General features: G+C 70.3%; 48 protein-coding genes (2 of these 48 only partly in view). 12 read left to right on the forward strand and 36 right to left on the reverse strand.

What is annotated here, in order from left to right; translation table 11 throughout:
- The 11 genes in view from AWQ70_RS28340 to AWQ70_RS28390 are tightly spaced (at most 28 nt apart) and all read right to left on the reverse strand, a layout consistent with a single transcriptional unit that may run on beyond the window.
- A protein-coding gene (locus tag AWQ70_RS28340; RefSeq protein ID WP_067182440.1) for an iron-containing redox enzyme family protein crosses the window boundary here: on the reverse strand, positions 1-944 show its 5' portion. 1,264 nt of this gene lie to the left of the window's left edge; 944 of the gene's 2,208 nt are visible here — the first part of the coding sequence; it begins with the start codon at positions 942-944; its stop codon lies off the left edge, out of view.
- A gap of 28 nt (positions 945-972) precedes the next feature.
- On the reverse strand, positions 973-1,896 hold the full coding sequence (locus AWQ70_RS28345; protein WP_067182443.1) for a beta-ketoacyl-[acyl-carrier-protein] synthase family protein: 924 nt from the start codon (positions 1,894-1,896) through the stop codon (positions 973-975).
- Complete coding sequence (locus AWQ70_RS28350) at positions 1,893-2,735, reverse strand: isocitrate lyase/PEP mutase family protein (protein ID WP_067182445.1); 843 nt, start codon at positions 2,733-2,735, stop codon at positions 1,893-1,895. Before AWQ70_RS28350 ends, AWQ70_RS28345 begins: the two co-directional genes overlap by 4 nt.
- A 28-nt stretch (positions 2,736-2,763) precedes the next feature.
- Positions 2,764-3,810, reverse strand: coding sequence for a C45 family autoproteolytic acyltransferase/hydrolase (locus tag AWQ70_RS28355; protein ID WP_067182448.1), 1,047 nt, complete (start codon positions 3,808-3,810; stop codon positions 2,764-2,766).
- Entirely contained in the window at positions 3,810-4,442 is a 633-nt protein-coding gene (locus AWQ70_RS28360) for a GNAT family N-acetyltransferase (RefSeq protein WP_245647183.1), read from the reverse strand. Before AWQ70_RS28360 ends, AWQ70_RS28355 begins: the two co-directional genes overlap by 1 nt.
- Positions 4,439-4,705 (reverse strand): phosphopantetheine-binding protein, encoded by a 267-nt coding sequence (locus AWQ70_RS28365; protein WP_067182450.1) that lies wholly within the window; start codon positions 4,703-4,705, stop codon positions 4,439-4,441. Before AWQ70_RS28365 ends, AWQ70_RS28360 begins: the two co-directional genes overlap by 4 nt.
- Positions 4,695-6,242, reverse strand: coding sequence for an AMP-binding protein (locus AWQ70_RS28370; RefSeq protein ID WP_067182453.1), 1,548 nt, complete (start codon positions 6,240-6,242; stop codon positions 4,695-4,697). The genes AWQ70_RS28365 and AWQ70_RS28370 overlap by 11 nt, the downstream gene beginning before the upstream one ends.
- A complete protein-coding gene (locus AWQ70_RS28375) occupies positions 6,239-9,640 on the reverse strand; it encodes a non-ribosomal peptide synthetase (protein ID WP_067182460.1) in 3,402 nt (1,133 codons plus the stop codon). The genes AWQ70_RS28370 and AWQ70_RS28375 overlap by 4 nt, the downstream gene beginning before the upstream one ends.
- Positions 9,637-11,877: a class I tRNA ligase family protein gene (locus AWQ70_RS28380; RefSeq protein WP_174552429.1), complete on the reverse strand. Its 2,241-nt coding sequence runs from the start codon at positions 11,875-11,877 to the stop codon at positions 9,637-9,639. The genes AWQ70_RS28375 and AWQ70_RS28380 overlap by 4 nt, the downstream gene beginning before the upstream one ends.
- Positions 11,871-12,935, reverse strand: a complete 1,065-nt coding sequence (locus tag AWQ70_RS28385; RefSeq protein WP_067182463.1) for an NAD(P)/FAD-dependent oxidoreductase — start codon at positions 12,933-12,935, stop codon at positions 11,871-11,873. The genes AWQ70_RS28380 and AWQ70_RS28385 overlap by 7 nt, the downstream gene beginning before the upstream one ends.
- The gene (locus AWQ70_RS28390) at positions 12,932-14,290 is read right to left on the reverse strand and encodes a lysine N(6)-hydroxylase/L-ornithine N(5)-oxygenase family protein (RefSeq protein WP_306303422.1); all 1,359 of its coding nucleotides are present in this window, start codon (positions 14,288-14,290) and stop codon (positions 12,932-12,934) included. The genes AWQ70_RS28385 and AWQ70_RS28390 overlap by 4 nt, the downstream gene beginning before the upstream one ends.
- 1,276 nt (positions 14,291-15,566) lie before the next feature.
- On the opposite strand from AWQ70_RS28390, the gene AWQ70_RS39345 reads away from it, so the two are divergent.
- Complete coding sequence (locus tag AWQ70_RS39345; RefSeq protein WP_067182465.1) at positions 15,567-16,061, forward strand: hypothetical protein; 495 nt, start codon at positions 15,567-15,569, stop codon at positions 16,059-16,061.
- Positions 16,062-16,311: 250 nt separating this feature from the next.
- On the opposite strand, the gene AWQ70_RS39350 is transcribed toward AWQ70_RS39345, so the two are convergent.
- The 4 genes from AWQ70_RS39350 to AWQ70_RS28415 all read right to left on the reverse strand — a co-directional run bounded on the left by AWQ70_RS39350 (position 16,312) and on the right by AWQ70_RS28415 (position 18,040).
- Positions 16,312-16,467, reverse strand: a complete 156-nt coding sequence (locus AWQ70_RS39350) for a hypothetical protein (protein WP_157530518.1) — start codon at positions 16,465-16,467, stop codon at positions 16,312-16,314.
- A gap of 114 nt (positions 16,468-16,581) precedes the next feature.
- Positions 16,582-17,124 (reverse strand): YdeI/OmpD-associated family protein, encoded by a 543-nt coding sequence (locus AWQ70_RS28405; RefSeq protein ID WP_444543150.1) that lies wholly within the window; start codon positions 17,122-17,124, stop codon positions 16,582-16,584.
- Entirely contained in the window at positions 17,028-17,441 is a 414-nt protein-coding gene (locus tag AWQ70_RS28410) for a VOC family protein (RefSeq protein ID WP_067182479.1), read from the reverse strand. Before AWQ70_RS28410 ends, AWQ70_RS28405 begins: the two co-directional genes overlap by 97 nt.
- A gap of 137 nt (positions 17,442-17,578) precedes the next feature.
- Positions 17,579-18,040 (reverse strand): carboxymuconolactone decarboxylase family protein, encoded by a 462-nt coding sequence (locus AWQ70_RS28415; RefSeq protein WP_067182482.1) that lies wholly within the window; start codon positions 18,038-18,040, stop codon positions 17,579-17,581.
- A gap of 359 nt (positions 18,041-18,399) precedes the next feature.
- On the opposite strand from AWQ70_RS28415, the gene AWQ70_RS42130 reads away from it, so the two are divergent.
- The 3 genes from AWQ70_RS42130 to AWQ70_RS28430 all read left to right on the forward strand — a co-directional run bounded on the left by AWQ70_RS42130 (position 18,400) and on the right by AWQ70_RS28430 (position 20,544).
- Positions 18,400-18,522: a hypothetical protein gene (locus AWQ70_RS42130; RefSeq protein WP_281197119.1), complete on the forward strand. Its 123-nt coding sequence runs from the start codon at positions 18,400-18,402 to the stop codon at positions 18,520-18,522.
- Positions 18,523-18,873: 351 nt separating this feature from the next.
- The gene (locus AWQ70_RS28425; RefSeq protein WP_067182490.1) at positions 18,874-19,764 is read left to right on the forward strand and encodes a LysR family transcriptional regulator; all 891 of its coding nucleotides are present in this window, start codon (positions 18,874-18,876) and stop codon (positions 19,762-19,764) included.
- Positions 19,765-20,286: 522 nt separating this feature from the next.
- Positions 20,287-20,544, forward strand: coding sequence for a hypothetical protein (locus tag AWQ70_RS28430; protein WP_067182493.1), 258 nt, complete (start codon positions 20,287-20,289; stop codon positions 20,542-20,544).
- 277 nt (positions 20,545-20,821) lie between these two features.
- Here AWQ70_RS28430 and AWQ70_RS28435 read toward each other — a convergent pair whose 3' ends face one another.
- From AWQ70_RS28435 to AWQ70_RS42485, 3 genes are read right to left on the reverse strand one after another with little or no spacing between them, the layout of a single operon-like run.
- Positions 20,822-21,148, reverse strand: coding sequence for a transcriptional regulator (locus AWQ70_RS28435; protein WP_067182495.1), 327 nt, complete (start codon positions 21,146-21,148; stop codon positions 20,822-20,824).
- Positions 21,141-21,737: a hypothetical protein gene (locus tag AWQ70_RS28440; protein WP_067182500.1), complete on the reverse strand. Its 597-nt coding sequence runs from the start codon at positions 21,735-21,737 to the stop codon at positions 21,141-21,143. Before AWQ70_RS28440 ends, AWQ70_RS28435 begins: the two co-directional genes overlap by 8 nt.
- Positions 21,644-21,997, reverse strand: a complete 354-nt coding sequence (locus AWQ70_RS42485; RefSeq protein WP_373282391.1) for a Tn3 family transposase — start codon at positions 21,995-21,997, stop codon at positions 21,644-21,646. The genes AWQ70_RS28440 and AWQ70_RS42485 overlap by 94 nt, the downstream gene beginning before the upstream one ends.
- On the opposite strand from AWQ70_RS42485, the gene AWQ70_RS40015 reads away from it, so the two are divergent.
- A complete protein-coding gene (locus AWQ70_RS40015; RefSeq protein ID WP_169808760.1) occupies positions 21,882-22,169 on the forward strand; it encodes a DUF6351 family protein in 288 nt (95 codons plus the stop codon). The two genes, AWQ70_RS42485 and AWQ70_RS40015, sit on opposite strands and share 116 nt — an antisense overlap.
- A gap of 160 nt (positions 22,170-22,329) precedes the next feature.
- Here the strand turns inward: AWQ70_RS40015 and AWQ70_RS28450 are convergent, their stop codons facing one another.
- Positions 22,330-23,178, reverse strand: a complete 849-nt coding sequence (locus AWQ70_RS28450) for a hypothetical protein (protein ID WP_157530524.1) — start codon at positions 23,176-23,178, stop codon at positions 22,330-22,332.
- Positions 23,179-23,512: 334 nt separating this feature from the next.
- Between AWQ70_RS28450 and AWQ70_RS28455 the strand changes: the two genes are divergently transcribed.
- The gene (locus AWQ70_RS28455; RefSeq protein WP_067182511.1) at positions 23,513-24,760 is read left to right on the forward strand and encodes a cytochrome P450; all 1,248 of its coding nucleotides are present in this window, start codon (positions 23,513-23,515) and stop codon (positions 24,758-24,760) included.
- 22 nt (positions 24,761-24,782) lie between these two features.
- A complete protein-coding gene (locus AWQ70_RS28460; protein WP_067182513.1) occupies positions 24,783-26,045 on the forward strand; it encodes an activator-dependent family glycosyltransferase in 1,263 nt (420 codons plus the stop codon).
- Between the two features lie 108 nt (positions 26,046-26,153).
- Here the strand turns inward: AWQ70_RS28460 and AWQ70_RS28465 are convergent, their stop codons facing one another.
- The 11 genes from AWQ70_RS28465 to AWQ70_RS28515 form a co-directional block, all read right to left on the reverse strand.
- Positions 26,154-27,152: an NAD-dependent epimerase/dehydratase family protein gene (locus AWQ70_RS28465; protein WP_218004691.1), complete on the reverse strand. Its 999-nt coding sequence runs from the start codon at positions 27,150-27,152 to the stop codon at positions 26,154-26,156.
- Positions 27,149-27,751, reverse strand: coding sequence for a dTDP-4-dehydrorhamnose 3,5-epimerase family protein (locus AWQ70_RS28470; RefSeq protein ID WP_067182518.1), 603 nt, complete (start codon positions 27,749-27,751; stop codon positions 27,149-27,151). Before AWQ70_RS28470 ends, AWQ70_RS28465 begins: the two co-directional genes overlap by 4 nt.
- 50 nt (positions 27,752-27,801) lie before the next feature.
- Positions 27,802-28,794, reverse strand: a complete 993-nt coding sequence (gene rfbB, locus AWQ70_RS28475; protein WP_067182520.1) for a dTDP-glucose 4,6-dehydratase — start codon at positions 28,792-28,794, stop codon at positions 27,802-27,804.
- Between the two features lie 174 nt (positions 28,795-28,968).
- Positions 28,969-29,838: a glucose-1-phosphate thymidylyltransferase RfbA gene (rfbA, locus tag AWQ70_RS28480; protein WP_067182522.1), complete on the reverse strand. Its 870-nt coding sequence runs from the start codon at positions 29,836-29,838 to the stop codon at positions 28,969-28,971.
- Between the two features lie 61 nt (positions 29,839-29,899).
- A complete protein-coding gene (locus AWQ70_RS28485; protein WP_218004692.1) occupies positions 29,900-30,883 on the reverse strand; it encodes a Gfo/Idh/MocA family protein in 984 nt (327 codons plus the stop codon).
- On the reverse strand, positions 30,880-32,331 hold the full coding sequence (locus AWQ70_RS28490; protein ID WP_084517908.1) for an NDP-hexose 2,3-dehydratase family protein: 1,452 nt from the start codon (positions 32,329-32,331) through the stop codon (positions 30,880-30,882). Before AWQ70_RS28490 ends, AWQ70_RS28485 begins: the two co-directional genes overlap by 4 nt.
- Before the next feature lie 428 nt (positions 32,332-32,759).
- Positions 32,760-33,509: an ABC transporter permease gene (locus tag AWQ70_RS28495; RefSeq protein ID WP_067182531.1), complete on the reverse strand. Its 750-nt coding sequence runs from the start codon at positions 33,507-33,509 to the stop codon at positions 32,760-32,762.
- A 12-nt stretch (positions 33,510-33,521) separates the two neighbouring features.
- A complete protein-coding gene (locus AWQ70_RS28500; protein WP_174552430.1) occupies positions 33,522-34,496 on the reverse strand; it encodes an ATP-binding cassette domain-containing protein in 975 nt (324 codons plus the stop codon).
- A gap of 87 nt (positions 34,497-34,583) precedes the next feature.
- Positions 34,584-35,357 carry a thioesterase II family protein gene (locus AWQ70_RS28505; protein WP_067182534.1) on the reverse strand — a complete coding sequence of 258 codons (774 nt, stop codon included), beginning with the start codon at positions 35,355-35,357 and terminating at the stop codon, positions 34,584-34,586.
- Between the two features lie 139 nt (positions 35,358-35,496).
- Positions 35,497-37,257: a 2-isopropylmalate synthase gene (locus AWQ70_RS28510; RefSeq protein WP_067182537.1), complete on the reverse strand. Its 1,761-nt coding sequence runs from the start codon at positions 37,255-37,257 to the stop codon at positions 35,497-35,499.
- A 96-nt stretch (positions 37,258-37,353) separates the two neighbouring features.
- Positions 37,354-37,692: a hydroxyisourate hydrolase gene (locus AWQ70_RS28515; protein WP_067182540.1), complete on the reverse strand. Its 339-nt coding sequence runs from the start codon at positions 37,690-37,692 to the stop codon at positions 37,354-37,356.
- A 308-nt stretch (positions 37,693-38,000) separates the two neighbouring features.
- Here AWQ70_RS28515 and AWQ70_RS28520 point away from each other — a divergent pair, with 308 nt between their 5' ends.
- The 4 genes from AWQ70_RS28520 to AWQ70_RS28535 all read left to right on the forward strand — a co-directional run bounded on the left by AWQ70_RS28520 (position 38,001) and on the right by AWQ70_RS28535 (position 43,264).
- Positions 38,001-38,180 carry a hypothetical protein gene (locus AWQ70_RS28520; RefSeq protein ID WP_067182543.1) on the forward strand — a complete coding sequence of 60 codons (180 nt, stop codon included), beginning with the start codon at positions 38,001-38,003 and terminating at the stop codon, positions 38,178-38,180.
- Between the two features lie 629 nt (positions 38,181-38,809).
- On the forward strand, positions 38,810-41,893 hold the full coding sequence (locus AWQ70_RS28525; protein ID WP_067182550.1) for an AfsR/SARP family transcriptional regulator: 3,084 nt from the start codon (positions 38,810-38,812) through the stop codon (positions 41,891-41,893).
- Positions 41,894-41,996: 103 nt separating this feature from the next.
- The gene (locus tag AWQ70_RS28530; protein WP_218004693.1) at positions 41,997-42,251 is read left to right on the forward strand and encodes a DUF5988 family protein; all 255 of its coding nucleotides are present in this window, start codon (positions 41,997-41,999) and stop codon (positions 42,249-42,251) included.
- Between the two features lie 305 nt (positions 42,252-42,556).
- Positions 42,557-43,264, forward strand: coding sequence for a 4'-phosphopantetheinyl transferase family protein (locus AWQ70_RS28535; protein WP_067182554.1), 708 nt, complete (start codon positions 42,557-42,559; stop codon positions 43,262-43,264).
- Between the two features lie 73 nt (positions 43,265-43,337).
- On the opposite strand, the gene AWQ70_RS28540 is transcribed toward AWQ70_RS28535, so the two are convergent.
- The 5 genes from AWQ70_RS28540 to AWQ70_RS28560 all read right to left on the reverse strand — a co-directional run bounded on the left by AWQ70_RS28540 (position 43,338) and on the right by AWQ70_RS28560 (position 51,514).
- Positions 43,338-45,107, reverse strand: coding sequence for an acetyl/propionyl/methylcrotonyl-CoA carboxylase subunit alpha (locus tag AWQ70_RS28540; protein WP_067182557.1), 1,770 nt, complete (start codon positions 45,105-45,107; stop codon positions 43,338-43,340).
- A complete protein-coding gene (locus AWQ70_RS28545; RefSeq protein ID WP_067182560.1) occupies positions 45,104-45,310 on the reverse strand; it encodes an acyl-CoA carboxylase epsilon subunit in 207 nt (68 codons plus the stop codon). Before AWQ70_RS28545 ends, AWQ70_RS28540 begins: the two co-directional genes overlap by 4 nt.
- Positions 45,310-46,854 (reverse strand): acyl-CoA carboxylase subunit beta, encoded by a 1,545-nt coding sequence (locus tag AWQ70_RS28550; protein ID WP_067182593.1) that lies wholly within the window; start codon positions 46,852-46,854, stop codon positions 45,310-45,312. Before AWQ70_RS28550 ends, AWQ70_RS28545 begins: the two co-directional genes overlap by 1 nt.
- An 83-nt stretch (positions 46,855-46,937) precedes the next feature.
- Positions 46,938-49,778 carry a helix-turn-helix transcriptional regulator gene (locus tag AWQ70_RS28555; protein WP_067182595.1) on the reverse strand — a complete coding sequence of 947 codons (2,841 nt, stop codon included), beginning with the start codon at positions 49,776-49,778 and terminating at the stop codon, positions 46,938-46,940.
- 149 nt (positions 49,779-49,927) lie between these two features.
- Positions 49,928-51,514 (reverse strand): acyl-CoA carboxylase subunit beta, encoded by a 1,587-nt coding sequence (locus AWQ70_RS28560; RefSeq protein ID WP_067182597.1) that lies wholly within the window; start codon positions 51,512-51,514, stop codon positions 49,928-49,930.
- 329 nt (positions 51,515-51,843) lie between these two features.
- On the opposite strand from AWQ70_RS28560, the gene AWQ70_RS28565 reads away from it, so the two are divergent.
- Entirely contained in the window at positions 51,844-53,595 is a 1,752-nt protein-coding gene (locus tag AWQ70_RS28565) for a fatty acyl-AMP ligase (protein WP_067182563.1), read from the forward strand.
- Positions 53,596-53,851: 256 nt separating this feature from the next.
- Here the strand turns inward: AWQ70_RS28565 and AWQ70_RS28570 are convergent, their stop codons facing one another.
- On the reverse strand, positions 53,852-57,532 hold the 3' portion of the coding sequence (locus AWQ70_RS28570; protein WP_067182566.1) for a type I polyketide synthase. 1,977 nt of this gene lie beyond the right edge of the window; the window shows 3,681 of its 5,658 coding nt (coding positions 1,978-5,658); its start codon lies beyond the right edge, outside the window — the gene reads right to left on this strand; it ends in the stop codon at positions 53,852-53,854.

Here is a 57,532-nt window from a genome sequence, read left to right on the forward strand (position 1 = left end):
GCCCGGTGCCGTTCGATGATCGCGGCGACCCTCGCCTCCAGCGGCAGGTCCGCCTCCCGCCGGGCGACCTCGCCAAGCAGGTCGACCTGCTCCCGCTCCAGGGTCATCGCGAGCTCGACGGCGGCCAGCAGCCGGCGCCGGTCCGCCTGCCCGGTGGGCGAGCCGCGGGTCAGTTCGACGTACTCGGCCAGCCCGGCGCGCAGCTCCGCCTCGTCCAGCGGGGCGGGCAGGCCCAGCAGCGCCTCGTCGACGCCCAGGGCGTGGCACACGTAGTGCACCGCGACGACCTCGGGCAGGAAGCTCGCCGGCAGCCGCGACAGGCTCAGGTAGAACAGCGCGTGCAGCGCGGTGAGCGGCCGGGTCCCCGCCTTGGCCGCGAAGTCCTCGGCGCCGACGTCCGGCAGATGGACGCCGGCCTGCTCCAGCGCCCTGCGGCGCAGGTGATGCACGCCCTTCCGCGGGTCGCCCTCGCCCTGCAGCCGGAAGTGTTGCGCGAACAGCCGGTTCACCGCCACGGCGGGCTGGGTGGCCGGCTGCGACACGACGTCGAGCCAGCAGCCGCCGATGAGCGCCACCGCCGCGCGTTCCCGGAGTACGGCGGCGGTGGCCTCGGCGGGAGTGCCCGGCAGCGCGGCCAGCTTCCGCACCAGGTCGGCCCGCAGCCCGAGAACCCGGCCGGCGACGTCGTCGGCGAGCCCGTCGGTGAGCCCGTCGACGGGATCGCCGACGGGGGCGTCGTGGGCGGCCGCCGCGCGGAATCCTTCGATGACGTGGCGTGCCACCAGCAGCACGACCTGCGACTCCTGGTCGTGCAGCAGGCGGGTGAGGATGTGCGCCGGCGGCGCGGCGAGCAGGTCGCGGGCGCCCTGGCGCACGTCCGGGTCGAACTCGGCCCTGGCGACCGGCAGCGACGTCATCCGATCCGGAAGTTCGAAGCCTGGCACTGTTACCTCCCCAGAGTCGTGGCGGCCGCTACCGGACGGCGCGCAGCAGGATGCCGTGCCGCACACCGGGCACGCTGACGGCGAGGATGAACGCCGCGTCGGCGGCGACCCGCCCTTCGGCCGCCCGGTCGACCAGATTGATCAACGGGTCCGCCGCGAAACAGTGGCCGACCCGGGCGACGTTGCGGGTGTCGAGCTGGCCGGCGGAGAAGCCCGCCATGTGCTCCTTCATGGTCAGGATCGGTATGTACAGGTTCGCGTGCAGCAGGGCGTCGACGTCGCCGAGCGTCAGCCCGCCGGGCTTGAGCAGCGCCTCGTTGACCCTGCGCGACAGGTCCGAGCTGATCTCGTGCGACCAGTCGAGGTCCGCGTTGTCCTGCGCCGAGGCGCACGAGACGATCTCGTAGTACGGCGAGCCGTACGGGTCGGCCCCCACCAGGCAGCTCGCCGCGCCGTCGCTGAACAGCGCGAACCGCTCCACCCGCTCCGCCTCGTCCTCGACGCGGTCGGTCGTGATGACCAGCACGGTGCGCCGGCGCCCGCCGGCCACCAGGGCGGCGGCCAGGTCGACGCCGGCCAGCAGGTTGGTGCATCGGTTGAGCGTGAGCCCGGTGAACGCCGCCTCGCGCAGCCCGATCCCCTCGGTGATCTCCGCCACGAACCGCCCGTGCGTGGCGGGGCCGCCCGGGAACCGCGTCGAGCACAGCACGAGCGCGGACACCGCCGCCGGGTCGAGACCGGCCTCCGCCAGGGTGGCCCGGCCGGTCTCGACGGCCAGCTCGGCGAGGCTCCGGTCGGTGCGCCGCACCTTGCCCCAGCCCCACAGGCCCGGCGACATCTGCATCCGGTACGCCCGCGCCCGCTCCGCCAGGCCGGGAAGCTCGGCGTGGTCGACCTCGGTCTCGCCGAGGACGTAGCGCGGCGCGCTCAGGAACACCGGCGGCGCGATCATCCGTCGTCCTCCGTCCACAGCGCGTTCGCCTCGGCGTAGCCGAGCACCCCTCGGGAGAAACCGAACGTGCCGTGCTCGGCGAGCTCTCGCGCCGCGGCGACCGCGGCGCTGACCGCGACCCGCGCCAGCGAGGACCCGAGGCTGATGCGCCGGGCGCCCGCGGCGGCGAGCTGGGCGACGGTCACCCCGGACGAGCTGCCGGCGAGCACGTTGACCGGCCTGCCGACCGCGGCGCAGACGGCCCGGATCGCGTCGAGGTCGGGCAGGCCCGGGGCGTAGAGCACGTCCGCGCCGGCCGCCTCGTACGCCTTCAGCCGGGCGATCGTGTCATCCAGGTCGGGCCGTCCGTAGAGGAAGTTCTCCGCACGGGCGGTGAGTGTGAAGCGGAACGGCAGCGCCCGCGCGGCCTCCACCGCGGCCTCGACCCGGCGTACCGCCTCGTCCAGCTCGGCGACGGGCCGGGACGGATCCCCGGTGGCGTCCTCGATCGAGCCGCCCACGGCGCCGGCCTCGGCCGCGAGGCGGATCGTGTCGGCCACGTCCTCGGGGCCGGCCCCGAACCCGCTCTCCAGGTCGGCCGACACCGGCAGGTGCGTGGCCGAGGCGATGGCGCCGATGTTGGCCAGCGTCTCCTCACGCGTGACCTCGTTGGCGCCGTCCGGCCGGCCGAGGACGAGGGCGAGGCCGCAGCTCGTGGTGGCCAGCGCGGAGAATCCCATCCGGGTGAACAGTCGCGCGGTGCCGGCGTCCCACGGGTTCGGGATGACGAACGCCGGGCCTTCGTGCAGTGAGGCGAACGCCTCGGCGCGGCGGCGCTGGTCGACGTGGTCCAGGGTCATCGGGTCTTCCCTTCTCGTAGCGATCCGATCACCCTACGGTGAACACACTCGTCCGGGACCGCGACGGATCACCCGGTCGGACGTGGAGCTCCCCCCGGTCCGGGAACGCGACGACGGCCGCCACGGTGCGTTCGCGGCGGATGTCGCCGGTGTCGCCGACGCAGATCGGCGGCGCGGACAGGATCTCGAAGTGGCGCTCGGCGCCGGCGTCGGCCGGCAGCCGCTCCAGCGCCTCCTCCGCGGCGGCGAGACGGCGCCGCGAGGAGTTGCGTGCGAACACGTTCACCTCGTCGTGGGGAGCGAACTCGGGCTCGAGGTAGTGGTTGGTGTGCACCGGCCGGGCGGCCGTCCGCAGGCGTGTCTCATCGCCCAGGATCTCGACGTACCCGGCCTGGCGCCGGTCGCAGAGCATGATCGACCTGGAGCTGGCCAGCCGCAGGGCGCGCAGCTCCGCCACGGCCTGCTCCACGCTGTCGCAGACCTCCAGCAGGTGCCGGATCGCGAGGTACGGCGGCAGCCCGGGCCGCCACTCGCCCCCGAGCACCAGGTTCAGGCCGATGGCGAGACCGCTGCTGTTCACCCCGAGGTAACCGAGCAGGCCGCCGAAGCTCAGCACCAGGGTCCGGCGCGGCGAACCGGAGACCGCCACCCGCAGCACCGCGATCTGGTCGTCGAGGTCGCCGTTGAGGTCGACGGTCTGCGCCAGTACGGGCACGTCGCCGCTGCGGGCGTAGGTGGTGCAGTCGCCCATCGTGGGCACCTTCCGGTAGCCGAGGATCTCCCGGCGCACCTGGAGCATGACCGCCTCGGACCACGCGATGCCGGCCCCGTCGGCCAGTCCCCGGATCTCCTCGGCCAGGTCCGGGGTGGTGGCCGCGATGGCGTCGCCGTACGCGGCGAGCACGGGGGCGAGCGCGTCGCGCGTCACCGGCGCGGGCAGGAGCCGGTTGAGCCGGCAGAGCCCGTCGTCGAGGAACGCGCGCAGGGCCGGGGCCCGTTCCCGCCCGTGCCGCAGCCCGATCTCGTACGGGCTGCCGGCAAGGGACAGGAACGGCACGACGGACGTCGCGACCATCAGGAGGCTCCGCTCCGGACCGCCACCTTGGGCCCACTGGCGAGCTGCGCCTTGACCTCGGGCCACTCGGCGCGCAGCACGCTGTAGTAGACGGCGTCCCGGCGGCGGCCGCCCGGCATCGGGTTGAAGCTGCGCAGCACGCCCTCCTCGACGGCGCCGATGTTGCGCAGCCCGGCCCGCGCCTGCAGGTTGAGCACGTCGGTCTTGAACTCGACCCGCTCGGCGTGCAGCACCTCGAACGCGTGCTCCAGCAGCAGGTACTTCGCCCAGCGGTTGACGCCCTGGCCGCGGAAGTCACGGCCCAGCCAGGACCAGCCGATCTCCAGCCGCCGGTCCGGTTCGGACAGGTTGCCGTAGCTCATGCTGCCGGCGACGCGCCCCGTGCGCTTGTCGACGACGACGAAGACGACCCGGCGGCCGGCCTCCAGGTCGGCGAGCATCGTGTCGAAGAACACGGTGAAGTCGTCTTCGGTCTCCACCCGGGACACGAAGTATCTCCAGATATCCGGGTCCATCGCGATCTCGTGGATGGACTCGCGGTCGGCCTCGGTGACCGGGCGCAGCAGCGCGTGCTCGTTCTCCAGCAGTGCCGGCGCCAGTTGCCGCCAGGTCATCGTCGCTCCCTTGCTCATACGTGCGTGATCCGTTCCTTGTGCGCGGACAGCGCGGTGACGATCTGGCGCGCGGTCCGCATCGCCGCCAGGTCGTGCTCGGTGAAGTTGGACAGGTCGACCGCCGTGTCGTCGCACACGGCCGTGAGCAGCAGCACCTTGTTCAACGACGTCAGGCCGTACTCGTCGGCCAGGTCGACGTCGAGGTCGATCTCGTCCGCGGCCACGTCCTCGACCACCTGTGCCACCCGGTCGCGGACGGCCGCCTCAACCTCAGCAGACATGGACACCCTCCCCAATCGCCATGATTTCCGACCGGTACGTGTTGAAGATCTCCTTGCGCCGCGGCTTGTACTGCGAGGTGAGCAGGCCGTTTCCGATGCTGAACGGAGTCTCGGCCACCACCACCCCGCGGATCCGCTCGTCGGGCGCGAGCACCTCGTTGGCCTCGGCCAGGTGCGCCGCGATCGCCTCGGCGTCGGCGGGCCGCCGGGCCGGCGACACCACCGCCACCAGATGCGTCTGCGTCGGGCAGAAGACCACGCACTGCTCGATCTCCGGGCTGGCGCGCAGCCGCTCCTCGATCGGCCGCACGATCACCTTCTTGCCGTTGTCGAGCACGATCACGTCGTCGGCGCGGCCGAGGATGAACAGGTAGCCGTCCTCGTCGAGGTAGCCGAGGTCGCCGGTGCGCACCAGGCCGCCGGGCCCGAAGACCCGTTCCGTCTCGCCGGGCGCGGCGTACTCGTAGCGCACGTTCACGGGATGGTCGGCGGCGATGCTGACCACTCCGTCGGGACCGATCAGCACCCGCTTGCCCGGCAGCACCCGTCCGACGCTGCCCTCCCGGCTGGCGCCCGGATGGTTCTTGGTGACGATGCAGGTCTCGTTGAGACCGTATCCCTCGTAGATGGGCAGCTCGTTGTCGGTGAAGAACCGCAGCATCGCCGAGCTCGCCGGAGCCGACCCGGTCCACAGGTAGCGGATGCGGTCGCCGAACAGCCGCCGCCCGGCTTCGGCGAGGTCGAGCCCGCCGCGCGCGGCCTCGCTCTCGATGTGCCGCTTCGCCGCCTCGAAGAAGCCCGGGACGCCCATGACCACCGTGGGCCGGACGCGGCGCATCGTGGCGAACGCGGCCTCGTAGCTGCTCAGGGTGACGTCGTGGCCGTACGCCAGCGCCGAGTAGATCCAGTACCGCTGCTGCAGCAGGGAGAGCGGCAGGAAGACGAAGATGTCGTCGCCGGGGCCGTGGGTGAACATCTGCTGCACGGCGCGCAGCGAGGAGTCGATGCTGCCGACCGAGGCCCCCAGGCCCTTCGGCTCGCCGGTGCTGCCCGAGGTGAACTTGATCGTGGTGATCGCGTCCGGCGGATAGCCGACCGGTTCCGGCACCGCGCCGGTGTCCGCGGCCAGCGCGTTCACCTCGTCGATCGGCCGCAGCCTCGGATCCGGGCCGGCCGCTTCCGTCCCGGCCTCCGGGCCGGCCGCTTCCGGCCGGTCGGTGAACAGCAGGGCCAGGTCGTACCGGTCGAGCAACGCCGGGTCCGGAGCGAACTTCCCCGGCTCGAAACCCGCGGTCACCACGCCGCACCGGAGGGCGGCGAGGTCCAGCAGCACCCACTCCAGGCAGTTCGCCGCGAGGATGCCGATCCGGTCGCCCGGCTTCAGGCCCAACCGGCGCAGCCCGGCCGCGACCCGGCACGCCGCCGCGTACACCTCGGTCAGCTCGACGGTCGGGCCTCCGCCGAGCCGGGCGATGCGGAGGTGGTGACCCGGAGCCGGTGGGGTGCCGACGATCCGGTTGACGATCGAGTCGGTCATCGCGCGCCCTCCTCGCGCCGGGCGGCGGCGACCCTGGCGGCCATCGCGGGCACCGTGCGCACCTCGTGGAGCTGGTCGAGCGGGATCGTCACGTGGAACCGCCTGCGCACCTCGACGAGCACCCGCGCGGCGGCCAGCGAGTCACCGCCGAGCTCGTAGAAGGTCGCGTCGTACGGGACGTCGGGCACGTCCAGCACCTTCCGCCACATCATGGCTATCTCGCCGGCGATCCCGTCCGGTGGCCGCGTCCCGGCCTCCGCCGACACCGCCTCCGATGACACCGCCTCCGCCGACACCGCCTCCGATGACACCGCCTCCGGTGACGCGGTCGCCGGTGACGCGGTCGCCGGTGACGCGACGGCGGTCAGCCGCGCCCGGTCCACCTTGCCGTTGCGGGTCAGCGGGAGCGCGTCGTGCCAGACCACCGCCGACGGGATCATGTAGTCCGGCAGGTGCACGCGCAGCCGTCCCCGGATCTCCTCGGCGTCCGGCCTGGCTTCGCCGGCGGCGGCGAGGTGGGCCACCAGCCGGTCGCCCCGCGCGCCTTCCTGGCGGACGACCGCCGCCTCTTTCACCGTCTCCAGGCCGACCAGCCGCGTCTCGACCTCGCCGGCCTCGATGCGGTAGCCGTTCACCTTGATCTGGAAATCGCCGCGACCGAGGATCTCGATCTCGCCGTTCGGCAGGTATCGGCCGAGGTCGCCGGTGCGGTAGATCCGCTCGCCCTGCCCTTCGCCCTGCTGCCGTTCGTCGACGCGGAACCGCTCCGCGGTGCGCTCCGGGTCGCCCCAGTAGCCGCGGGCCAGCCCGACCCCGGCGGCGCAGATCTCGCCGGTCACCCAGTCGGGTGTCTCCCGACCGGCGGCGTCGAGCACGTACGCGCGGTTGTTGGCGTTGGGGCGGCCGTACGGGATGCTCCGGCCGCCGTCGTCGGCGACCTCGACAGGGTGCAGGATGTTCCAGATCGTGGTTTCGGTGGGACCGCCCAGCGAGCAGATCTCCAGGTCGGGCTTGAGCCGCAGGAGCCGGGCGGGCAGCCCCGGCGGGATCCGGTCGCCGCTCATCATGACGAGCCGCAGGTCGGGCAGCCGCTCCGGACGGCCGGCCGCCTCCTCGTGCAGCAGGCCGACGATCGCCGGCACGGAGTTCCACACCGTCACCCCGGCCGACTCGCACAGGTCGAGCCAGTGGTCCGGGTCGGCCGCCCGGTCGGCGTCCGGCAGCACGATCGCCGCCCCGGCGCTGAGGGCGCCGAAGACGTCGTAGACCGACAGGTCGAAGTTGAACGCGCTGATCCCGAAGAACCGGTCGCTCGCGTCCACGCCGAAACGGGCGTTGCAGTCGGCCACGACGTTGGCCACGCTGCGCCCGCTGACCATGACGCCCTTGGGGTCTCCGGTGGTGCCGGAGGTGTAGAGCACGTAGGCGAGGTCGTCCAGGCACGCACCCGGCGGCGGGGACGGGTCGGCCGGCTCCTCCGCGGCGGCGTCGGCGTCGCCGGGCAGCCGCAGCACCTCCACGCCGTCCGGGATGCCGTCGGGGACGCCGACGTTGCTGAGCACGCACCGCACCCGCCCGTCGCGGAGCATGTACGTCCGGCGCGCCGCCGGCAGCCCCGCGTCGACCGGCAGGTAGGCCGCGCCGGCCAGCACGGTGCCCAGGATGCCGACGATCTGCTCGGGCCCGCGCGCCATCACCAGGCCGACCAGCTCGTCCCGGCCCACCTGGTGCCGCCGCAGCCAGGCGGCGACGCGGCGGGCGCGCCGGTGCAGCTCGCCGTAGCTCATCGCCACGCCGCCGGCGATGACGGCCGGGGCGTCCGGCCGCCGGCGGGCGTGCTCGGCGAACGCGTCGGCGAGCAGCCGGTCGGACCGCGGCGCAGCTGTGTCGTTGGCCTCGTCGCGCCGCCGCCGCTGCTCGGGCGGCAGCAGGTCGGGGGCCACGGCGGTCCAGCCCTCTCCGGCGCACAGCCCGTCCAGCAGCCGCTGGTAACCGGTGGCCAGCGCGTCGAGCAGCCCGTCGGGGAACAGCTCGTCCACCCCGTCGATCTGGATGACGAGCCCGCCGTGCTGCTCCATCGCGAACACGTTCAGCCACACCTGCGGGGTCTGGCTCACCGTGAAGGTCTCCCGGCCGAACAGCTCCAGCGCCGTCCCGTCCACGTCCGCCTGGACGTGGCCGATCGCGCAGTTGAAGGTGTACGGCGCCCGGGCGGCGCCACCGCGCCGTCCCAGCTCCCGCAGCACCTCGATGCCGGAGTGGTGCCGGTTCTCGATGGCGCGGTGCAGCCGTCCCTGCAGGGACCGCGCCCACTCCTCGAAGGTGGCGCCGTTCCCGAACCCGACCTCGACCAGCATGACGTCGGAGAACTGCCCGATGGCGTCGGCCATCCGAGGGTGGATCGGCGGCCGGTTCGCGAAGGTCGTGTTCAGCGTGAACCGGTCTCCGGCCCCCCAGTAGTGGAGCGTCCGCGCGTAGCCGGCCAGCAGCAGCGCCGGTGGGGTGATGCCGCCGGCGGCGGCCCGCCGCTTCAGCTCGCTCCACGGGGAGGCGTCGAGCCGGACCAGCCGCTGGGTGAACCGGGGCCGGGCGATCGAGGACGGGCTGGCGGCCAGTGGAAGGTCCGGCATGGGCGCGAGGTCGTCGACCCGGTCGGTCCAGTAGCGCTGCGAGCGCCGCGCGGGCGCCCGGTCGCGGGCCCGGCGCAGCTCCGCCACGTAGTCCGCGAGCGGCACGCCGGGGTCGTCCCGGCCGTCCCGCTCGGCCCCGTCGTCCTGGTACGCGCGCCACCACTCGCGGAAGAACAGGAACATGCTGATCCCGTCCATGACCAGTCCGTCATGGCCGACGTGCAGCACCATCCGGTCGTCGGCGAGGACGCTGACCTCCGCCCTGACCAGGGGCGGCCGGTCGACGGGCGACATCCGGTGCGAGCAGCGCTCCCGATACGACTCGAGGCTGCTCAGCCTGGCGTGCTCCGGCAGGGCCCGCAGGTCGCGCACCCGGATGTGCACCGGCACCCGGTCGTGCACGATCTGACGGCCGTCCTGGGTGAACGAGACGCGCAGGGCGTCGTGGCGGTGCACCACCGCACGCAGCGCCCGCTCCAGCCGTTCGACGTCCCAGACGCCCTCGATCTCGTGGTAGACGTGGCTGGCGACGTTGCCGACCTCGACCAGCTCGCTCCGGCCGTACAGGTAGGCGCCCTGGAGCGGGGTCAGCGCGAGGCCGGCCCGCGCGGTGAGGTGCGTGAGGAGGTCGGGCTTGGCCGCCCGGATGCGGGCCACCAGCTCGGCGTCCATCCTGTCGGTCGGCCCCTGGAGCCGCAGGTCGCCGCCGACGGCGGTGATCGTCAAGCCGCGCGAGGTGACGTCGTGCAGCAGCTCGGCGACACTCACGCCAGAGCCACCTCCATCCCCGCCTGCGTCCGTTGGCCGATCAGACCGGCCAGCTCCGTGATGGTGGACCCGAGCAGCTCCTCGACCGAGACCTCGACGTCGGTGTGTTCGAGGATCCGGTACTGCAGGGTGACCGCGTGCAGCGACGCCGCGCCGAGGGAGACCAGGCTCAGGTCGGCGGCCGGCGGTCCGTCTTCGAGCTGCAGCGTCTCGGCCACGGTGGCGGTGAGCCAGCCGGCCAGCTCGGCGTCGACGGCAGGACGCGGATCGGTGAAGAAGGTCCGGTCGGCGAGGGTGACCCGGGATCCGGGGGCGACCAGCGTCACCGTCTGCGGCCAGGTGTCGATCTCGCCGCCGCCCAGCGCGGCGGCGAGCTTCGCGGCGAACCTGGGCATCACCGGGGCCGCGCAGACCGCCAGCAGCTTGGCCGCCGCCAGCTCGAGCGCGATGGCGGTGCGGGCCTCGTCGCGCCAGGCCGGGGACGTCGACACCCTCGCCTCCAGCGAGGCGAACCGCCGTACGTCGTCCACCAGCCCGTCGAGCTCGGCCACGGCCTGGTTGAGCGAGAACCCGTCGGGGCCGAGCGCCCCGGCGACTGCGGCGCGGCGGGTGTCGAGCCGGGCCAGGAAGGCGGTGTGCTCCGGCGTCCAGTTCCCGGCGTCGGGGACCAGGCCGTCGTACCGCTCCGCCATCCGCCGCCCCAGGTCGTGCAGCCAGTCCTGCCAGGTCCCGACCAGCCTGTCGCGCACCGCGCTCTCGTACGCGCCGACCTCGAAGTTGGTGCGCCGCCCCTCGGAGCGGATCCGGGACAGGTAGTAGCGCACCGCGTCGACCGTGTCCGGGGTGAGGATCTCCTTGCCCCAGACGGCGTGCCGACGGCTGGTGCTGAACTTGGCGCCGTCGAGCAGCAGGAACTCGTTGACGTTGTAGTCGATGTCCGGCGCCCAGTCCGGGAAGGCGAGCTTGTAGAGCACCGGGTAGAGGATCGCGTGGTAGAAGCTGTTGTCGTACCCGAAGAAGTGCACGATCTTCCAGTCCGCCCGGGGCGCGTCGGCGCGCCAGTCCCGGCCCAGTCGCCGCCCGAGCTCGGCGATGCCGTGCAGGAACCCGTACGACATCTCCGGCCAGACCCAGATGACCTGACCCGGTGCGCCGTCCTCCAGCGGTGGCACGCCCCAGTCCGACGGGTGGGTCATCGCCACGTCGACGCCGGGTCGGGCGAACAGGCGCTCGGCGAGCTCGCGCAGGCGCGCCGGTACGCGGCCGAGGTGGTGGTGCAGGGCCACGTCGGGGGCGAACCGGTGCAGCGGCAGCATGAAGCGGGTCACCTCGGCGACCCGTGGGACCGCGTCGGAGTGCCGGATGGCCGGGTCGACCAGGTCGTGGCAGAAATTGGGCTCGCCGCACTCCTCGCAGATGTTGCCGCCGGTGGGCCCGCCGCAGGTGGGACAGCCGCCGGACACGTCGACCTCGTAGAGGTAGCGGCCGTCCGGCCCGACCAGTGCGGGCGCCTCGGCGGGGGCGACCGCGCCGGAGGCGACCAGCCGGGAGAAGAACGCCTGCAGTCCGGCGCGGTAGGCCGGGTCCGCGTCGGTCACCGTGTACTGGTCGAGCGGGATGTCCATCATCCGGAGCGTCTCGGCGATCTCCGCGCTGTAGTGCGCCGCCGTCTCGGCCGGGGTGCGGCCCTCACGCCGGGCGCACTCGGTCACATAGCTCTGGTAGTCGTCGCTGCCGGTGAGGTGCCAGGCCTGGGCGCCGTTGAGGCGCTGGAACCGTACGAAGACGTCCGCGCCGAGGTACGGGCCGGAGAGGTGGCCGAGGTGCAGGTCGCCGTTCGGGGTGGGCGGGGTGGAGAAGACGAAGACCGGACGGTCCCGCAGCCGGCCGCGCTCGACCTGCGCCGCCTGCCGGCCGGCCCGCTCCGGATCCCGCCAGTACAGCGTCGCGAACAGCAGGTCCTCGTCGCCGGTGTTCTCGATGACGTGCGTCTCGAACGGCTCGAACTGGGCCACGACGCCCGCGTGCACGGGATACCTGCGAGCGTCCACGATCAGGTCGCCGGCGCCCTGGACGATCACGAAGGTCTCGGTCTCGTCGTGCTGGTGGGCGTCGGACCGTCCGCCCGGCACCACGCGGCCCCATCCGGCGCCGACCCCCAGCCCGTCGATCGAACTCATGTCGATGCCGAACAGCTCATGCAGCGCGCCGGCGTCGTACGCATTGATGATCACCATTGGCTCCTACGGCTGGACGTCAGGTCGAGGAGGTCGACCGCCTCGGCGGCGATCGCCGGGGCGAGGCGGTATCCGGATCCGTTGGCGCCGCCGGCGAACACGATCCGGCCGGCCGGATCGAGGGCCCGCACCAGCGGCCGCCGGTCGGGGGTGTAGGCGTCGCAGAACACCCGGCCCGACGTGCAGCGGGCGGCGAGCTCCGGCGCGTACCGCGCGAGCGTGCCGCGGGCCTCGGCGAGGTGCTCGGCGTGCAGGCCGTCCGTCGGCCGGTCGGGGTCGACGTCCCATTCCTGGCAGGTGTAGCTGAACAACCAGTGGCCGCGGTCGGCCAGCGGGAGCAGGAACGCGTCCTCGTCGTGGAAGACGACGCAGGGGGCTCCCGGGCCCGGCCGGTCCTCGATGTGCAGGGCGACCACCTTCTTGACCCGCGCCCCGTGCGGGGCGAGCAGGTCGCGCCAGGCCGGCGCGTGAATCCAGGGCCCGGGGGCGAGCACCACATGGTCGGCCGTGAGGTCCTCCCCCGACCCCAGCCGCAGCGTGACGCCGTCCGCCCGGGGCACGAGCCCGGTGACGGCGATGCCCTCCCGGAACGGAACGGCGGGGCGCAGCCCGCGTGCCAGGCGCAGCGACAGGGCGTGGACGTCGGCGTGCTGGCAGCCGTCGCCGGTCCACGCCACCGCGCCCGCGGGCAGCACGACCCGGTCGTCGCCCGGCGCCGCGACCGGTGTCAGCTTTGCGCTGGGCAGGTACGCCTCGTGCACCTCGGCGGCCCGATCGGATGAGGCGACCACGGCCATCGGGAGCGGGTGGATCGGCGCGCCCGGGTCGGCGCCGAGCAGCCGCCCGTACCAGTCCTCGCTGTAGGCGGTCATCCGGCGCACCCGCTCGGAGGCGCCACGCGGGAAGTGCAGCCCGGCCGAGCGCCGCGACGCACCAGTGCCCACGCCGTCCCGGTCGACGACGACGACCTCGGCGTCGGCGCCGCGATCCGTGATCTCCCGTGCGACGAGACATCCGATGATGCCCGCGCCCACCACCACGACCGTCGGCCGGCTCACCGGTGGATCTCCTGGCCCTGGCGCTCCCGGCCTGCCGGATCGTCGGGTGGGAGCTTGGCCGACCACTCGATGAACGAGGCGGTCTGACTCTCGGTGTTCACGCCGCGCAGGCGGTCGAGGATGCGCTGGGCCCGCCAGGCGTTCAGGCTCAGGTTCGGGTCCGCGAGGCCGCGCTGCTGCCGCGCGCCGTTCTGTACGAAGATGTTGCGGTCCTGCGGGCCGTCCCACACGACCGCGAAGTTGTCGTCGATCCGATACTCGTCGCCCTCACGCTCCAGGCGGTGCGCGATCGGGGCGAGGAAGTCCATCCGCGCCGGACGGAAACCGGTCGCCCAGACGATGACGTCGACGTCGATGTGCTCGGTGACGTGGCGGAGGTCGTTGTGAGCGATCGCCAGATCCCATCCGCCGCCGTCGTCTCCGGTCACGTGCAGCACCTCCCGGTTGGGGTAGAGCGCGAACAGGTCGACCGCGCCGTCGACGAACCGATGCACGTACGCGCGCTGGTAGATCTCGCGCAGCGTCCCCTCGGAGATGCCGTCGCTGGTCAGGATGTGGCGCTGGTTGAACGCCTCGCGGACGGAACGCTCCAGCCGGGAGAAGTAGTCGGAGAACGACGGCGTGTAGTAGTCGTTGGTGAACGGCGAGTCGTCGATGGGCAGGAAGTTCGGCCGGCGCGAGATCCACACGACGCGGCGCGGCAACTGGCGCTTGGGGCGTGAGATGAGGTTGAGGAACGCCTCCGCGCCGGACTGTCCGCCGCCGACCACGGCGACCCGCTTACCGCCGAGGTCGCCCGCCTTGCCGATGAACTCGCTGACGTGGAACTGGTCGCCGCCCACAGCGTCGCGGGCGTGCGTGGGCAGCCAGGGCTCCGTGCCGACGCCGAGCACGACGTTCTCGGCGCGCAGGGTGTTGCGGGTGGTCCTGATGTGGAACAGCCCGTCGAAGTCGATCGACAGCACCTCTTCGCCGAAAACCACGTTGTGGTTCATGCGGCTGGCCCACTCCAAGTAGTTACGGAACTCCTGACGGGGGACCGAGTCGAACTGGGCGTTGATGAAGTGGTACAGCCGACCGTGGGCACGCAGATACGACAGGAACGAGAACGCGTTCGTCGGATCGGTGAGGGTCACCAGATCCTTGAGAGTCGATACTTGTAGTGCGGCGTCCTCGAGCTGCTGGCCGTCATGCCACCCGAAACAGGGCCGCTTTTCTATGAAGCGATTCGTCACTTCGGGGTGCCCGTACAACAGCGAGGCGAGACTCAGGTTCGCCGGTCCCACACCCACGCCGATACAACGAAAATAGTCGCCGCCAGGAACAGGTGCCTTTTCTTGCACGATCGGAATCACCTTTCCGATATGTTTTCCCCAGCCCGCGCCGTCCGGTTTTCGCGCATCATTGATCGCGTTTTACCGAGGCGTGACGAAACCCCCTCCTCGTCGGTCCCAAGCCCCTTTGGATGGCATTGATCATGCGAAACCCCTGGTCAGGGGAATTGCAGAGAAAAACTTCGTCACCCGAACGTCTGGTCATCTGAGTCGACCAACCGTGACGAGGATCACCATAATCATGACGCGCCAGAGCTGTCAATAACAGAAAAACCGAGCCCAATAACGTTACGCGGCGCAGTTTCTTTCGTTTCCGTCAAGACGATTCGCGACTCCGTCATCGCCCGATGACGTCATGTGTTCGCCGCGGCGAACAATCATCGGCGACCGACGGGGGCGAGCCCGGTGAGCAGGCGGCCAAGAGGTCTCGAAGGCGGCCGCCACGTGCCCGCAGGAGAGCCGCGACCGCGGCCGCCGGCGACTCCTCCCCGGCCGGCGCGGGCGCGGACCGGGAGATTTCGACTGCGGTTTTCCGGACTTCCGGGCCTGGACATTATCAATGGTAATTACACAGAGTGCATGTTTACCTGTCAGTAGCGCCGGACCGTTCCAGATTACGGATTCGCGTCAGGCCGGTTTCGGCCATCGCCGATACTCCCAGCCTATCATCCGACATCCGACATTATCCGTTTTGTACTGATTCGAGGTAACGCACAGTGGGGCCTACCCGCACGCTTGAACGGAGGCAGTGATTTGATCACTGTCACCGAGGATGAGTTTCCGCTGAAATCTGATCTCGCCGAAAACTCGGGAAGGTCGATCCGAATCCAGATCAACGTGCGGCATTCCCGTTTCCTGGACCCGGGCGTCGGCCTGGGCGCTCCCGGAGCAGGCCGCGACTCTTCCCGAACTCGACACTCGTGCACCTTTCGCGCCAATGGGAGTATGGGCGGATGTCCTCAGCCTGGATGCACCGCGCGGAATCTGACTTGATTGCCGTGAAATGAGAGGAGGTGCCCTCCGACCCCGCGCACACGCCGCTACTGCCCGCAGCCGGCACGGTCGCCTTCCTGGATGTGGACTCGATGCAGAAACGCACCTACGGATACGCCAAGCAAGGCGCCGGATTCGGGCACACGAAGATCCAGGGCAAGAGTGTGCTGGTGCGCGGGTTGAACGTGCTGGCCTCGACCCTGTCGATCCCAAGATCAAGACCGCGATCGCCGCCATCGACGATGACGCCTGGACGGCGATCGAGTATCCGAACGCGATCTTCGATGAGCAGGCCGGCTGCTGGGTGTCCGATGCTGAGATCGCCGAGACCCGCTATACGGCGTTCGCGTCGAAGAAGGGTCAGGCGGTCGCGGCACGGCTGATCGCGCGCCGGGTCAAGCGGCTCAACCCCAAGGCCGCGAGCGGCCAGGACGAACTGTTCAGCGTGTACCGGTATCACGCGGTCTTCAGCGACAGCCCGTTCCACCTGGCCCAGGCCGAAGAACAGCATCGTGACCACGCGATCGTGGAGCAGGTCTTCGCCGACCTGGGCTGCGGCCCGCTCGCGCATCTTCCCTCGGGTGACTTCGCCGCGAACGCCGCGTGGCTGACCTGCGCGGCGATCACCCACAACCTGCTGCGCGCGACCGGCTGCCTGGCCGGTCCCGTCCATGCCAAGGCACGGGTGCCACACTCCGCCGCCGGTTGGTCGCTGTCCCCGCCCGCCTGGCCCGGCACGGACGTGGTCACCTCACCCTCCACCTACCGCAGCATTGGCGCTGGCAGCAGGCGTGGATGAACGTCTTCGACGCCGTCCATGACCCACCGCCCGCGCAAGCGGTCTGACCAGCCCTGAACACTCTCGGTCACCGCCCGCACCACCGCGACCCCAAGGGTCACCCGCGCCGCCGGCGCATGAACCCCCACCCCGAGCCTTTGGACACGTGGACAAGCTGCGATCCGCGCGCACCCCGCACGCCCGGTAACAGCGCTTCACCTGCCGAAACGGCCCTCGCGACCGAATCGGACCAGGAATCGATCACAAGAAATCACGCGGTGCATTCAGGCTCAGCGGTGCCGATGCCGAGCTTGGTCGCGACCGCGTTGATCGTGGCCCACTCGGCCGGGTAGTCCGGCCGCACCTGGGCGACCATCCGCACCGCTCGGCGGCGCAGTTCGGTGGCGTAGGGAGACTTGCCTGGCATGGACTCGATCCTCTGGAGAGATCCAGTCTCCACCGAACCCGGGGCGATTCAAGGTGCCCCCCAGTGCAGGTGATCCAGCTCAGGATGGCACGGCAAGCCGATGGAGTTTCGGGTTCAGTCCCGCAGAGTGGCGATGGCCTTCTCGATGCGCCGCCGGCGTGTTTCGGGCTTCTTCGCGCTCTCGATGGCGCGCACGTGTTCACGCTTACGGCTGTCGGTGAGATCGTCGTAAGCGGCGCGGGCGGCCGGGTCGTCGTCGAGGGCTCGGGCGAAGTCCACGGGTTCGACGACGACGCGCGGCTCGGTGTCGAGTTCCAGCTCGACCTCGACCTCCTCGCCTGTCGCGACACCGGCGGCCTGCCGGTTGGCGTTGCTGAGGCCGAGCAGATGACGGCCGCGCAAGATGGCGACGCGGCTCTTCCAGCGATGCCCGTTGACGGTGATCGTCACCGGCGGTCGCGCGCCCCCGCCGAGCGCCTCGACCACCTCGGGCGGAACTTCCAATCCCCGCATGGGCCCGGGAGGCTCCACGATGGTGCGAAACTTCACAACGTGCTCCTCTACTCCGCGTAGGGCTGGTCCTTGGCCTGCTCGCTGTAGCCGAGACTCCAGATGTAGCCGTCCGGGTCGGCGAACGTGCCGCCGTACCCGCCCCACGGCAGGGCGCCGGCGGGCTTGAGGATCGTGGCGCCGGCCTTCTCCGCCTCCGCCATCACCTCGTCCACCCGCGCCTCACTCCGTACGACGTAGGTGAGCACCAGCCCGCTGAAGCCGCTGCCCTCCGGGCTCGTGCCCGCGAGGCCGGCCAGACCCTCGCGGCCGTAGAAGCCGACGGGCGAGGCGCCGTCCGACTCGAAGAACACCGAGATGCCGTAGTCCTGCTTGACCTTCCAGCCGAGCCCCTCGGTGTAGAACTGCTTGGCCCGGTCCATGTCCCGGACGCCAAGAAGGATCGAGCTGACGTGTGCCTTCATGTCTTACTCCTTATGTATGGAAGGTTGTGCGGTGCAGGGTGATCATGTGCCCGGACGCCACGCGGGCACGGGTGTGCGCCGCTGAAACCGGTCGCGAGCGCGATGCTCACCACTCCTCGCCCTGCCTGAGGACGGTCCTAGCCCCATCTCTGGCCGGCCGGCTCCTTGATGGTGGCGTTGAGGCGGTTGAAGAGGTTGGTGATGCCGATGCTCATGAGGAGGCCGGAGATCTCCGCCTCGGAGAAGTGATCGGCGATCTCGTCCCAGAGGGTGTCGGGGACGGCCTCGCCGGAGCGATCGGCGACCCGGGTGACGTGCTCGGCCAAGGACAGGGCGGCCCGCTCGGCGCTGGAGAAGTACGGGGCCTCTTGCCAGGCGGCCACGGCCGCGATCTTGTCCTCGTCGGCGCCGGTCTTCCGCATACTCTTGGCGTGGCTGACCACGCAGGCGCTGCAGCCGTTGATCTGGCTCGTGCGCAGGCCGACGATCTCCTGCAGTTCCTGGGAGATCCCGCTGCTGTTGATGCCCTTGAAGATCGCCTGAATGCCGGTCATGACATCGGGGAGGACGTAGGCCGGGTTCTTCATGCGAGCTTCCATCGTTCTTCCTCTTTCTCGTCGTTCCTGCTGGGGTCTGGTCTGAGGTATGAGACGGATGTGCGAGGTTCGTCGGCGGGCCGCGCCAGGGCTAGGTAGGCGGGTCGCCACTGTCTGGTAGGCCCGGCATGTCGGTTCGGGGAGTGGAACGAGGATCGTGGTGATGACCTGCTCGCTCGCACGATCCAGGAGCCACGACAGGATCCGGGACACATCGCCGCCGATCCACTGGGTGTGGATCTGCCCGAAGTGTGCCCACTGCTCTTGGGTCATGACTGCCTGGCAGCGTCTGGTCCTCCTCGTGTCTGAGGTGGCCAGTGAGACCGGGAACCAGGCAGTCGGTAAGGTCGCCGAGCCGGTCCATGCCACTCTCGGAGTGGGCCAGTGCCGCGCCGATCGCCTCGATGACCTGGTTGATGGCGGCGTGCTCGGGCTCCGTCGCCTCCGGCAGCGTCAGGTCGGCGGGCCTGTCGGCCAGGGCCTGACCTGGCACGGGCCACAGAGCGTGGTCCTCGGCGGTGTGGCCGGACATGCAGGGATGTCTTGAACAGGTCCCAGCCGGCCGCGGTGCGCGGGATGGCGCGGGGGGCGCCGTCGACCCGAGCGGTGACCCTGGCTAGGTACTCGGCCTCGCGACGCAGCGCGTCATGCATCGCATACATCGTCGTCGGGTCGAGCGTCGTGCTCACGGCCTTCTCCTTCGAGCGGTCAGCTGCGGCGCCGCCCTCGCGCGTGGTTGTGGACGTCTCCTACCTTGGAGCGGTCGCACGTCTGCATCAACGCGAGATTCCGTATGATTCGATAACGTGGAACTTATGAGGCAAATGAGGACTTAAGTGGAGATCCGGGATATCGAGATCTTCCTGACTCTGGCCGAGGAGTTGCACTTCGGCCGTACCGCCACCCGGCTCCACGTGTCCCAGGCCCGGGTCAGCCAGGCCATCAGCCAGCAGGAACGCCGCATCGGCAGCCCCTTGTTCGACCGCTCCAACCGCCGCCAGGTCCGCCTGACCCCGGTCGGACGGCAGTTGCGCGACGACCTGCGAACGGTCTACTCAGGGCTGCAGGAAAGCCTCGAACGCGCCCGGATGGCCTCCCGAGGCATCACAGCGCGCCTGCGCGTGGGCATGCTGCCCTTCAACGTGCACGACTTCCACCCGTACTGGCAGGCATTCCGCGCGCGGCACCCGCAATGGGAACTTCAGCTGCGCCGCGCCCCCTTCATCGACCCGTTCGCCGCCCTCCGCGACGGTGAGACGGACGTCCTGATCGCCTGGCTGCCCGTGGAGGAACCCGACCTGACCGTAGGCCCGTCGCTGCTCACCGACCGCCGGGTGCTCGCCGTCTCCGCCACCCACGGACCGGCCGGATGGTCCTCGATTCCGCTGGAGGCGCTCGGTGACTTCCGGCACGCCACCGCAACCGACATGCCGGACTACTGGCAGGACAGCTACCTGCCCTTCCACACCCCGCGCGGGCAGACGATCGAACGCGTCGCCCCCATCACCAGCACCGACGAACTGATCGATCTCGTCGGCACCGGCGAGATCGTCCACACCTTTCCCGCCCACGTCACCCGGTATTGGTCGATGCCCCACCTCCGCTGGCTGCCCATCCCCGACATGCCGCCCCTGACGTACGCCCCGGTGTGGCGGACCGACACCGAGAACGACCTTGTCCGCGCCCTCGCCCAGACCGTCCACGACCTGGGCGCCACCACCGGATGAGCCACGCCCGCAACCGCGAGTTCGCCGAGACACCCTGGTCAGCCCTCTATCAGCGCTGAGGGCTGGGTCCCTGCAGGGGGTGGCTGCCGGCCTTCGATGGCGAGCCGCGAACCAACGTCGCGCTGGATGAGGTCCTGGTCGCGGGTCCTCCCGTGGCAGCACCGACCGCGCTTCGTCGGTCAGCGCGGTCAGGGCAGAGGCATCGTTCATGGGTGCATCCTTCGGAGTGAACTGACATTCCGCAGATGCGGCGATGACGCGCTGACCAGGTGAGGCAGGGGCGATAGGTTGGTCTTTGTCTCACAGGGTCAGCGCACGGTAGCAGGACATACGGCACCGGCCGTCATGTCCTTGTCGGTGAGCATGTTGCGAACATCGCCATGTGTCAGGGCGTCGGGCCAGACTCCCCGTCGCCGTAATGGCGGCCGATCAGCTGTACGAGGTCGGCCAAGAACGCCGGCGTTCCGGAGTCGGGCCCGAACTGGAGGCCGTAGCCCAAGGCACCATCGCGGAGGGCGGCGGATGGGCCTGAGGGTCATCGCCGGCTGGGTGCCGATCTCGACATGGTGGTCGGTGATGTTCCTCGGAATGACCCCGCGCGAGGCGCACACCGTCGGCGAGTCGGTTGCCGTTGCCTGGAGCGGCGCCGCCATCGCCGCCGACGGCACTCCGGTCAATTGGTCCGATATCAACATCGACGACCTGGACCAAGATGGGCCCATCCGCGAGGCCGGGGCCTACTTCAACCGAGCGATCTTCCAAGCGCAACTGGAGAAGTAACGCCCTGCGGAGGTGGTCAGGCCGGTCGGCGACTCGTAGTGAAGACGGAGAGGAAATGAAGATTCTGACCGCCTTCGATCTGACCGGCAGTTACCGCAGAGCCGCGGCCCTGGCCGGCTGCGATCAGCATACCGTGCCCCGCTACGTCGGCTTCGCCCGGCGCACGGGAAGATCGGCGCCGACCAGGTACACAGGCGCCTGGTCGTGTTCGTGTTCACCGGCACCGATCGGACCACCCAGCGTGCGGTGTCCGCCGAAGAGACGTTCAGTCGACGGATTACCTGGAAGGCCGGCCCGGGCCGCCTCTGGGGCGCAACCGTTCCAGGAGGCGCCAGTGCTCCATCACCGCTTCTCTTCCCTTGGCGGTCAGCTGGATCCAGGTCTCAGTCCGCTTGCCGGCAAGTTCCTTGCGCACCTGGACGATCCCGCCGTTCTCGAGCTTGGTCAGATGGGAGGAGAGATTGCCCGGCGACAGGCCCGTGACACGCTGCAGGTAGAGGAAATCGGCCTCCCCGCAGGATTCCAGGGCGGCGGTGATGGCCAGCCTGGCAGGTTCATGGACGAGCTTGTCCAGGTTGGCCAACTCCTGAAAGGGCTCACTCACCGGACTCGTTCCCGCCTAGCACTCGCCTGAGCAGCAGGTGGCTCCACACCCCCAGCAGAACGGCAGCGCCACAGCACACTCCCAGCAAGATCGACAAATCGGACAGGGGATGGCCGACACCCTGGAAAGGGAGCAACCCACCCACGATGAGGGCGACGCCCGTCAGGAGGAACGGAGGTGCGAGCGGACGCAGCCGCCGGCCCGCCATCAGTACTCCCGCCCCCACGGCTACCGCCTCCGGGCTGAACGGCAAGGCGGGCGTGAACTTGTGCAGGACGGCGACCGCGGCAAACACCACGCCCGTGGTCACCAAGGCCGAGCGCCCCTGCTCCCGTTGAGCCCGGACCGCACCGTACCTGCGCCGGTAATAACCGCTCAGCACAGGTATGGCGGCGAGTGCCGCCATCAGCCCCGCCGTGGCCATGCCCCACCAGATCACCGCATCGCCTTGGCTGCCGGAGCGGGGGTCCACTACGAACAGAACGCCGAGGACCGTCAGCAAGGGCAGGACGACGAGTCCTTGGAGCATCTCGTAATGCGCAGTGACGAAGCGGACTCGTTCCAGATCGGGCATGGAGTGGCTTTGCACGCGTGCCTCCGTTCTCGACGACATCGACCTCCACGGTAACGCAGAGCGCTTTGCGGCGCAAAGCGCTCTGCGTTAGCAGGTATGACCCGAGCTCGACATGGTGCCCCGCCGAAGATCTTGGACAGGCCTAGGGCGTGACGGTGGTTGACCAGGCAGGTGTTGGCCTCGCGCAGCGTCTCCTCCCGCACATACCACTCCTGCGTCCAGCGCGTGTATCCGACCGCGTCCTTCCCCAGGGAGGTGGCGGGAGAGGACGTCACCGCCGACGTCATCCCCTGCCGCCTGACACCGCCGAAGCGCGACGGCTACGCGGTGACGTGGACCGACGAGCAATGGAACCGGTTGCGGACGATCTTCCCTGACGGGGTGTGCGACTATTCCAGGCCGGGGGTGTCCCAGCAGAGGACGGGAGCCACCTGGCTCCGCTTCTGACGGCGGACTCCCCAGGTTCGACCCGATCGGGGCCGGGGGCGGAGCATGTCGGCATGCTCGGCCCCCGGGCCCGGCTCGCCGGCCGGTCGGCGACGAACTCCGGCACGCGCCCGGCGGCGCGGGAGGCGACGCCCCGCTCGCGGCGCCACCGGAAGCTCGCTCACCTGGCGGTGAAGATGGCGGCGTAGACGCCGTTCTCCATGTCGATCCAGGTCGGGTACAGGCCCTTGGCCGTCATCTCGTCGTACCGCGCCTGGTACTGGGCGGCGCTCATCCCGTGGAAGGCGTACCAGGTGCCGATCCGGTCGTTGCGCCAGACGGTGAGATAGCCCTTGCCGTCCGGGGTGACCGCGATGGCGGACGGCCGGTATCCGCGCTTGACATAGGTGTCGAAAACGCGCTGGTACTCGGACGCGGAGTCGGAGAGCGTGAAGTGCCAGTCGACGCCCGACGGCTTGGCGGTCCAGACCGCCGCCACCCGCTGGTCCGATGCCGTGCCGTACAGGTTGACCGAGGTGAGGATGTAGCCGCTACGGCTCGCGTCGGTGTTGGCCGAGAGGAATTCGGGGATGGTGATGCCGTGGCGGGCCAAGAACCTGCCCGCCTTGTACTCCAAGATCGCGTTGAATGTGGTGTCCTGCCCGCTGCCCGTCGCGCTCACCATGACGGGCTGGTAGCTCCCCACGCTTGAGGCGTCGACAAGCTCCTGATACCGAGCGGCGGTCAGCGTTGTCCGCAGTATCCGGTGGGGGCCGCGCCTGTTGTCCCAGAACATCGCGTACCTGTCCTGCGCCCCCTGCAGCCCCACCGAGAAGCTCACCGGTTCCATCCTTCTGGCCTTCCAGAGTGAGACGAACATGCGCATGTCCGAGCGATTCAGGCCGTGGTGGCCCCGGTATTCATAGGAGGGGCCGGAGGCGCGAGCACTCGCGGACGCCGATGGGGCGGCCACCGAGACAGCGGCCAGGACCAGCGTGACGGCCGCCATGGTCCTCAGGCGAATGGGCATCGCTTCTCCTGATGATTGTCGTGTCCGGACCGGACCCGGTTCGGTGTGAGGTCTCATGGGTACGGCCGATCACTTTCACACCGGTTGCCACGGCCTTGACGGCGGCCTGATCCGTGAGCGGGAGCGCCGCCACCGCGCAACCGGCGGGCCTCGGAGCGGAAGCCCGGCGGGGCTCGCGTCACCGCGAGGCGGATCGGCCCGGAGTGGCCGGGCGGGGGACCCCAGCCGAGGATCGGGCGATCCTAAGGGTGCGATCCGGGTTCTACAGAGACCCCGAAGTCCCGAGAATCGTTGCACAGGAGCCACACGCCGCTCGGGCCAGAGAGGGCTGGGAATGACGGACACACCGGACGCGGAGATAGTTCCACACCTGCTCGCCATCCGCGGCTTCGTCTGGAGCGCCGGGTGGACGGGCGACCCGTTCGCGTTGCTCCGGCGCGGCGCGGCCGAGCCGCTCTACCCGTTCTACGAGCGGATCCGCGAGGCCGCGGGCGGCGTGTCGTTCAGCGGCCTCGGCTTCGCGGTCGTGGTCGACCACTCCATCGGCGCGCAGGTGCTGGGAGACCCGGCCTTCGGACCACGGGTCAACGCGGAGGACATGCTGCGCCGGGTGGTCCCGCCGGAGAACTCCTACCTCGGGCTGCGGTCGCCGGGCGACACGCGCGTCCGAGCCGTGGTGACGCCGGAGCTGGCCCCGGACAGGGTGGCCGCGATGCGGCCGCGGGCCGAGGAGCTCTGCGGCAGGCTGCTCGACAACGTCGACGTCGCGGCCGGGTTCGACGTGGTGAGCGGGTTCGCCGACCGGTTGGCACCGGCCGTGTTGGCGGAGTTCCTGGGGGTGCCCGACGCCCACCGGCCCGCGTTCGCCGAGCACTGCCCGCATGTCAGTGCGCTACGCGACCCCTTGCTGCTGGCCGACGCCCGCGCGCAGGTCGTGCACACCGCCGCGCTTCGCGCCCTGCTCGACCAGGCCTGGCCGGAGGCACCCGCACCCGGCCTGCTCGGCCGCCTCGCCGCGGCGCACCGCTCGGGCGTCATCGACCGCGACGAGGCGGTCGGCGCCTCTGTCATGATCGCCGCTGTCGTCGCCGAGATCACCACCGCCCTGATCGCCAACACCGTACTGGCGCTGTGCGATCGGCCCGACCTCTGGGCACGACTGGCGGCCGAACCCGATCTCGCCGCCCGTGTGGTGGCCGAGACGTCGCGCTACGACCCGCCGGTCCAGCTCGCGTACCGGGTCGCCATGGCCGGCGCCGAGATCGCGGGACAGCCGGTGCCCGCCGGCACACAGGTGGCGGTGGTGACCGGAGCGACCAACCGCGACCCCGAGGTCTACGCCGACCCCGGCTCCTTCGATCCGGACCGCCGCGGCGAGCCCGCCCCGCTGCCGGGCGACATCCCCGGCGCGGACCTGAGCGCCATGCTCGCCGGAGCCGCGTTGACCGCCCTGGCGGCCCGGATGCCCGCGATCGCCTGCGCGGGCCCGGTGAAGCGGCGCCGGTGGGAGGCGAACGTCCGCGCGGTTCTGCGTCTCCCGGTCGCCGCGCGCCGGCCGGACCTCGCAGCCGTTCCCTCCTGACACGTACGAAAGGGCATCCCGCATGCGTGTGCTTTTCGTGACCTACGCCGAGAAGACCCACTACCACATGATGGTTCCGCTGGCATGGGCCATGCAGACCGCCGGACACGAGGTGCGGGTGGCCAGCCAGGTGGAGCTGGCCGAAACCATCACCGGGTCCGGACTCGCCGCGGTCCCGGTCGGCACGTCCGACTTCCACCGGATCGCCGAGCAGGCCGGTGAAGGCGGAATCCAGTTCACCGACCCGGTGACCGACCTCGCCGAGACCGACCCGGAGAAGCTGACCTGGGAGTCCATGCTCGGTTCGTACACGGTCCGGGTGCCGCAGTACTTCGCCATCGCCAACTCCCTGTCCATGCTCACCGATCTGGTGGCCTACGCCCGGTACTGGCGGCCCGACCTGGTCGTCTGGGAGCCGTTCAGCTTCTCCGGGGCGGTCGCCGCCCGCCTGACCGGTGCGGCGCACGCCCGGCTGCTCTGGATGCCGGACGTGCTCGGCGTCAGACGCGCCCGGTTCCGTGATCTGCTGGCGCGGCAGGAGCCCGACCTGCGCGACGATCCGCTCGCCGAGTGGCTGACCTGGGCGATGGAGCTGTTCGGCGGCGAGTTCGACGAAGAACTGACCACCGGCGCGTTCGACATCGACATCGTGCCACCCGCGTTCCGCCTTCCCGCGTACGACCGGCGTCCGGTCGTCAACACCCGTTATGTGCCGTACAACGGGCCGGCCCTGCTGCCGGATTGGCTGCTCGCCCCTTCCGAGAAGACCCGGGTGTGCCTGTCGATGGGCATAACCTCGAGCCAGACGGGGGCGTTCCCGGTCAGCTTCGGCGAGGTGCTGGAGGCGACCGCGGACCTCGACGTCGAGATGGTGGCCACCGTGCCCGAGCGCCTTCAGGAGGAGTTGCGCACGGTGCCGGGAAACGTCCGGCTGAGCGGGTTCGTGCCGCTGAACCCCCTTCTGCAGCAGTGCTCGGCGATCGTCCATCACGGTGGAGCGGGCACACAGTGGACGGCGGTGCTCAACGGCGTGCCACAGCTGATGCTCCCCTGGCAGTTCGACTCGGTGCTGAAGGCCCGCATGTTGCGCGAGGTGGGCGCCGGACTTGCCGTCGAACGTCACGAACTGACCGCCGAGGGCCTGCGTACCGACCTGGAACGGCTGCTGAAGGAGCCGTCGTTCGCCGAGGCCGCGACCCGGCTGCGGGACCAGACGCTCGCGACGCCGAGCCCGAACGAGGTTGTGCCTCTTCTGGAGAAACTCGCCACCGAGCACCGCCGGTGAGCCGGCCGTAAACGAGCGAGACCCGAGGTCCGACGCCGCCGAGCCGACACATCCGAGCGTCCTGCCCGGCGTCCGGGCGACCGGAGCGTCGTGCGCGGGGTCACGGAATCAATGGAGCTCCGCCTCCCGGCCGCCGGTGCAGAACGAGGTCGTCATGCGCAGGCCCTCCTCAAGTGACACCTCGGGTCGCCAGCCGGTCGCATCGCGGAATGCCGTGGAGTCGATCGTCACACTCCGGAAGTCGCGGGCCTCCGCGTTCGAAGGCGGGTCCACGGAGACGACCGGGACCTCCGCCTTTCCGGTCTGTTCAGCGACCAGTTCGGAGATCCTGGCGAACACGGCGCCGAGCGGGGCGCCGTGGCCGGTACCGAGCAGCCAGCGGGATCCCGCCAATTCGTCTATATGGTCGATCGCGGTCGAGAAGGCACGGGCGACGTCGTCCACGTGGAGCAGGTCCCGGCGGACCGTGCCGTCATGCCACATCGTCAGGGGCTCACCGGCCACCGCGCGGCGCACCATCATGGAGACGATGCCCTTGTCCCGGGTACTCGAGCCGGAGCTGTAGCCGAACACCGTGGGAAGCCGCAGGACGGCTCCGCGTACGGCGCCGGCCGCGTCGGCGGCCAGCAACAGTCGTTCCGCGGCGAGCTTCTGGCGGTCGTACTCGCCCTTCGGCCGGTCGGGCTCGGTGCCGTCGAGGACCTCCTTGTCCGAGGGTCCGGCCGCCGACGCCGATCCGGCGAACAGTACGGCCGGGCGGACCCCGCCGTCCTCGCGATCGCCCAGTACGGACAGCAGATCGCGCATCAGGCCCACGTTGACGCGTTCTGCGGCCGTGTCACCGTCGGCTATCCGCCATGTCGAGGATCCGGCGATGTACGCGAGCGAGTGGATCACCACGTCGGCGTCCGCGACGGCGGCGGCCATCGCGCCGGGCTCGGTCAGATCCGCGGCGCACACCTCGATCTCGGCGCGCGCCCCTCCGGGGATCGGGGTTCGCCTGCGGGAGACGGCGCGCACCCGGAGCCGATGGTGCGCGAGTTCCCGAAGCACAGCGGATCCGACGAAGCCCGCGGCGCCGAGCACCACGACGTGCGGTCGTTTCATCGCCACAGCGTTGCCTCCGCTTCTTCGGCGGTCCTGAGTTCCGGAAGCAGTCCGGCGTCCATCGCCTCGGCCAGTGTGGGCGCGAGCATGTCCCGGTCGGACTGGACGATTTCGATGCCGTCGGTGATCGGCAGACCGATCTCGGGGTCGAGTGGATTGATCGCGAGTTCGTTGTGAGCGACGTATCCCTGCGACATCAGGTAGACGACCATGGAATCGTCGGCCAGGGAAAGGAACGCGTGGCCGACACCCACCGGGATGTACAGTGCGCGGCAGCCGTCGGCGTCGAGCCGGGTGGTGGCCCATTCGCCGAACGTGGGCGAGCCCACCCGGAGATCGATCAGGTAGTCCTGCACCTGCCCGTAGGGGCAGTAGACATACTTGGCCATTCCCGGTGGGGTCGCGGTGTAATGGATGCCGCGCAGCGTTCCGCGCGTGGACAGGTTGTGGCTCACCTGCTCGACCTGGAACAGGGGTTTGCCCAGATGTTCGCTGAAGAACTCTCCCTGGAAGGGCGCGGCGAACAGGCCCCGGCGGTCCTTGAACACCGTCGGCGTGAACTCGAAGGCACCTTCGATGCCCAACCGGCGTACCTGCATGGGTGTGTCACGCTCACTTTCGCTTCGCCTGCTTCGGGTCCCGTTTCCGGTCACGCGGGTTGGAGGTGGGGCATGCGTCCGTACTTGGCCGCCTTCCACCACTCGACGTGGTCCCGATACCAGGCGACCGTGGCGGCGAGGCCGTCGTCGAACGCGACGCGGGGTTCATAACCCAGTTCCTCACGGATCCTGCTGCTGTCGACGGCGTAGCGCAGGTCGTGGCCCTTGCGGTCGGGCACGTACTCGATCATGCGACTGTCGGCGCCGGTGAGCTCCAGGATGCGCTGCGTCAACTCGAGGTTCGTCAGCTCCCGGCCGCCGCCGATGTTGTAGGTCCGGCCCGCGCGGCCCCTGCGCAGGACCAGGTGGATGGCCCGGCAGTGGTCGTCGACGTGCAGCCATTCGCGTACGTTGCGGCCGTCTCCGTAGACCGGGACGTGGACGCCTTCCAGCAGGTTGGTGACGAAGCGCGGGATGAGCTTCTCGGGGTGCTGGTAGGGGCCGTAGTTGTTGGAGCAACGGGTGACGGACAGGTCGAGGCCGTGGGTGCGCCAGTACGATCGGGCGACAAGGTCCGAACTCGCCTTGGACGCGGCGTACGGAGAGTTCGGCAGCAGCGGCCACTCCTCGGTCCACGCGCCACGCTCGATCGTGCCGTAGACCTCGTCGGTGGAGACGTGCACGAGGCGTCCGACACCGGTGCGCACGGCGGCGTCGAGCAGGCACTGGGTGCCCAGCACGTTGGTCCGGATGAAGTCCCCGGCGGCATCCAGGGATCGGTCCACATGCGATTCGGCGGCGAAGTGCACGATCGCGTCGTGGCCGGGCAGCACTTCCAGCAGGAGTGGAAGGTCGCAGATGTCCCCTCGGACGAACGTGAGACGGTCGTGCGCAATGGGCAGATTGTCGTAATTTCCGGCATATGTCAGCTTGTCGACGACGGTTACGTCAACGTTTCCCCCCGCCTCCAACTCGCCGTTGAGCAGGGAGCGTACGTAGTGGGAGCCGATGAATCCGGCCCCGCCGGTGACCAGGAGCTTCAAGGATTTCCTCCAAGCGTGTGGCGAGTCGGCCGATCACCGTGCTCGGTGCGGACACGCCGCGCATCTCCTCGGCCACCTCGTGGCCGGCCGCCGGGGGTAACGTGCGCCGGCGAAAACATGCGCGAAGTTCCGGGAGCAGCGGTGAACGGATATCGCGTCGCCTTCTCTCTGCGGTCAGCCACTCGCGGCTACTTCCAGCACATACTGCCCGTACGGGGATTTCGCCATTCTGCCGCCAAGCCTGCGGCACGCGTCCCGGTCGATGAATCCCATACGCAAGGCGATCTCCTCGATGCAGGCGATACGGACCCCCTGACGGTGCTCGAGGATCTGGACGTACTGACTCGCCTCGTTGAGCGCGTCGTGCGTGCCGGCGTCGAGCCATACGAAGCCGCGCCCCAGCGAGACGAGCCGGGCTTTTCCTCGATTCAGATAGATTCGATTGACATCGGTTATCTCCAGCTCACCGCGTCGCGATGGCCGCAGATTCTTCGCGATATCGATGACATCGTTTTCGTAGAAGTAGAGTCCGGTGATCGCCAGATTGGAGCGCGGCCGCTCGGGCTTCTCCTCCAGAGAGACCAGGTTGCCGTGCTCGTCCACCTCCCCGACCCCGTAGCGCTCCGGGTCCGGAACCGGGTAGCCGAACAGGACGCAGCCATCCACGGACTGCGCGTGACGCTGGAGCAGCGGGGCGAATCCGGAGCCGTGGAAGATGTTGTCGCCGAGGATCAGGGCGACCCGGTCATCCCCGATATGGTCCGCCGAGATGAGGAACGCCTCGGCGAGACCGCGCGGTTCGGCCTGTTCCGCGTAGGTCAGCGTCAGGCCCAGCTCTCCGCCGTCCCCCAACAACCTGCGGAAATTCTCCAGGTCCGTCGGCGAGGAAATGATCTGGATCTCCCTTATGCCGGCGAGCATGAGCACCGAGAGCGGGTAGTAGATCATCGGCTTGTCGTAAACGGGCAACATCTGCTTGGAGACCCCAAGAGTGCTCGGATACAGGCGCGTTCCGCGACCTCCGGCCAGGATTATTCCTTTCACGCCAACATCTCCCGAAATCTCGACGTCCTTGAGCAGACAATGCGTTTTCAGGGCATGCGCCTCAGGGCGCGTTTCCGCCTGCCTTGCGGCGTATCTCATCGAGGAGCCGCGCCTGTTCCAGTGATGCCTCACCCAGGGGCGCGGCGGCACGCACCGCCGCCGCGAAGGCGGCCACGGTTCTCGCCACCTGGTCGGCAGGGGCCGACACCACTTCGGTGGCTCCATCACGGTTCTCGACCCGGATGACCGGCCGGTGACCGGCCGGCGGGGTGAAGGCGTGATCGAGCACGACCCTCCCTTCGGAGCCTCCCAGTTCGTAGCCGCTCCGGTAACCGTGATCGAGACCGAAGGTCAGCTGGGCGGTGCCCCCTCCGGGTGAGCGGAGCAGCGCCGCGCCGCCGGTGTCCACGTCGAAGCCGGCCCCCCTGGTGAGGGACGAACCGATCACTTCGAGACCGTTGCCGAGGAAATGCAGGGCGGCCCGCACCGGGTATACGCCGGTGTCCGTCAGAGCACCGCCACCCAGTGCCGGATCGAAGCGGATGTCCCCATCGGCCATCCGGGGCACCGTGAACGAGGCATGGAAGGTGCGCAATTCGCCGATGACGCCCTCGGCGAGCAGCCGCTTCACGCGTTCGTGCTGGGGGTGATGGACGAACATGATGTTCTCCATCAGGGCCAGTCTCCGATCGCGCGCCAGTGCCGCGAGCTCCGCCGTCCGCCGGCGGTCGAGCGTCAACGGCTTCTCAGCGAGTACGTGCTTGCCCGCGAGCAGGGCCTTCTCCACCCAGGTGGCGTGCAGCGCGGCGGGCAGCGGTATGTAGACCGCGTCGACATCGGTGTCGGCCAGGGGCTTCGCGTAGTCGTCCGCCGCTCTGCAGCCGTACTGCGCGGCGCACTCCTCGGCTCGCCGGCCGTCCCGGGCCGCCACGCAGGTCACCCGGGTGTGCCGCGAGGCATCGAACGCGGGCAGCATGCGGCGGCGTGCGATGGAGGCGCAACCCAGGACAGCGATGCGTACTGGCTGGTGTCCGGTCACCGTCACAGCCGGACACATCCCGAATTGAGGACGGCCAGCAGGGTCCGCGCCTGCACATTGACGTAGTGGCCGTGCCGGGTCAGTGACGTCAGCTGACCCGGGGTGGCCCACAGATAGCCGGGTGGCGGCTCGGTGGGCGCCTGGGTCTCGTCCGCCTCGACGAACAGATAGCGGCTCTGGGCGTTGAGGAATCGGCCGCCTTCCTCCGAATGCACCGCCTGGTACCGGATGCGCGACGGATCGGCGTTGAGCACCAGGTCGAGGAACGGGGGCAGGTCGTGGCTGGGCAGGTTCCGGTAATTGTCCGGTGTGCACTGGACGGTGGGCCCGAGTTCGACGGTGTCGAGGAAGCCGCCCTCCACTCGGGCATGTGCCAGCAGGTGCGGCACACCTCCGAAGGAGCGGGTCACGAACGCCGTCACCCCAAGGCCGTGGATCTCGAACAGCGGCTGGCTCCAGCCGGTGACCTCCCGGTTTCCCGCGGCCACCGAGAGCGCGACGACGCTGAAGTAGCCGCCGCTGTCGTGGTCTATGGATGTATCGCTTCTCTTCCATCCAGCCACGTCTTTCAGCGGGATGCGCTCGGCGCGGACTTCGTGGCGGGCGCGTTCTCCGGTGAACCGGGACAGCAGCTGGGTGTCGGACCACAGCGCACCGGGCTCGTCGTATCGGACCGGCGCACAGGCCAGCACCGTACGGGCGTCCATGTTCACGACATTGTCGGCATGGAGTAGTTCGCCGATCTGGCCGAGGGTGAGCCAGCAGAAGTCGTCATCATGCGGCACGTCCTCGTCCGTCTTGATGATCATGTTTCTGTTGGACTTGCGGAAGAACCACGAACCGTGTTCGGACTGCAGCGAGTCCGCGAGCGTCTGGCGCCGCGCGGAGGGGCGGATGAAGTAGTCGATGTACTTCACGTCCGCACCCTTGTGGGCCCTGGTGTAGTTGCTACGGGTCGCCTGAACCGTCGGTGACAGTTGAAGCAGGTTGGTGTTTCCCGGCTCCATCTTGGCTTGCATCAGGAAATGCAGGACCCCGTCGAACTCCTTCGTCAGCAGGCCGAGGATCCCGATTTCGGGCTGCTTGATGATCGGCTGCTGCCACTCCTGGAACGGCCACTCGTCCCGGGTGACGTGGAGGCCCTCGACGGTGAAGAACCGTCCGCTGCGATGCACCAGATTCCCCGTGTCCGGCGCGAACTCCCAGCCGTCCAGGTCGGCCAACGGAATGCGGTCCACCCGGAAGCGGTGCGCTCGGCCGCGGCATGCGAGCCAGTCGGCGAAACCGGCAGTCGTCTTCCCCGCGTCCGCGAACGTGATGGACGCGGATCGGGCGAGCCCTTCGGCGACGGAGCGGTTCTCGCGGCTCAGCAGCGCGATGGCCGTGCCGCCGCGCGCGTCGCGGCGGGCCCTTCCGGCCGGCTCGGCCTCCCCAGGCAGGACGAGAGCCTTCATGAGAGTCTTCTCCTCACAGCAGCGCGAGTAAATCAGGAGGTTGCGGACCTCCACCAGCCGGTGCCGGCCGACGGATGGCGACTCGACGGCGCCCTGGAACGGATCTCAATCCGAATGTCCACATGTGACCGATTCACGTCGAAGGACTCCCCCGCGTCCCCGACCAGGCCGCCCCACCGTCCCGATACCGCGCGCTTCACCTATCGGGATCAGGCGATATCGCTTTATGCGAAAGAACCGTCAGACTTCATGGATTTCCCAACAGAAGTCTTTCAATGGCGTTGCATCGCCCAGGCTATGTTCCTCCACTATCCCCAACAACCCCAGAGGTGCTTACCGCAAACCCCAGACGCACTTACCGCGAACCCCGGACGTTCCGTAATAGAGCGATAGCCGACACCTGTGGATCAGGATTTTCAGGCGGCTGCTCAGCCCGCCAGCTTGCGCAGCGAGCGAACCGACCAGGTCACCGTGAGCACGCACAGCGCCGTGAAGAGGGCGAAGGCCATGGGGATCGTGCTCGCCCCCAGGTCGCCCCGGAACAGGGACCGTCCAGCCTCCACCGCGTAGTACAGCGGGTTGAACTTCGCGACGCTCTGCAGCCATTCGGGGCCCAGCGAGACAGGCAGGAAGAGGCCGGCGATCAGAGTCAGCGGCATGGCCATGAACTGCACGATCTGCGACATGGCGTTCTCGTCGCGGATGTTGATGGCCAGGCCGTAGGAAAGGCTGCCTGCCAGCAGGCCGGTCATCGCCATCAGCGCCAGCATGAGCAGCGCCTGAAGCGCTCCCACCCGCAGTCCCATCGCCATCGATATGGCGATGATGAGAGCGGCCTGGATCACGAGGGCGAGGGCGTCCTTCAGCACCCGGCCGAGAACGATGGCCGGCCGCCAGATCTGGCTGACGATGAGTCGCTCCAGCACGCCGTTGCGGGTGTCGTTCATGATGCTGAATCCGGCGAACATCGAGCCGAACAGGGCGATCATCAGCATCATGCCCGGCGTCAACATGGCCAGGACCGCCGAATCACTGCCGCCCGGCACGGTGCTCCCCAGCAGGGGGGCGAAGAAGACCAGATAGAGGACCGGCTGCACGATGCCGAAAAGCGGCCAGATGGGGTTGCGCAGCAGTCCGCGTACCTCGTATCCGAGGATGAGCGTGGCGTGCTTGAACATGTCGGGCTCCGATCAGGCGGCGTCGCGCAGCGAGCGGCCGGTGTGCTTGAGGAAGACGTCGTCCAGGGTGGCCCGCTCAAGCGTGATCGACTGGATCGCCAGGCCGTCGCGGTCCAGGGCGCGGAGCACGGACGGCAGACCGCGCTCTCCGTCGTCCAGATAGGCGCGCAGCAGTTCGTCCTCCTGGACGACCTCCCTGACGTACGGCTCAGCCGTCAGCAGGAGACGGGCCTGTTCCAGCCCCTCGGCCGGCCCGTCCGCCAGCCGCACGGTGACGATGTCGCCCGCGACCTCCTTCTTGAGCGCCTCCGGAGTGCCCTCGACGACGACCTTTCCGTGGTCCACGATGACGAGCCGGTCGCACAGGGCGTCGGCCTCGTCCAGGTAGTGCGTGGTCAGCAGGACGCTGGTGCCCTGGTCGCGCAGCTTGCGCACCTCCTCCCAGAGGTTCGCGCGGTTTTGCGGGTCCAGGCCCGTGGTGGGCTCGTCCAGGAAGATCAGCGGAGGGGCGGTGACCAGCCCGACCGCGATGGCGAAGCGGCGCTTCTGCCCTCCGGACAGGGTCCTGGCCGGGCGGTTGCCGATCTCGGTGAGCGCGAAGGCGGCCATCAGCTCCTCGGCGCGCGCCTTGGCCTGCTTCTTCGACATTCCGGCGAGGCGTCCGGCGAGCATCAGGTTCTCGATCGCGGGCGTCATCTCGTCGACGCCGCCCAGCTGGCCGACGTAGCCGATGCTGGCCCTGACCTTGCCGGCTTCCTTCACGACGTCGTAGCCGTTGACGCGGGCCTGCCCCGCGGTGGGCTGGGTGAAGGTGGCGAGCATCCGGACCGTGGTGGTCTTGCCCGCGCCGTTCGGGCCGAGCACGGCGAAGACCTCGCCGCGTTCGACCTCCATGTCGATGCCGCGAACGGCCTCGATCTCCCGGGCTTTGCCTCTGCCGCGTCCGACGACGAACGTCTTGCGCAGCTCGTGCGCTTCAATGATCATTTGTCTCTCCTTGGTACGCCACGTCGGGCGAGGACGCGGGTCCTCCGCCCCCGCGAGACGGCCGTTGGGAGGCGCGTGGGCCGCTGCTCAGACACGGCCGGCAGCGGCTGTCGAGGCGAGGTGGGACCGGATGTCCATGTTGATCTTGTGGGCGTGGTCGTTGAGGAAGAAGTGGCCGCCGGGGAAGACACGCAGATCGAAGCCGCCCGTGGTGTGGGCGGACCACGCCCGGGCCTCCTCCAGCGTGGTCTTGGGGTCGTCGTCGCCGGTCAGCGCGATGATCGGGGTACGGACGACGGCACCCGGCTCGCACCGGTAGGTCTCGATGGCGCGGTAGTCGGCACGGGTCGCCGGAAGCACCATGTGCAGCAGCTCGTCGTCGTCCAGGAGGCTGTCGGCCGTGCCGTTCAGCTTCTTCAGCTCGGAGATGATCCCCGCGTCGTTGCGCAGGTGCACGTCTTCCGCCCGATGGGTCGAGGGGGCCCGGCGGCCGGAGGCGTACAGAGCCAGGGGCCGCACGCCCTCGCGCTCCATGCGCAGGGTCACCTCGAAGGCGAGCACGGCGCCCATGCTGTGCCCGAACAGCGCCAGCGGCCGGTCGGTCCAGGGCCGCAGGGCCTCGTGGACCCGGTCGGCGAGGGTCGCGATGTCCTCCACGAACGGCTCGCCCCTGCGGTCCTGGCGGCCGGGATACTGCACCGCCAGCACCTCCACGGCGGGCGACAGCGCCCGCGAGACGGGGTGGTAGTAGCTCGCGGAGCCGCCCGCGTGCGGGAGGCAGACGAGGCGGGCCGCGGCGTCCGGCGCGGGGATGAGGCGCCGGACCCACAGGTCGTCGGCTGAGTTTCCAGAGAACGTCATGGTCGTCTTCCTTCGAGAGTCACGGGTCCGGCCTGCGTGATCACGAGGGCAGTTCCCCGGGGCGCGGCCGGAAGGACGGTCGTGCCGGACGGCCCGGGCGGCCCGGCCTGCGGTGCGGCGCGTTGCGCCTGGTGAAGCGTCAGCGGATCACGGCCAGCCGGCGTCGGCCCTTCGGCGACCTGAGCGGAGCCTCGCACTGCGCATCCGCGGCGGGGTCGAGGGTGATGCTTCCGGCGGCGGCCCGGTCGGCGGCCGCGCTGACCGCGCGGAGTGCGGCGATCTCGACGTCGTCGGCGAACCCCACGCCCCAGACCGGCGCTCCCGAGGGGACGGAACCGACATGGCACTCGGCGTACACGGCCACGCGATCGCCGCCGCGTGCCCCCACCCCGGTGCGGTTGACGGTGCGCACGTCCACGCCGCGGGCCGCGAGAGTGGCCCGCAGCGCCTCGACGACGTCGACGCGGTCGCCGCCGGTGTCGAAGCCCTGGCCGTCGACGTGCAGGTGGGCGATCACCCGCCCGCCGAAGGAGAGCGGCACGGGAAGCCCGCTCGCCCCGACGTAGGACTGCTCGAACAGCTCGGCGATCCGCTCGGCGGGGATCTCGGTGCCCGTGGCGTCGGAGTGCCGCTGCACCACCCGGGCGAAGTCGATCTGCAGGTCCCGAGGCAGGTGCAGGCCGTGCTTCGCGCTCAGCACGTAGGCCACGCCCCCCTTGCCCGACTGGCTGTTGACGCGCACGAGCGCCTCGTACGTCCGCCCGACGTCGGCGGGGTCGACGGGCAGGTACGGGACCTCCCACGGCAGCTCGGACAGATCGGCCCCGGCCTGCGCGGCCGCCAGTTCCAGCGCGTCGAACCCCTTCTTGATGGCGTCCTGGTGGGAGCCGGAGAAGGCGGTGTAGACGAGGTCGCCGGCGTAGGGGTGACGGGGATGGACGGGCAGCCCGGTGCACAGCTCTACGGTGCGCCGGACCGTGTTGAGGTCGGAGAAGTCGATGCCGGGGTCGACACCGTGGCTGAACAGGTTCATGCCCAGCGTCACCAGGTCCACGTTGCCGGCCCTCTCGCCGTTGCCGAGCAGGCAGCCCTCGATGCGCTGCGCGCCCGCCATCAGCGCCAGCTCGGCCGAGGCGACGCCGGTGCCCCGATCGTTGTGCGGGTGCACCGACAGGCAGACGTGCTCGCGGCGCGACAGGTTTCGGTCGAGCCATTCGATCTGGTCGGCGAAGACATTGGGGGTGGTCCGCTCGACGGTCGTCGGGAAGTTCAGGATGACCTCGCGGCCGGGCCCCGGCTGCCAGACGTCCATGACGGCCTCGCAGACCTCCAGGGAGAAGTCCAGCTCGGTGTCGTTGAACATCTCCGGGGAGTACTGCAGGCCCAGGTCGCAATCGGCCAGGGCGCCCTCGGCGTGGCCCAGCAGGAGGCGGGTGGCCTGGACCGCGAGGTCCCTGCACTCGTCCCTGCCCATCCTGAACACCAGCCGGCGGAACAGCGGCGAGGTGGCGTTGTAGATGTGCACGTTGGCGCGCGCCGCCCCGGCCAGGCTCTTCACGGTAGCGGTGATCAGGTCCGCGCGGGCCTGGGTGAGCACGGAGATCCGCACGTCGTCGGGGATCCGGTCCCCTTCGATGAGCCGGCGCACGAAGTCGTGGTCGTCCTGGCTCGCCGCGGGGAAGCCGACCTCGATCTCCTTGTAGCCCATGCGGACGAGCAGGTCGAACATCGCGGCCTTGCGGGCGGGGGACATCGGGCTGGCGAGCGACTGGTTGCCGTCACGCAGGTCGGTGGACAACCAGCGCGGCGCGTGGGTGACGGCGTTGTCGGGCCAGCGGCGGCCGGGCAGCGGCACGGGTGCGGGCGCGCGATAGCGACCCAGCGCGTTCGTCTTCTCCATCACGATTCTTCCCCTTCCATTTCACCGTCCCGGTTCACCGCCAGGCCCCTCGTTCCCGCCACACGTCACAACGCCGGAAAAAAACGACACACGCCATCAGTTCGCCGTACCGAAATACGTCGAGTACGAGTAAGGAGAAAGGGTCACCTGGATCTTGTATGATTCCGCCTCGTCGAGGACCCGGAACATCACGGCTATTTCCGGATAGGCAGCGCTGATACCCAGGCCGGCGAAATAGTGGTCGCTGTCGAACACGAGGCGGTACAACCCCCGCTCGAAATTCGCGCCCTGCCATTCCAGAATGTCGCCGTCGCTGTCGGTCTCCGCCGACGCGACGGCCCGCCAGCCCGGGTCCTCCGCGCGCTCCAGCAGTGCCCGCACTCCGGCAGCCGGCCGGCCGTACATGCTGTCCAGCGCTTGCGCTGTGATCCACATCTCCAGGACACCCGTCTCCCCGACCCACCGCGCGGGCCGTTTTCAAGAATCGGCAAAGGCGGTGCGGCCAATCGTCGGACAGATTCTTGCCCGCCTGCGAACAGGGTGGCAGCACCCGCTATCGCGGCGCCTTCGTCCGGCTATTCATGCGAGCGAAAACCGTTTGATGGCAGGACGGAAGCGGGCCGATAGCGGGCGAATGGCACGGTTTTTTACGTTGAAGACGCACCAGGGAGGCGCACGGCCGAACGGCCGCCGGCGCGCCGGCCCGAGCCAGTAGCCGAACGCACGAAAACGAGGATCCGATCATGAAGAACACCGCCAGCAGCCACGTGCTCAAGCTCATCGCCGCCGCCGCGATCGCCCTGGTCGGCACCGCGGCCGGCGCCGCCTTCGCGGCCGCCCCCTCCGCCGCCGACTCCGCCACGCCGGCGACCTCCCCCTCGCCCAGCCCCACCATCAGCGGGGCCAACACCCCCTGGGGCTGACCCGGCCGGTGCGTCGCGTCCGGGGCCGCGGAATCCGCCATGCCCGCAATGGAGCAGGAGGGTCGGGGTCGTCGCCCGCCCCTCCTTTCACACCGCCGGATGGCGAAACCGGCCGTTCCGTCATGCGTGCCCGGCTTCGGTGGCCCCGTGGAAGCGGGCGCCGGCTCCGGGACCGCGGGACCCCGGTGACGGCACGGGTTCCTTGTCGCCGCGACCGGAATCAGCGGCCCGCGATTGTGCTGTGACGTGAAATCAGCTCCAGCAGAAAACGTTTTCTGAGTCGCAGGGCGTGTATCGGCCGCCGCCATCCCGGATTTTCACAGAACGTAACGGCGCACCGACCCAGCGCGTCCACATGCCCTCTCATCGGCTGAAGCGGCGCGTGCGCGCAAGTCATGCCAGCCCATCATTTCGCCAAAGTGAATACGAAGTTCCGGCCGCCCGCCCCACCGCCAAATACTCAACCGCATTCCCCGATCGCAGATCCTTCACTGGATCCCGATGCTCTTGCTGAGTAAGATCGCGAAAGTAACCGCAGAACGCACAAAGTGACTGCGTGCCTAATGGGTCCTCCACGGGGTGTCCGCCATCGTTCGGCATGCACGTGCGCGGTGGGCAGGAGCAGCGGAATGGAGTTTCGAGTACTGGGGCCGCTTGAGGTCACGGTCGCCGACGGCCATCTGAACCTGGGGGGAAGCAGGCAGCAGGCGGTGCTGGCCCTCATGGTGATGGAACCCAACCGGATGGTCACGATGGGCCGCCTCATGGAGGCGCTCTACGGCGACAGTCCACCGACGACGTCGCGTTCCCAGGTGCAGATCTGCATCTCCTCGCTTCGCCGCATGTTCGCCAAGTCCGGCGCGCCGAAACTGATCACCACACAGCCGCGGGGGTACGTGCTGTGGGTCGACAACGACCAGATCGACTCCCAGCGCTTCGAGCGGCTCACCACCCAGGCCCGACAGTCCCGCGACGCGGGCGACGCCGAGCAGGCCGTACGGCAATTCCGGCAGGCGCTGGCGCTGTGGCGCGGCCCGGCGCTCGAAGGCATCGACAGCAGGCTCGTGCAGTCGGCGGCCGGTCGGCTCAACGAGACCCGGATCACCGCCAACGAGGACTGCGTGCAGCTCGAGCTCGACCTCGGCCGCCACCACGAACTCGTCGCCGAGCTGACCGACCTGGTCGAGGAGCACCCGCTGCGCGAGCGGCTGCGCGGCCAGCTCATGCTCGCGCTCTACCGGTCGGGACGGCAGGCGGAGGCGCTCCAGGTCTACCGGATCGCCCGCCGTACGATGATCGAGGAACTCGGCATCGAGCCGGACGAGCAGCTCCAGCAGTTGGAGCACGCCATCCTCACCTCCAGCGAGAAGCTGGCCGCGCCACCGGCCCCGGCCGCGATCCGGCTCCAGGCGCCCGCCGTGCCCGCCCCGGAGCTGCCGCTCCTCCAGCCCTCTCACGTGGTCGTGCCGCGGATGTTGCCCGCCGACACCGCCGACTTCACCGGCCGGACCAAGCAGGTGGACGAGATCCACCAGTACCTCATGCGCGACGCCGACGACCCGGCCCGCTTCGCCATCCCCATCATCGGGATCTCCGGCAAACCCGGGATCGGCAAGAGCACGATCGCCGTACACGCCGCGCACAGCATCGCCGAGCGCTACCCCGACGGTCAGCTCTATGCCGACCTGCACGGCGGCGCCTCCCGCTCGGTCGGCCCGATGCACGTGCTCGGGCGCTTCCTGCGGGCGCTCGGAGCCACGGGCAGCGCCATCCCCGACAGCCTCGACGAGCGCGCCGAGATGTACCGGAACCTGCTCGCCAACCGCAAGATGCTGGTCGTGCTCGACGACGCGGGCAGTGAGGGCCAGGTACTGCCGCTGCTGCCCGGCGAGCCGACGTGCGCCGTCATCCTCACCAGCCGCAGCCGGCTGGCGGGCCTGGCGGGCGCGCTCCACATCGAGATCGACGTGTTCGACACGGAGCAGTCGATCGCCCTGCTGTCGCGCATCGCCGGGGCCGAGCGCGTGCAGTCGGAGCCGGAGTCGGCCGCGTCGCTGGCCCGGTTGTGCGGTCAGCTGCCGCTCGCGCTGCGCATCGCCGGCACCCGGCTGTCGGCCCGACCGCACTGGAGCGTCGAGCAGCTCGCCGAGCGCCTGGAGGACGAGACCCGGCGGCTCGACGAGCTCAAGCACGGCGGGATGGGGATCAGGGCCAGCATCTCCATGACGTACGAGAGCACCAGTGAGGAGGCCAAGCAGCTCTTCCGGCGGCTGGCCATCCTGGATTTCGCGGCGTTCTCGCCCTGGGTGAGCGCCGCGCTGCTCGACCGGCCGCTGCACAAGGCACAGGACCTCCTCGACGATCTCGCCGACGCCCAGCTCATCGAGACCATCGGCGTGGGTCGCGGCGTGCACAGCCAGTACCGCTTCCACGACCTCATCCGGGTCTTCGCCCGCGAGCAGCTCGCCGCGACCGAACCCGCGACCGAGCGCAAGGCCGCACTCGGCCGGGCGCTGGGCGCCCTGCTGTTCCTGGCCGAGGCGGCGCACCATATGGAGTACGGCGGCGACTACGTGCAGATCCACAGCAACGCCTCCCGCTGGCCCCTGCCCTCCGCCCTGGTCGACCAGATCGTGAGCGCCCCGCTCTTCTGGTACGAGCAGGAGCGGCTGACCCTGGTCAGCGGCATCCGCCACGCCGCCCAGGCCGGGTTCGTCGAACTGGCGTGGGACCTGGCGATCAGCACGGTGACGTTGTTCGAGTCGCGTGAGTACCTGGATGACTGGCGCGACACTCACAAGATCGCTCTGGCGGCCGCCAGGCGGGCCGGCGACGTGCGCGGCCAGGCCGCCATGCTGTACTCGCTGGGGTCGCTCTACATCGCCGAGCAGCGCTTCGCCGAGGCGCGCGACAACTTCGACTCCGCGGTCGCCCTGTTCGAGGAGGTCGGCGACGACCAGGGGATCGCGCTGGTGATCCGCAACGTCGCCCTGGTCGACCGGATGACCGGCCGCTTCGAGGAGGCGGCCGTCCACAACGAGCAGGCGCTGAAGATCTTCCGTAAGACCGGCGACCGGATCGCCGCCGCGTACGTGATCAACAATCTGGCGCAGCTCCGGCTGGAGACCGACGATCTCCACGGCGCCCGGGAGCTGCTGGGCGAGGCGCTGAAGCTGAGCCAGGAGGGCGGCAGCCGCCGCGTGGAGGCCCAGGTACTGCACGGGATGGGCCACATGCTCCTGGAGTCCGGCGACCTCGTAGGGGCGCTCAAGGTCTTCGAGCAGGCTCGGGCCGTGGTGCGCGACATGGGCGACCGGACCGGCGAGGCGTACGCCCTGCAGGGGCTCGGCCTCGCCCAGCTGCGCCTCGGCAAGCACGAGTTGGCCGAGATCACCCTGCGCCACGCGCTGACGCTCGCCGGCACCGCCAACCACCGGTTGGCCGAGGGCCGGATCAAGTTCGCCCTGGGCGAGCTGGCGCTGGCCCGCAAGCGCCCGGACGACAGTCTCCCCCACCTGCTCGGCGCTCTCGCCCTGTTCCAGGGGATGAACGCGACGCTGTACCGGATCAGAACCCTGATCATGCTGGGGGACGCGCATCTGGCGGCGGGTGACGCCGCGTCCGCGCGGGATGCGCTCGCCGAAGCGCACGCCCTACGCGACAAGCTCGGCTCCCCGACCGGCGAGCGGCCGCGGAAGCCCGGCGGGTCGTAGGGGTTCTAGGGGATAGGCGCGGCGGAGCGGGGTCGTCAGCATGGAATCACGGACCGCAAGGCCAAGGTGCCGGACCAGTCTCCAGGTGTAAGGAGTCCTGACCATGCGAACGAACATCGCCACCGCTTTCCAGATGGATGCCGCCCCGGACATCGCCGTTCAGGACGGGCTGGTCGACGTCGTCCTGCGAGGCGGTCCCGCGGACTTCCCCTGTCGGATGCGGGTGGAACTGCGGTCGGCCGCCACCGGCAAGGTGAAGATCCTCAGCCGGGGCGGCTACGAGCAGTTCGAGCGGATCGAGTCCGACGAGGCGGAGTGGGTCTTCCGCTGGACCATGCGCACCGAGATCGCCGAGTGACTCACCCCTACGCCCCTTAACCGCAGGTCGCGGACCCGAGACCGGGCTCGCGAAGGTTCTCCCCCACCTCCGGTTTTCCTACTCTCGCAAGTGTGAGCACTGCCAAGACGACCCCTTCCGCCCGCCGGGACTCTCCCAGCGGGCGGCTTCGGCGCGGGCGGAGGAGGCCGGGATCGTCCGCACCGGCGAGTTCTTCCTCCCTCCGGACCCGTACAGGTCTCCCTCGGTTACCCGCGCGAGCGGAAACAGCGGCAGTCGCGTCCACGCCCGCTGCTGCGGAGCATCCTTCCCGCGGAGGAATCGTCATGATCGAGCTGATCCTGCCCCCGTACGTCGTGGCCGCCGACACCTGCGAGGAGTTCCTGGACGGCGCCTTGTTCCCCGAGGAGGAGGCGATCATCTCGCGCTCGGTGGACAAGCGGCGCAGGGAGTTCACGACGGCCCGCGTGTGCGCCCGCGACGCCCTGCGCATGCTGGGCCGTCCCGCCACGGCTATCCTCCCCGGCGTGCGTGGGGAGCCGCTGTGGCCGGACGGGATCGCCGGGAGCATCACCCACTGCGCCGGCTACCGGGGCGCGGTTCTCGGGACGAGGTCCGAGGTCGTCGCGATCGGCATCGACGCCGAGCAGAACGCGCCGCTGCCCAACGGCGTGCTGGCCGCCATCGGACTGGCGGAGGAACGGCGGCTCGTCCGCGAGCTGCTTCGGGAGCACCCGTCGATCCGCTGGGACCGGTTGCTGTTCAGCACCAAGGAGTCGGTGTACAAGGCGTGGTTCCCGCTGGTGAACAGGTGGCTGAGCTTCGAGGACGCGCTGATCGACATCGACCCGCTCAGGGGGGTCTTCTCCGCGCAGCTGCTGGTCACCGGGCCACGCGTCAACGGGCAGCGGATGGACGTGTTCTCCGGGCGGTGGCTGGTGCAGAACGGGCTCATCCTGACCGCGATCGTCATTCCCGCCGTGATGCCCGCGGCACCGGCCATGAGCGGCCGCTCCGGTTACTCGGGGGGTTGAGCGGCCGCGGAGGTCGTTCCGAGACGAGCGAACCCGGCCCCCTTGACGGGGCCGGGTTCGCTCGTATCGCGGGTCAGACGTCCTTGATCTCGCAGATGACAGTGCCGGACGTGACACTCTGCCCCACAGTCGAGGCGAGCCCGGAGATCACCCCGGTTTTGTGGGCGGTGAGCGGCTGCTCCATCTTCATCGCCTCCAGCACCACGACGGTGTCCCCCGCCGTGACAGCGGCCCCGTCGGCGGCGACGACCTTGACGATGGTGCCCTGCATGGGGCTGACCAGGGTGTCTCCCCCGGTGAGGGTGCGCACGCCGGTCGCGCCCGGGCGGCGCGGCGCCTTGCGCTGCCCGGCGTCGGCGGCGACCTTCACCCGGTGGGTGCGCAGCGACGCCGGCAGCACGACCTCCAGCCGCCGGCCGCCGACCTCGACGGTGACGCGCTCGCGCGGCGTGGGCTCGGGCGCCGGGACGGCGTCGGGCCCGGGGGCGATCGGGGTGGCGAACTCGGTCTCGATCCAGCGGGTGTGCACGGAGAACGGCTCGGCCGTGAAGGCGGGATCGGCCACGACCGCCCGATGGAACGGCAGCACGGTCGGCAGGCCCTCGACGGCGAGCTCGGCCAGGGCGCGGCGGGCCCGGCGCAGGGCCTGCGCCCGGTCGGCGCCGGTGACCACGAGCTTGGCGATCAAGGAGTCGAAGGACCCCGGCACGGCCTGTCCGGCGGCGTATCCGGCGTCGAGCCGTACGCCGGGACCGCCCGGCGCGCGCAGCTCGGTGATGAGGCCGGGGGTCGGCAGGAAACCCCGCCCCGGATCCTCGGCGTTGATGCGGAACTCCATCGAGTGCCCGCGCAGCGGCGGGTCACCGTAGCCGAGCGGCTCGCCCGCGGCGATCCTGAACATCTCGCTGACCAGGTCGATGCCGGTGACCTCCTCGGTCACCGGGTGCTCGACCTGCAGGCGGGTGTTGACCTCCAGGAACGAGATGCCGCCGTCCGCGCCGACCAGGAACTCGCAGGTCCCGGCGCCGACGTAGCCGGCCTCACGCAGGATCGCCTTCGAGCTCTCGTAGAGCAGCGCGGTCTGCCCGGCGGTGAGGAAGGGCGCGGGGGCCTCCTCGACGAGCTTCTGGTGGCGGCGCTGGAGCGAGCAGTCCCTGGTGCCGAGCACGACGACGTTTCCGTAGGCGTCGGCCAGGCACTGGGTCTCGACGTGCCGGGGCCGGTCGAGGTAGCGCTCGACGAAGCACTCCCCCCGCCCGAACGCGGCCGAGGCCTCGCGCACGGCCGAGTCGTACAGGTCGGGGATCTCCGCCAGGGTGCGGGCCACCTTCAGGCCACGCCCGCCGCCGCCGAAGGCCGCCTTTATCGCCACGGGAAGCCCGTGCTCGGCGGCGAATTCCTGTACCTCCAGCGCGTCGGCGACGGGCTCCGCCGTACCGGCGACCAGGGGCGCGCCGACACGCTGGGCGATCCGCCGAGCCTCCACCTTGTCGCCGAGCGCGGCGATGGCCGCGGGCGGCGGGCCGATCCACACGAGGCCCGCGTCGATGACGGCCTGGGCGAAGGCGGCGTTCTCCGCGAGGAAACCGTAGCCGGGGTGCACGGCGTCGGCACCCGAGCGCACCGCGACCTCGAGCAGCCGGGCGACGTTGAGGTAGGTCTCGGCCGGGCTCTCCCCGCCTACGGCGAACGCCTCGTCGCACAGGGCGACGTGCATCGCGTCCGCGTCCTGGTCGGCGTAGACGGCGACGCTCTTCAACCCCTCGTCGGCGCAGGCGCGCGCGATCCGCACGGCGATCTCGCCCCGGTTGGCGATGAGGATCTTGCTGAGTTGACGTTTCATGAGAGCCTTCGCAGGATGGACGGCGTTGACCAGGAGCGGGGGGATCGGTGGCCGAAGGGCCGCCATCCGGGGGGCCACGCGGCGAGCGGCGGGGCGGCCGCCTCCGTCAGCAGGAGCAACGCGCAGGCCAGGGCGGCGAGCTCCTCCTCCGTAGGCGTACCGCGGACGATCCGCAGCGAGAGCGAGTCCTCGGCGTCGTCCATCACATCGGCGGGTTTCCGTGCTTGCGCTGGGGCGCCAGCGCGTGCTTGGCCCGCAGCAGGCCGAGCGAGCGGATGATGACCGCCCGGCTCTCGCGCGGGTCGATGACGTCGTCGACGAGGCCCCGTTCGGCCGCGTAGTAGGGGTGCATGAGGGTGGTGCGGTACTCCTCGACCTTCTTGGCATGCTGCTCGGCCGGATCCTGCGCCGCGGCGATCTCGCGGCGGAAGATGATGTTGGCCGCGCCTTCGGCGCCCATGACGGCGATCTCGTTCGTCGGCCACGCGAAGGACAGGTCGGCGCCGATCGAGCGGGAGTCCATGACGATGTACGCACCGCCGTACGCCTTGCGGACGATCACCTGGATCCGTGGCACGCTGGCCGCGCAGTAGGCGTAGAGCAGCTTGGCGCCGTGCCGGATGATGCCGTTGTGCTCCTGGTCCGCGCCCGGCAGGAAGCCGGGCACGTCGACCAGGCTGACCAGCGGGATGTTGAACGCGTCGCACATCTGGATGAAGCGGGCGCCCTTCTCGGAGGCCTTGATGTCGAGCACGCCGGCGAGGCGGTTCGGCTGGTTGGCGACGATGCCGGTGACGTGGCCGTCGAACCTGGCCAGGCCGCAGATGAGGTTGTCCGCCCAGCCGCCGTGGAACTCGAAGAAGTCGCCGTCGTCCACGATCTCCTCGATGACCTGGGCCATGTCGTAGGACTGGGCGGGATCGGCCGGGACGAGGTCGAGCAGGCGGTCGTTCGACCGGTCCGGAGGGTCGGTGGCGACGATCGAGGGAGGCAGCTCCTGGTAGTTGGACGGCAGCAGGGACAGCAGGTAACGCACGTCCTCCAGGCACGAGACCTCGTCGCGGTAGACGAACCCGGCCACACCCGACAGGGTGCCGTGCACGCCGGCGCCGCCGAGCGCGTCCTGGCTGATCTCCTCGCCTGTGACCGCCTTGACGACGTCGGGCCCGGTGATGAACATCTGCGCGGTGCCCTGGACCATGAAGACGAAGTCGGTGAGCGCCGGCGAATAGGCGGCGCCGCCGGCGCACGGGCCGAGCATGACGCTGATCTGCGGGATGGCACCGGACATGCGCACGTTGCGGGTGAAGATGCCGCCGTACCCGGCCAGCGCGGTGACCCCCTCCTGGATGCGGGCCCCCGCGCCGTCGTTGAGGCTGATCAGCGGCACTCCGGCGGCCTCGGCGAGATCCATCGCCTTGTGGATCTTCGTGGCGTGGGCCTCGCCGAGCGCTCCGCCGAAGATGCGGAAGTCGTGCGCGTACACGATGACGTCGCGGCCCTCGACCTTGCCCCAGCCCGCCACGACCCCGTCGGTGTGCGGGCGCTTGTGCTCGAGTCCGAAGCCTGTCGCGCGGTGCCGCCGGAACGGCTCGATCTCGACGAACGACCCGGGGTCGAGCAGGGTGTCGAGCCGTTCCCGGACGGTGAGCTTGCCCTTGGCGTGCTGGCGCCGGGTCGCCTCCGGGTCGGGCCCGCTGCGTGCGCTCTCCCTGATCAGCGCCAGCTCGGCCACTCGGTCCCGCATCGTCTCGACCGGCAGGTCAGCCCGCCTCAGAGTGGCGATCGGCGCCGGTCTCTCCTGTATGTGCATGCGATACCTCCGGTCGTTCAGGTGGTGACATGGCTGCCGAACTCGAGACTGGGCGGGAGGTCCGCGCGCCGGGTGATGTTCAGCTTCCGGTAGGTCCGGGTCAGGTGCTGCTCCACCGTGCTGACCGTGATGTAGAGCTTCGCGGCGATCTCACGGTTGGTGTATCCGGCAGCCGCAAGGACGGCCACGCGCCGCTCGGAGTCGCTGAGCACCGCGCTCAGTCCGCGCTCGGCCCGCACGGCCTTCTCCTCGCCCTCCTCCCTGCCGAACAGGGCCCTGCTGAGCGGCTCCGCCTGGCATTCCTGGGCGAGGCCGAGCGCCCGGCCCGCGATCATCCCGGCCCGGCGGTACTCACCGAGCTCCTGGTAGGCCTCGACCAGGTCGAGCAGGGTCCTGGCCAGCTCGTATCGGTCACCGCTCGCCTGGAGCATCTCGGCCGACTGGCGCAGCAACATCGGGCGGTGCCGGGCCTCGCTCCCCGCCGCGGCGAGCATCCGCATCGCCATGCCGTGCACCCGCGGCGAGCTCGGCCCGCACCGGCGGAGCTGATCCTCGACGAGCTGCTGGGCCTGCTCGGCCCGGCCGATGCGCAGGCACGCCTCCGCCGCGTCGACCCGCCACGGGATCAGGCCGGGCAGGTCGATCTCCCACTTGCGGATCAGCTCACCGCAGATCTGGAAGTCGCGCAGGGCGAGTCCCGGCTGGTCGGCGGCCAGGCTGTAGCGCCCTCTGGCGTACAGGTAGTGCAGCCCGTAGCGGGTCTCGAACATGGCGTCGGGGACGGGCCGGTCGAGGTACTCGCCGGCGTCGTTGCGTCCCATCGCCGTGACGGCCGTGATCAGGCTGCTCAGCGGGCCGCCGACGGCGACCCCCCAACTGCCCATGGGAATGGTCTCCAGGGCCTGCCGGGCGTGGTGTTCGGCGCCGGGCATGTCGCCCTGCCGTACCGCGATCTCCGCCCGGATCGCGTCGAGCCGCGCCTGACGGCTGGGGGCCATGCGGGTGGACGCCTCGGCGGCGAACAGGTCGCACCAAGGGGCGGCCTTGTCGGGCCGGCCCGCGTAGGTGAGGGCGAGCAGGGCGCTCTCGACGGTGTCGAGCGACATCTCGTCGAGGCGGCAGCCTCGCAGGATCCGGTCGACGCCCTCCACCAGCTGCTCGCGCGGCCCCTTGGTGAGGACCTCGGAGAGCGCCGTGGTGGCCTCCAGGCGGCGGTGGGTGGCGACGGAGACGGCCGCCGAACGCACCGGCTCGGCGAACAGGCCGCGACGGCGCGCGGAGGCCTGGTTGTCGCCGTCCTCGTCACCGGCCTCCACCTGCTCCGCCGCTCGCAGCTCGGCGAGGAAAGCCGGGTAGGTGGCGCGCAGCCACGGCCGGACGACCGCCAGCTCGGCGGAGGCTTCGGCGTCGCCGGGGTTGACGGTGGCGGCGAGGTGCTCCAGCACCTCACGGGCGTCAGCCGTACGGCCGTGCCAGAACAACGCGCGGGCGAGCACGGCGGCGTCCCCGCCACGGAGCTGGCCGCGTTGCATGGCGTCGGACAACTCGGCCAGGTGCGCGGCGGGCGCCCCGGGGTTGATCCGCCACTCGGCGCGCACCAGCATCGTGATGATCTGCGCCCGGTGCTGCTCGTCGGCGCACTCCTTCCAGGCCAGCCGCAGGTAGGCGACGGCGGCCGTCACCTTGCCCTCGCGGAGGGCGTCGCGGGCGGCGTCCTCCAGCACGGAGACGACCCAGGGGGCGCCGACGTGGCCGGCCTCCAGCAGGTGGTCGGCGATGGTCGAGGCGGCGGCTCCGCTGTCGCGGCCCAGCTCGGCCGCGCCGCGGTGCAGGTCCGCTCGCTCCTGCGAGTCCAGTTCGGCCAGTACGGCGGAGCGGGCGACTTCGTGGCGGAAGGACCCCATGGACAGCAGCCCGGCCCCGGCCAGGGAGTGCAGCGACTGGCCGACCTCGGTCGGGTTGAGCCCGAGGAGCCGGGGCAGCGGCTCCGGCTCGCCGAGTACGGCCAGGCCGCGGGCGACGCGCATGGCCTGGGGATCGCCCCTGAGCAGGCAGGACAGGACGGCCTGGCCGTACCGGTCGGCGGGAACGAGCTCGGCGGGAGGCGCGCCGTCGGTACGGGCCGCCGCCTGGTAGTCCTCGGCCAGGCCGTCCAGCAGCAGCGGGTTGCCGCCGCTGAGCGCGTACCACTCGGCGGCGAAGCGGTCCGCGGGACCGCGGCCGAGCCGAGCGGTGACCAGTTCGGCCACGCCGGCCCTCGACAGCGGCTCCAGGTGGATGCGGCGGGCGTGCGGCTGACGCAGCAGCTCGGTCTGGAAGAACGTTTCGGTGTAGCGGCCGTGGTCGGAGTGGCCGAAGACGGCGGCGATGCGGGCGAAGCGCACCCGCCGGGCCAGGTAGGCCAGACAGAGCAGCGACATCCGGTCGGCGTGGTGCACGTCGTCGACGACGATGAGCAGCGGGTAGCGTTCCGACAGGTCCAGCAGCACGGTGCAGAGCGCGTGCACGATCTGCGCGTCGACGGGCTCCAGGACCGCGGCCCCGGGGTCGGCGTGGATGGAGGCGGCGCTCTCCGCCAGGAGCGCCATCGCCCGCTCGCGTTCCTCGGCGATGAGCGGCGCGTCCTGCATGAGCTGGCCGATCACCCCGAGGGGCAGGTCCTGCTCGACCGCCGAGGCCATCGCCACCACGGGAAGCGCGCCCAGCTCCACGACCCGGTCGGCGAACGTGTGCAGCAGCTCGCTCTTGCCCGTCGCGACGGTCCCGGTCAGCAGCGCGACGCGGCCCTTGCCGCCGAGCGCGTCGGCCACCAGCCCCTCAAGGGCGGCACATGCCTCATCCCTCTCTACCAGCCCCATCATCATCCTCCTCGCTGAGGAACCTCATTTCTCGGACACTTCGGACATTAGGGGTCGTCATTTTCCGGGCGGTATCGCGCCGCTATCAGCGGCCCGCGTCCCTCCCCTACGGCAGCGCCAGGGGTTGTCCGGGTGTCATCGGCCGGAGGTCAGAGCGGGATGTTGCCGTGCTTCTTCTGCAGGCCGGAGACCCTCTTGTCACGCAGGACGGCGAAGGCGCCGGCGACCTTGGCCCGGGTCTGCGCGGGCCGGATCACCTCGTCGACGTAGCCGTACTGAGCGGCGACGTACGGATTGCTGAACTTCTCCTGGTACTCGGCGATCAGGTGGCGTTCCACAGCGGCCCGCTCGCTCGCGTCCGCGGCGGCGAGGGTCTTGCGGTGGAGCACGTGGACGGCGCCCGTCGCGCCGGTGACCGCGATCTCGGCCGTCGGCCAGGCCATGTTGACGTCGGCGCCGACGTGCTTGGAGCCCATGACCGCGTATCCGCCCCCGTACGCCTTGCGGGTGACGACGGTCACCTTGGGGACGGTCGCCTCCGCGTAGGCGTAGATCAGCTTGGCGCCCCGGCGGATGATGCCGCCGCGCTCCTGCTCCAGTCCGGGCAGATAGCCGGGCACGTCGGCGAAGGTCAGGATGGGGATGTTGAACGCGTCGCAGAAGCGGACGAACCTGGCGGCCTTCTCGGAGGCGTCGATGTCGATCGCGCCCGTCTGGACCATCGGCTGGTTGGCGACGACGCCGACCGTCTGGCCCTCGACTCTCGCCAGGGCGCAGATGATGTTCCGGGCGAAAGCCCCCTGCACCTCCAGGAGGTCGCCGTCGTCGACCACCCTGCGCAGGATCTCGAACATGTCGTAGACCCGGTTCGCCTCGTCGGGGATGACGGAGTCGAGCTCGATGTCGGCGGCGGTGAGGCCGGGCTCGCTCTCGTAGGCGTAGGCGGGAGGGAGGTCGAGGTTGTTGGAGGGCAGGTAACCGAGCAGCGCCTGCACGTAGGCGATCGCGTCGTACTCGTCGACGCCGACGTAGTGCGCGTTGCCGGACACCTCGCTGTTGAGCGCCGGGCCGCCGAGGTCCTCGTGAGTGGTGCGCTCCCCCGTCACGGCGGAGACGACCTCGGGGCCGGTCACGTACATGTAGGACGTACGGTCGCTCATCACGGTGAAGTCGGTGAGGGCGGGCGAGTAGACCGCTCCGCCCGCGCACGGGCCCATGATCATGGAAATCTGCGGAATCACCCCGGACGCGTCGACATTGCGCCTGCCGAGTTCCGCGTAGTACGCGAGGGACACGACACCCTCCTGGATGCGGGCGCCGCCGGAGTCGTTGATGCCGACGACCGGGCAACCGATCTTCAGGGCGAGGTCCAGGATCTTCAGCACCTTGCCGCCGAAAGCCTCCCCCATGCTGCCGCCGAGCGTGGTGAAGTCGTGGGCGAACACGCACACTCGGCGCCCGTCGACGGTGCCGTGCCCGGTGATCACTCCGTCGCCGTACGGCCGGTTGCAGTCCATGCCGAAGTCGGTGGCGCGGTGCCGGACGAACATGTCGATCTCGACGAACGACCCGGGGTCGAGGAGCCGGTCGATGCGCTCGCGCGCGGTCAGCTTGCCCTTGGCGTGCTGGCGCCTGGCGGCGCGCTCTTCGGCGCGCGTCACCGCCTCGTCGCACCGCTCGTCGAGGTCGGCGAGGCGCGCTGCCGTCGTGGGCGGAGGGTCCGCCAGGCCGGGCATGTCACGGAGGGCGGTGAGGAGCCGGCTCGGGGTCGGCGCGGGCTCGTCGTACGACATCCTCTGGCCTCTTTTCGCCGGTACGACAGTGGATTCCGCCACGGTATGAATCGCCCGGAGTTCGCGACAACCCCTATACCGAAAATCTGGAGCCCAGACTTTGAGCGGCCGTCCTTGCCGGCTTTTCACCCCTATACCTACCGTTCGAGGACATCCAGATTGGGGGCTTGTGCCGTGAAAGGAAGCACTCCTATCGCCATTTACCGGCGGCCCTGCCCGGTGAATGGAGAACCAATGACGCGCGTCGTCGCCGAAAGAGGGGCGGGCAGTTCATGACCATGATTTCCGGCGCCGAGCCGCTGGCCCCGGCCGCCACCTTGTCGACGGTGCTCCGCGCCCAGGCGGCGCGGCGTCCCGACGACCGGGCCTACGGGTTCCTGCGCGACGGCGAGGAGCTGACCGAGACGCTCACCTACGCGGAACTCGACGCCGCGGCGACGGCCCGGGCCGCCTCGTTCACCGCGCTGGGCCTGTCGGGCGGCAGCGCCGTCCTGCTGCACCCGACCGGCCCGGAGTTCGTCAGGGCCCTTTACGGGTGCGTGCGCGCCGGCGTGAGCTGCGCGCCCACCCCCGTGCCCGACGGCAGGAAGGCCCTGGCCCGGCTGCGCCGGATCGCCGACGACGCGGGCGCCTCGGCCGTCCTGACGACCGGGGCCGTCAAGCGCGACCTGGAGGAACGCTTCGCGGGGCTGCCGGAACTGGACGGCATCGCGATCGTCGACACCGAGTCGATGCCGCCGGCCGATCCCCGGCGGCTCTCCGAGCCGGCCCCGGACGACGTGGCGCTGCTGCAGTACACGTCGGGCTCCACGGGGGCGCCGAAGGGCGTCATGGTCACCCACGCCAACTTCCTGGCCAACGTGACCGAGACCGAGCGGTCGTTCCCCGTCGGGGACGACGGCGTCGTGGTGTCCTGGTTGCCGCTCTTCCACGACATGGGACTGCTGCTCACCGTCGTGTTCCCGCTGTGCGCGGGGGTTCCCGCGTACCTGATGCCGCCCGACGCGTTCGTGCGCCGCCCGGCCCGCTGGCTGGAGGCGATCTCCCGGTTCCGCGGCACCCACGCGGCCGCGCCCAGCTTCGCGTACGAGCTGTGCGTGCGCACGGCCGCCGAGGGCCGGGTGGATCCGGCGCTCGACCTGTCGTCGTGGCGTGCGGCGATCAACGGCGCCGAGCCGGTGCGCTGGCATGTCGTGCGCGCGTTCGCCGAGACGTTCGCGCCGTTCGGGTTGCCGCGCACCGCTCCGTGCCCGGGGTACGGCCTGGCCGAGAACACGCTGAAGGCCACCGCGAACCCGCCGCACCTGCCACCGAGCGCCCTGTGGGTGTCCGCCGACGCCCTGCTCTCGGGCCGGGTGGAGATTCTCGACGAGGACGATCCGGCGGCCAAGCCGCTGGTCGGCAGCGGTGTCACGACCGGCTCCACCCGGGTGGAGATCGTCGATCCCGGCACCATGGCGGCCTGCCCGCCGGGACGGGTCGGGGAGATCTGGATCCACGGGCCGTGTGTCGCCGCCGGATACCTCGGCCGGCCGGCCGAGACCGCCGAGACGTTCCTGGCCCGCCTGTCCGGCGAGGCGGAGGAGCGGGCCTACCTGCGCACCGGCGACCTCGGGTTCGTGCACGACGGCGAGCTGTACGTCGCCGGGCGGCTCAAGGACGTCATCATCCGCAAGGGCCGCAACCACTATCCGCAGGACATCGAGCTGACGGCCGAGTCGGCGCACCCCGGCCTGCGGCCGAACTGCGCGGCGGCGTTCTCGGTGGACGACGGGGAACACGAACGCCTGGTCGTCGTCGTCGAGGCCGACGGCCGCGTCCTGCGCTCGACTCGTCCCGACGTGCTCCGCGAACGGATCGGGGAGGCCATCCGCGAGGAGCACCGGCTCCGGGCCGACGAGGTCCTGCTCGTCCGGCGCGGGCTGCTGCCGCGCACGACCAGCGGCAAGGTCCGGCGTCGCGCCTGCCGGGCGGGCTACCTGAACGGCGAGCTGAAGGCCGCACATTTCGTGACCGCCGACTGAGCATTTCCCCATAACACTGACAGGGCCGCCGGGTGATAAATTCACCGGCGGCCCTAAAGTCTGCGTTCATGCATGAGACGGATCAACGCTTGTTCTGAACCACTAGCTCCTCAAAGGCCCACCTCGTATGGTTCAAATTCGTCATCCCGATAACTCGAAGATAGAGGCCGCCTTTTCTCCGGAACACCCGTAGAGACCCTTATTCACACCCGTAGTGCCCTTCTGCCGGTACGGCTGAGCCGTACCGGCGAAAAGGTCAGCCGAGCTGCTCCCGGATCAGGTCGATCAGCTCCTCGTCGCTCGCGGCGTCGAGGCGGTCGGCCAGGGTGTCGCCGGCGGACGCCTGCTCGGCCGCGGTCCACCTGGCGAGGAACGCCTGCAGCCGCACGGTGACCCGGGCCCTCGACAGCCCGTCCGGCGGGTTGGCGGCCATCGCGGCCTCCATCGTGTCCAGCGCCGCGATCAGCGGCTCGACATCCGTGACCGGGTCGGCGCCGGGCAGCGTGCCGTTCAGGTGTGCGGCGAGCGCGGCCGGGGTCGGGTGGTCGAAGACGATCGTCGAGGAGAGGGGGGTACCGCACTCCTTCGCCAGAAGGTTGCGGAATTCGACCGCGGTCAGCGAGTCGAATCCGAGGTCGCGGAAGGGGCGGGTCTCGTCGATCCGGTCGACCGAGGAGTAGCGGAGCACGACGGCGAGGGTGCGCCGGATCAGCTCCAGCAGCTCGACCATGCGCTCCTCGGTGCTCAGCGTGGCGAGCCGGGCGCGCAGTCCGCCGTCGTCGCCAGGTGTGTCGTCCGAGGTGCCCAGCGTGCGGGTGACTTCGGGCAGGTCGCTCAGGAGCGGGCTCGGCCGGGTGGAGGTGAACGCGGGCGCGAACCGTGTCCAGTCCACGTCGGCCACCGTCAGTGCGCTCTGGCCGTGGTCGACCGCCTGTGCCAGCGCCGAGATGGCGAGCTCCGGGTCGAGGGACGCCAGGCCGCGGCGGCGCAGGAACTCGTCCGCCTCGCCGGACACCGCCATCCCGGATCCCGCCCATGGCCCCCAGGCCACCGAGGTGCCGGCCAGGCCGTGGTCGCGCCGATGCCGCACCAGCGCGTCCAGGTAGGCGTTGCCCGCGGCGTACAGGCCCTGCCCGCCGCTTCCCCACGTCGCCGCGATCGACGAGAACACGATGAACAGTTCCAGGTCCGCGTCCGCGGTGAGGGCGTCCAGGTGGGCCGCGCCGGTCACCTTGCCGCCTGTGATCTCGGAGATGTCGGCGACGCCGGTCTCCTCCAGCGTCGCCGACTGGGCGACACCGGCGGCGTGGACGACGCCGATCAGCGGGCGGTCCGCCGGGATCGCGGCCAGCACCTCGGCCAGCGCGTCCCGGTCGGAGACGTCGCACTGCGCCACCGTCGCCCGCGTTCCGGCCGCCGCCAGTTCGGCGACCAGGTCGGCGGCGCCGGGCGCCTGCGCGCCCCGGCGGCCGGTGAGCACCAGGTTCGATACTCCGCGTCCGGCGAGCCACCGGGCGACGGCGCCTCCCAGGGCGCCGGTGCCGCCGGTGATCAGCACGGTGCCGGGCCGGGACGGCGCCCATGGTGTCGCGGTGGATCCCGGGTGGCTCGCACGAGCCAGGCGCCGGACGAGAATCCTGCCGCCGCGGAGGGCGACCTGGTCCTCGCCGGCGCCGCCACTGAGCACCGCGACCAGTCCTTCCCGGGTACGGGAGTCCGTGCCGGAGGGCAGGTCGATCAGGCCGCCCCAGCGCTGGGGCTGTTCCAGCGCGGCGACCTGGCCGAGGCCCCACAGTTGCGCCTGTTCCGGATGGGTCACCCGGTCCGTTCCGTCGACCGCCACCGCGCCGCTGGTCAGCGTCCACAGTGGTGCGGCCAGGTCGGCGTCGCCGAGTGCGTGGATCAGGGTGAGCATCGTTGCCAGGTCGCCCTGCTGGCCGGGCTGGTAGACGATTCCGTTGACGACCGGGGCCGCCGCCCGCAGGCGCTGCGCCAGTTGCTCCCGGTCGAGGTCGGCCGCGGCGACGGTCAGCGTGACCACCTCGGCTCCGGCCGCGTGCAATGTGTCACGAAGGGCCGGGGCGTCCTCCGTGGTGATGAGGATCCAGGTGCCGCCGAGGCGGCCGGTCATGGGCTGGCGGCCGGCGAGCGGCTTCCATTCGATCCGGTAGCGCCAGGTGTCGAGCGCCGATTCCTGTCGGCGCTGCCTGCGCCACGACGACAGCGCGGGCAGCACCTCGCCCAGCGCCTGGGCCCGGTCGCGGAGGCTCAGTGTCCCGGCCAGGTCCTCCAGGTCCTCGCGTTCGACCGCCTCCCAGAACCGGGACTCCACCACATCACCGGATACGACCGCCCGCATGGCCCTCGGCTTCGGCCAGAACCGTTCCCGCTGGAACGCGTACGTCGGCAACTCGACTCGGCGGCCACCCGGAAGGACGGACGTCCAGTCGATCTCGACGCCGGCCGCCCACAACCGGCCCAGCGCCATCAGTGCCGTCTCGGCCTCGTCCCGGTCGCGGCGCAGCAGCGGCGCGAACACCGCGTCGACCGCCTGCCGGACCGGCGCCGTCTCCGCTTCATCCCGGCGCAACACTCCCGCTTCATCCCGGCGCAGCAGCGGCGCGAACGCCGCGTCGAGCGTCTGCTGGGCCATCCCGCACAACACCCCGTCCGGGCCCAGCTCCACGAACCGGGACACACCCCGCTCGCCCAGACGCCCGACTCCGTCGGCGAACCGCACCGCCTCCCGCACCTGCCGCACCCAATATCCCGGCACGCTCATCTCGCCCGGTTCGGCGAGCGTTCCGGTCAGGTTGGACACGATCGGGATCCGCGGTTCGTCGAACGTCAGCGTCTCCACGATGGCCGCGAACTCGGCGAGCATCGGCTCCATCAGCCGGGAGTGGAACGCGTGCGAGACCGTCAACCGGCTCGTCTTACGGCCCTCGGCCGCCCACCGGGCCGCCAACTCGTCGATCACCCCGGCGTCGCCCGAGACGACCACCGAGTTCGGGCCGTTGACCGCCGCGATGTCCACCAGGCCGCCGACCGCCTCGACCACCTCGTCCTCGGACGCCTGCACGGCGAGCATCGCGCCACCCGACGGGAGCGCCTGCATCAGGCGGCCCCGCGCCGCAACCAGCGCACACGCGTCCGGCAGCGACAACACTCCGGCGCAGTGCGCGGCGGCTATCTCACCGATCGAATGGCCCAGCAGGAAGTCCGGGACCACCTGGAGCGACTCCAGCAACCGGAACGACGCCACCTCCACCGCGAAGAGTCCGGCCTGCGCCCACACGGTCTGATCGAGATCCGCCCCATCGAACACGACATCCCGCACCGGCCGATCGAGCCGAACGTCCAGCTCCGCGCAGACGGCATCGAACGCGTCCGCGAACACCGGGAACCGCGCATACAAGCCCCGCCCCATCCCGGCCCGCTGCGAACCCTGACCGGTGAACAAGAACGCCGTCCGGCCCTCGCCCGCCACACCCGAGACCACACCGGCGGCGGGCTCCCCCTCGGCCAGCGCGCCGAGGCCGGCCAGCAGGCTGTCTCGATCGGCACCCAGCACCACCGCGCGGTGCTGCAAATCCGCCCGGCCCAGCAACGACGTAGCCACGTCCGCCGTCGCCAGCTCCGGCCGCTCCGCCACGAACCCGCGCAACCGCTCCGCCTGCGCTCGCAGCCCGTCCGCGGTCTTGGCCGACACCGGCCACGGCACCATGGCCGGTGCTTCCCCGGAGTCCGGTGTCGGCGCTTGCTCGACCTCCGCGACGACCGGCGCGGCCTCCACGATCACGTGCGCGTTGGTGCCACTGACCCCGAACGCGGACACACCCGCCCGACGCGGCCGATCCACCTCCGGCCACGACCGGGCCTCGGTCAGCAACTCCACCGCACCCGCCGACCAATCCACCTGAGGAGTCGGCTCATC

It is taken from the genome of Microtetraspora niveoalba (assembly GCF_001570405.1).
GTDB lineage: Bacteria > Actinomycetota > Actinomycetes > Streptosporangiales > Streptosporangiaceae > Microtetraspora > Microtetraspora niveoalba.

Bases quoted from the DNA above. Each gene is read 5' to 3' on its own strand.
- AWQ70_RS39350 (WP_157530518.1), bottom strand. From the start codon at position 16,467: ATGCCAGGCAAGTCTCCCTACGCCACCGAACTGCGCCGCCGAGCGGTG.
- AWQ70_RS28455 (WP_067182511.1), top strand. From the start codon at position 23,513: ATGACGGACACACCGGACGCGGAGATAGTTCCACACCTGCTCGCCATC.
- AWQ70_RS28355 (WP_067182448.1), bottom strand. From the start codon at position 3,810: ATGGTCGCGACGTCCGTCGTGCCGTTCCTGTCCCTTGCCGGCAGCCCG.
- AWQ70_RS28360 (WP_245647183.1), bottom strand. From the start codon at position 4,442: ATGAGCAAGGGAGCGACGATGACCTGGCGGCAACTGGCGCCGGCACTG.
- AWQ70_RS28520 (WP_067182543.1), top strand. From the start codon at position 38,001: ATGAAGAACACCGCCAGCAGCCACGTGCTCAAGCTCATCGCCGCCGCC.
- AWQ70_RS28460 (WP_067182513.1), top strand. From the start codon at position 24,783: ATGCGTGTGCTTTTCGTGACCTACGCCGAGAAGACCCACTACCACATG.
- AWQ70_RS28410 (WP_067182479.1), bottom strand. From the start codon at position 17,441: ATGAAGGCACACGTCAGCTCGATCCTTCTTGGCGTCCGGGACATGGAC.
- AWQ70_RS28430 (WP_067182493.1), top strand. From the start codon at position 20,287: ATGGGCCTGAGGGTCATCGCCGGCTGGGTGCCGATCTCGACATGGTGG.
- AWQ70_RS28490 (WP_084517908.1), bottom strand. From the start codon at position 32,331: ATGAAGGCTCTCGTCCTGCCTGGGGAGGCCGAGCCGGCCGGAAGGGCC.
- AWQ70_RS42130 (WP_281197119.1), top strand. From the start codon at position 18,400: ATGCCACTCTCGGAGTGGGCCAGTGCCGCGCCGATCGCCTCGATGACC.
- AWQ70_RS28495 (WP_067182531.1), bottom strand. From the start codon at position 33,509: ATGTTCAAGCACGCCACGCTCATCCTCGGATACGAGGTACGCGGACTG.
- AWQ70_RS28350 (WP_067182445.1), bottom strand. From the start codon at position 2,735: ATGACCCTGGACCACGTCGACCAGCGCCGCCGCGCCGAGGCGTTCGCC.
- AWQ70_RS28565 (WP_067182563.1), top strand. From the start codon at position 51,844: ATGACCATGATTTCCGGCGCCGAGCCGCTGGCCCCGGCCGCCACCTTG.
- AWQ70_RS28525 (WP_067182550.1), top strand. From the start codon at position 38,810: ATGGAGTTTCGAGTACTGGGGCCGCTTGAGGTCACGGTCGCCGACGGC.
- AWQ70_RS28470 (WP_067182518.1), bottom strand. From the start codon at position 27,751: ATGCAGGTACGCCGGTTGGGCATCGAAGGTGCCTTCGAGTTCACGCCG.
- AWQ70_RS28345 (WP_067182443.1), bottom strand. From the start codon at position 1,896: ATGATCGCGCCGCCGGTGTTCCTGAGCGCGCCGCGCTACGTCCTCGGC.
- AWQ70_RS28515 (WP_067182540.1), bottom strand. From the start codon at position 37,692: ATGTGGATCACAGCGCAAGCGCTGGACAGCATGTACGGCCGGCCGGCT.
- AWQ70_RS28560 (WP_067182597.1), bottom strand. From the start codon at position 51,514: ATGCCCGGCCTGGCGGACCCTCCGCCCACGACGGCAGCGCGCCTCGCC.
- AWQ70_RS28535 (WP_067182554.1), top strand. From the start codon at position 42,557: ATGATCGAGCTGATCCTGCCCCCGTACGTCGTGGCCGCCGACACCTGC.
- AWQ70_RS28545 (WP_067182560.1), bottom strand. From the start codon at position 45,310: ATGGACGACGCCGAGGACTCGCTCTCGCTGCGGATCGTCCGCGGTACG.
- AWQ70_RS28510 (WP_067182537.1), bottom strand. From the start codon at position 37,257: ATGGAGAAGACGAACGCGCTGGGTCGCTATCGCGCGCCCGCACCCGTG.
- AWQ70_RS28380 (WP_174552429.1), bottom strand. From the start codon at position 11,877: ATGGTGATCATCAATGCGTACGACGCCGGCGCGCTGCATGAGCTGTTC.
- AWQ70_RS28555 (WP_067182595.1), bottom strand. From the start codon at position 49,778: ATGGGGCTGGTAGAGAGGGATGAGGCATGTGCCGCCCTTGAGGGGCTG.
- AWQ70_RS28415 (WP_067182482.1), bottom strand. From the start codon at position 18,040: ATGGAAGCTCGCATGAAGAACCCGGCCTACGTCCTCCCCGATGTCATG.
- AWQ70_RS28530 (WP_218004693.1), top strand. From the start codon at position 41,997: ATGCGAACGAACATCGCCACCGCTTTCCAGATGGATGCCGCCCCGGAC.
- AWQ70_RS28540 (WP_067182557.1), bottom strand. From the start codon at position 45,107: ATGAAACGTCAACTCAGCAAGATCCTCATCGCCAACCGGGGCGAGATC.
- AWQ70_RS28505 (WP_067182534.1), bottom strand. From the start codon at position 35,357: ATGACGTTCTCTGGAAACTCAGCCGACGACCTGTGGGTCCGGCGCCTC.
- AWQ70_RS28370 (WP_067182453.1), bottom strand. From the start codon at position 6,242: ATGACCGACTCGATCGTCAACCGGATCGTCGGCACCCCACCGGCTCCG.
- AWQ70_RS28365 (WP_067182450.1), bottom strand. From the start codon at position 4,705: ATGTCTGCTGAGGTTGAGGCGGCCGTCCGCGACCGGGTGGCACAGGTG.
- AWQ70_RS28465 (WP_218004691.1), bottom strand. From the start codon at position 27,152: ATGAAACGACCGCACGTCGTGGTGCTCGGCGCCGCGGGCTTCGTCGGA.
- AWQ70_RS28450 (WP_157530524.1), bottom strand. From the start codon at position 23,178: ATGCCCATTCGCCTGAGGACCATGGCGGCCGTCACGCTGGTCCTGGCC.
- AWQ70_RS28500 (WP_174552430.1), bottom strand. From the start codon at position 34,496: ATGATCATTGAAGCGCACGAGCTGCGCAAGACGTTCGTCGTCGGACGC.
- AWQ70_RS28550 (WP_067182593.1), bottom strand. From the start codon at position 46,854: ATGCGGGACCGAGTGGCCGAGCTGGCGCTGATCAGGGAGAGCGCACGC.